This is a genomic window from Pseudomonas sp. NPDC086278, assembly GCF_050280905.1.
Taxonomy (GTDB): Bacteria; Pseudomonadota; Gammaproteobacteria; order Pseudomonadales; family Pseudomonadaceae; genus Aquipseudomonas.
This window is the reverse complement of sequence record NZ_JBNNWE010000044.1, coordinates 1-47,554: the sequence shown is the minus strand read 5'-3', so window position 1 is coordinate 47,554 and position 47,554 is coordinate 1. Positions and strand designations below refer to the sequence as shown.

Genomic DNA, 47,554 nt, shown 5'->3' with positions numbered 1-47,554 from the left:
ACTTCCAGGACTTTTCCGATGAAGTGATCAACTCGCCGGTGATGCGCAGCCTGATCGACACCGATTTCGAGGTGTACAAAAACGTGCTGCCGCCGGAGTTGCATGACGAAATCTGGCAATGCCAGATTCATCAGATCCGCATCGAAATCAAACCCGGCAAGCAACTGGAAATCACCCCTGAAGGGATTCACTGCGACGGCTATCCGTTCAGCGGCGTGCACTTCTGGGGCCGCAATAACGTGGAGGGCGCCGAGAGCCGTTTGTACTCCGCGCATGAGCAAGAACACCTGGCCTCGACGACGTATCAGGAAATCCTCGACACCACCTTCTTCCTCGATCGCGACATGCGTCACTACGTGACACCGGCACGCAATACCCATTCGCACGCGATGGCGTACCGGCAGATTCTGGCGATCTCTTTCTCGCGGCCCGGGACCGCTTTCGACATTGTTCGCTAATCAGCTCGACCCCATGATGAACATCGCCGAGTGCGTCGCTCCGGTGATGCTGCGGCGCACCACGGCCAAGGATGCACCACGCCTGGAGCGGTTCTTTCGGCAGTTTGAAGAGGTTTCGTTCTGCGAATGGCAGGACGCCAAATGCCTGCGCGGCGTGCTGGTGCAGAAGACCACCACCGCGTTCATCGCGCTGGATGTCAGTGGCGAAATCGTCGGCGCGGTGTTGGGCGGGATGCTTGGCAGTCGCGGCACGATCAACCACTTGGCCGTGAGCCCGTTGTATCGCAGCCAGGGCGTCGGTCAGCGTTTGGTCGAGGCGGCCTCGGCAGACATGAAACGCGTGGGCGTGCTGCGCATGTTCCTGTTTGTCGACGATGCCAACCTCGCCGGCCAACGCTTTTGGAGTGCCCAGGGTTTTTGCGAACCGCGCGGCGAAAGGACTTTTGAGAGGGATTTATGAATGAGACGTCCAGCCGCCAGCCGCTGATGGTCGAGCCGCTGCCTTCACGTACGTTCGCCGAAGCCAGTCCCGTGGTCGCGGGGTATTTCACGGTGTCGTTCGTGTTCGGATTGATGGCGGTGAATGCGGGTTTGCCGGTGTGGCTGCCGGTCGCCATGTGCCTGTTTGTGTACGCCGGCGCGTCGCAGTTCGCAGCGCTGGCGCTGATTTCCAGCGGCGCGTCGCTGACCACCATCATCCTCACTACGTTTCTGATCAACGCACGGCACATGCTGATGTCGGTTTACATGGCCAAGGCCTTGCAGACGATGGGCCTCAGTCGCCTGGAGCGCTGGTGTTACGCGGGCGGGCTGACCGATGAGTCGTTCGCTTTTCACAGCGTCAAACTGGGCAAAGGTGCGCCAGTCAACGTGCGTTACCTGATCGGCTTCAATCTGTATTGCCACACCTCGTGGGTGCTCGGCGGTTTGCTCGGGGCGATTTGCGCACAGTACGCGGCGCACTTGATCAAATATCAGCTCGACTACGCACTGACCGCGATGATGCTCTACGTGCTGGTTTCGTTGTGCAACACGCGTAACAAGCTTGTCGCCGCACTGGCCGCCATCGCCTGCATGGGGGCGCTGAGCCTGGCCGGCAGCTCGCCGTTCAACGTATTCATCGCCACATTCGTGGGTTGCGGGGTGGGTGTATGCCTGACCAAACGTTCCTGATTCTGGTCGTGGTGCTGATGATGGCCGTGACCTTCTTGCCGCGTGCGTTGCCGCTGCAAGTGAACACCGACCATTGGCCGCCCTTCGTCGCCCGCGCGCTGGAGTTTTTGCCGGTGGCGATCGTCGCTGCCATCAGCGTCACGCCGTTGTTGATCAAGGACCAACACGTGCAGCTCGATCGCCCGGAGTTTTACGCCGCGATTCCGACGCTGTTATGTGCGTACTTCAGCAAAAACCTCTTTCTCTCCGTTGCGGTGGGTACGGCTGCGTACATTGCGCTCGGCTCGTTCATGTAGCGGCAGGTCGACGACATCGTGCAGAGCCTGGCCCGACAACTCCGGATTATTGATCGCCAACCGCACTTCGAGGGCATCTTCGAAGCCGGGGAAAATCGTCAAACCGTTACGCTGGGCTGCATCGCGCGAGACCATGCCGAGGCCGTCCATCTGCGTGATCAACGACAGCGTCAGGGTTTCGCTACACGAATACACCATGCGTGTGCCCGACTCGTAATTGCCAAGGCCGGCGTCGAGAAAGCGCAAAAAGCTGTGGGAATACGGACAATCGTCTGCCGGACGCACCTGAAACTTGTTACCCAGCAACACCAACGGATCATGTTCCTGGCCGCAATGCGCACCGACCACCTGCACCTGGACCTCGGGCAGGATGATGCTCGGTAGGCCCGGCTGCTGCGGACCGATCAGCACGGCCAGGTCGAAGTCTTCGTTCTTGAGCTTGCTGAGATTTTCCATTGACTCGGCGTAGCTGAATTCCAGCTGGTAATCGGCAAACACCTCAATCAGGCGTCCGATCATTCGCCGGTTGAAGTCAGCCGAAAGCGTGGTGTTCAGCGCCACCTTGAGCGTGCGCTGCCCAGGCACCTTCAGCGCGGCAACTTTTTCTTCAAGCTGCCGCGTGGCGACCAATACCTTGTCCATGTAAGGCGTGAGTTCCGTGCCTTGCGTGGTCAGGGTCAACCCCTTGTTGGAGCGACGAAACAACCTGAAACCGAACTGTTCCTCGACCTTGTTCAACTGCGCAGCCAATGCCTGCACGGTCAAACACGAATGCTCTGCTGCCGCCGACAAAGAGCCGGTCTGCACAATGCGCATCAGGTTGCGTAGGGTTCTGCTATCCATTGGGTAATGCCCTCTAAAGTGGGCTGGCTATTGTTGAGTACCTGGCCGTCGGTTGGGCGATACGTGCTGGCTATAATCCTGCACATGAACACGCTTGTCCCGAGTTTAGTAGCGAAATGATGCTGCGTCCGATGGCTGGAGGCTTACATAGGGTCGGGGTTTTTGGGAAAGGGTGGGTGATCGGGGTTAAAAAAATGCTCAGGCCGGGAGGTTTGGGCATTTTTTTGGTTTTTTGTTTACATGGGATCGCGCCATTTCGTACGTCTTGAAGGCCGCTCTCTGCACAGCTGTCGGAAGTCTCCCAGTCAAAAAGAGGACTCGCCTGATTTTTTTCCATTGCTCAATTCGTTGGAATATCGACGTATCAATTCGAGGTTGTTCCTTCGGATTTGAGCCCATTGGATATCAAGGCATCTGCCCGCATCCACGACGCGAGCGAGTAGATGTCGATGGATGTACCCAGCATCAAGGAAGCTATCGGTCAGCAAACCTGGAAAGACATTGGGTTGCCAGATATCCGGGATATCCCGCTTTCGCTGCTGGCCTCGGATGCTCAGGAACAGCCAAGTGCGATTGATCTCGAGCACGCCTTGGAACAAGTTGCGCTGGGATTTGGACTGCAGGAGGGGGTTGAGGCTGTATTGCTTGAAACGCCATATGTATCTCTGTCCGTACGACGGCAGTACCTGTTGCACATCGTAGAGAAACGACCAAACGCCCGAGAGCGGTTTACAGAGTTCGCGTTGGATACGGTTCGAAACCCACTGGAGATTTGGCAGGTTTCATACAGCGACGGGTCCTGTCGCCTCGCGTTCATTGGCGCTTTCGACACAAAGTATCAAATGCTCGTAGTAGTCCATGTTGACCATGGAAACGTGCTTTGGAATTTTATGAACTGTGACAAGAAAGCGTTGAACAAGCATCGACATGGGCTTTTGGTTTATCAACGATACTTTTTCTCGAAACAAAAAAAGCAGCCTGATTAGGCTGCTTTTTTTGAAGAAGTCGCTTGATATTGTGCTCCCTCAAGCAGGGGAGAAGAGGTCTCACCCGAGCGCTGATTTCCAGGTTATCAACGGGGTTCCTAACGCCGACTATCGCCACCTGGGGCAGTCGGTTTCGCGCTCTTGGGCCGATTCTCTGCCAGTTACCGCAGGGGTGTCAACCTGACACTCCGCGCTCTTAAATTCAATTACGGAGTAAATTATATTTTTTGTTCGTATCTGTACTAGCATAAGAATCACGACACCAAGGAGGCCACCCCATGCCTGCCTCATCCACCGCCCTTAGCCCACAGCAACAACTCGACAACCCGGAAGCCGGCCGCGTTGCGCTCAAGTTCTTCTTCAACCTCATGGAGCGCTGGGGCTGTACCGCCGAGCAACAACGCACATTGCTGGGCAAAGTCGGCAATACCACCTTCTACAAATACAAACACCTGCCGCCCAATATCCGTCTGCCCCACGACACGCTGGAGCGCATTTCCTACCTGATGGGCATTCACAAAGCGCTGAGCATCATCTTCAGCAACAGCCGCGAACGGGCTTACACCTGGGTCAGCAGCCCCAACACCGCCGCGCCGTTCAACGGTCAGTCGGCGTTGTCCTACATGCTGGTCGGGCGAGTGGTCGACATCGCGGACGTGCGCCGTTACCTCGATGGTGTGCGCGGTTGATGGCGCCGCAACTGGCCGATCCACAGTGGCCAAAGGCCTATCGGATCGTTAACAGCTGCTTCCCGCCGATTTCGTTATTCGAGGACGTGCTCGACGCCGAAGACCTGACCACGGCCTATGCGCTGGAGGCGCTGACCAACGACCGGTTGATGGAAGAGGCTGGCGTGCTTTCTCGAGTGCGTCCCGAAGACCGCATCTGCGGCCCTGGCTCTACGCCAGTTATGGCGGCGTTCACGCATATCGGCAAGACCAGCCGCTTTACCGATGGCACCTTCGGCGTCTATTACGCCGCCAGCAGCCAGGCTGCCGCCATTGCCGAAACGCGTTATCACCAAGAGCGGTTCCTGGCGGCGACCAACGAGCCCGACCTTGAGCTGACCATGCGCACTTACGTCAACAAGGTCGTCAAACCGCTGCACGACATTCGGCAACATTACCCGCATCTGCATGACCCGAATCCGATGGCCTACGGACCGGCTCAAGTGTTCGCCCGCCAATTGCGGGACACACTGTCCTGGGGATTGCTCTACAACAGCGTTCGGTTGCCCGGGCATGAGTGTGTGGCGGCGTTTCGCCCACCGGCGGTGTCGATTCCGAAGCAGGGCAAGCACATTCGGTATGTGTGGAGTGCGAGCAGTCGGCAGATTTCGTTTGTGTTTGAGGTGAGCGAGGTGTGAGCCGCAAGGCCAAACTATGGCTGCGGCTTGAGAACGGTGTGGCCGATTTCTCAACGGATTTATGCCGGAAGGTACATTTCTACCTATCCATCAAGCCGAAAGCCTCGAACAATTCGAGGCTCTTCATTGGCGCTTTCCAGCGAGATACTCATTACACCACGTAACTAATGAAGTTCCCGCCCCCACCTTTATCCCCTCCAGCTAACTCCCTACATTGAACTCCAACGCCTACCCATTCATTCCGACGGGCAGGTCACTTGGAGATTCCTCATGCCTTTCGTAAGCGTACGCATCACCCGCGATGGCGTTACCCCGGAGCAAAAAGCTCAGGTGATCGCCGAAATCACTGAAACCCTGGCGCGCGTCCTCAACAAGGACCCGCACCTGACCCACATCGTGATCGAAGAAGTCGACACCGATAACTGGGGTTACGCCGGCCTCACCACCACCCAATACCGCAAGCAACTGGCCGAGGCCAAGGGCAAGTCGTGACCGCGTCCGTCGCCATGGATTTCATCTGCGGCGAGGTGTGACTGGGCGCGACGAGAACGTGGCCGGGGAAACCGATCAAGCCGCTTCAAATCATCATTTATCAGTGAGGTTCATCGTGAGCAGTTCGAAAAAAGTCATCGTTATCACCGGCGCCTCTCAAGGTCTGGGCGCAGGCATGGTCAAGGCGTTTCGTGATCTGGATTACAACGTGGTCGCCACTTCGCGTTCGATCAAACCGTCCACCGATCCGGACATCCTCACCGTGGCGGGCGACATCGGTAATCCGGAGGTCGCGCAGCACGTGATCCGTGAAACCATCGAACGGTTCGGCCGCGTCGACACGTTGGTCAACAACGCCGGCATCTTCATCGCCAAGCCGTTCACCGCGTACACCGCTGAAGACTACGCCAACGTACTGTCGGTCAACCTGAACGGCTTCTTCTACATCACTCAACTTGCGATCAACCAGATGGAAAAACAGGGCAGCGGCCACGTGGTCAACATCACCACCAGCCTGGTCGACCACGCAATCGACGGCGTGCCATCGGTACTGGCATCCCTGACCAAGGGTGGACTGAACGCGGCGACCAAATCCCTGGCCATTGAATACGCCAAGCGCGGCATTCGGGTAAATGCGGTGAGCCCCGGCATCATCAAGACGCCGATGCACGGTGAGGAGACTCATGCCGCGTTGGGCAATCTGCACCCGGTTGGGCGGATGGGGGAGATCAGCGATATCGCGCAGGCGGTTGTTTATCTCGATGGCGCGAACTTTGTCACTGGCGAGATTCTGCATGTGGACGGCGGGCAGAGCGCGGGGCATTGAGGGCTGGTTTTACCAACGACTGAAACACCAAAGCCTTCGTATTCTGCGAGGGCTTTTTTTTAACCGTCTAGCCGAATCTGTTGGCTCGCCTTAATCCCATTGCGACTAAGGCTTAGTGCTTATCGTGATTAGTCTCGGTGGAAAGTTTTGGGCCAGCGGCAATACTTCCATTTCGTATCGAAACTATTGATAAGGCGTGGAGCAATAAGGCATGAACTTGGCGGCCTCCGCAAAAAAACAATCTCGGTTTTCATTTATTAAACGCTGCCTGCGAGAACCGTTATTGCACTTTTTAGTGGCCGGATTTTTACTCTTTGCGCTTTACGGTGGTTTGCACAATTCAACCGTCAATCAGGCTCCTCAGCGAATCGAAATCACCCCTGAGGATATTCAGCGGATTGAAATCTCCTGGCTGGCGCGATGGCAACGCCCGCCTACCGAACAGCAACTTCAAGGCCTGCTCGATGATTACGTGAGAGAGGAAATTCTCTACCGCGAAGCATTGAAACTCGGCCTGGATAAAGACGACACCATTATTCGCCGCCGTCTGGCGCAGAAGATGGACTTTCTGGCAGAAGATGTCGCCTCCCTACGCGAGCCCTCCCTCGGTGTACTGGAGGCCTGGTACAAGCAGCATCAAGACCTCTACGCGCCACCGCCACTGGCGACCTTCCATCATCTGTTCTTCGCTTCGGACAAACGCGGTGCAGATGCGCAAGCGCAGGCTCAAGCAGCGCTGGCCACTCTGAAAGACAAGAACAGTGGCACAGGCGATGCGTACCTGTTTAAAGACACTTACGCCGAGCAATCTCAAGATCAGGTAGCGCGGGCCTTCGGTTCAAAATTCGCCATTGCCTTGTTCCAACAGACACCGGGACATTGGGTGGGGCCCATGGAGTCAGGTTTCGGCTGGCATCTGGTGTGGATTGAAGCACTGGCCAAACCTGCGGCTCCGCCGTTTGAGACAGTGGCCCAGCAGGTCAAGTCCGATTGGCTCTCCGAGCAACGTAGCGAGACGAAGCGCTCGAATTTCGAGGCGTTGAAAGCACGTTATGAAGTGGTGGTATTGATGCCGACGTCCGCCAGCGGGATCGCCACAGCCCAAACGGAGCAGCCGTAATGGGGCGTCCTGTCTGGCTCCTGTTGTTCTTTTTATTCATGGGGCAAGCGGCCCTGGCTCACGATGCCCGGCCCGCCTACATGGAAATCAACGAAACGGCCATCGGACGTTATGACGTTCTGTGGCGCACGCCAGTGCTCGCCGGGATGCGACTGCCTATCGCGCTGAGGTTCCCGAAAGACGTGCAAACCGTCGTTGAACCCGTGGAAAGCGAACTGAACGATTCACTGATCGAACGCCGGGTGATCGATGCCGGGCCTGCAGGACTGGTGGGAAAACGAATCGACTTTGTCGGCTTGCAAGCGAGCATCACCGACGTACTGGTGCGTGTCTCTCGTCTGGACGGAACGGTGTCGACCACGCTCGTCCAGCCAGCGCAGCCGTGGATAGAAATCGCCGCCACCCCGGGCGTATTTTCGGTGGCCCGTGCGTTTCTGGTCCATGGCATCGAACACATACTCGGTGGTTTCGATCACCTGATGTTCGTCTTCGGCTTACTGCTGCTGGTACGCAACGGCTGGATGTTGGTGAAGACCATCACCGCATTCACCCTCGCTCACTCCATCACCCTGGCACTCGCCGCACTGGGCGCCGTGCGGCTTCCCGGCCCTCCCGTCGAAGCTACGATCGCGCTGAGCATTCTGTTACTGGCGGTGGAAATCGCCCGCAAGAATCGTGGTGACCCCAGCTTCACTGCGCAGTGGCCATGGGTCGTGGCGTTCTGCTTTGGCCTGTTGCACGGCTTTGGTTTTGCCGGCGCACTGGCGGAAATTGGCCTGCCACAACGCGATCTGCCCTTGGCGCTGTTTACCTTCAATGTCGGTGTCGAGATCGGCCAGTTGATGTTCGTAGCCGTTGTACTGAGCCTTCGCGAGATGTTGCTGCGTTTAAGACTGCCAAAGCCTGCGTTGCTGTATGCCCAACCGATTGCTTCCTATGGGCTGGGAACGCTGGCCGCTTTCTGGTTTTTCGAACGGATTTCGACTTTTTGGTCCTGAGTGGTCCTGTCACTGCCGTATTCCGGAGACATGGAAAATGAAAACCAATCATCACTTCATCGCGCAATCGCTGTTTGGTTACGTCCTGCTCGGCCTCGCTGTCAGCACTCAGATCATGGCGGCCGGCAACCCGGATCGCGAGGTCTGGTTTGGCCAGACGCACTCGCACACGTCGTGGTCGATCGATGCCTACCTGATCGGCAACCACTTGGTCGGACCGGAAGAAGCCTACAAATATTCATTGGGCATGCCGGTCATGCACCCGATGGGGTTTGAAGTGCAATTGCGGGGTCGACCGCTGGACTTTCATGGGGTGACCGATCACTCGGAATATGTCGGCGTGATTGCCCTGGCCAACGATCCGAAATCTGACTTCAGCAAGCTGCCCATCGCCAAAAAACTGATCGCCAAAACCCCGGAGGATTTCAACCGGATCTTCAAATGGATTGCCGGCAGTATCAGCGGCAAACCGATTGAAGAGCTGATCGACCCCAAGGTGGCGGGCGGCATCTGGCAACAAACCATTGCCATCGCCGACAAATACTACAAGCCCGGCAAATTCACGACCTTCGTCGCCTATGAATGGACCTCGGCGCCGAACAACCAGAACATGCACCGCAACGTGTTCTTCCGCGATTCAAAAAAGGTGCCTGCTCTGCCCTTTACGGCACTCGACTCGAATAAACCGGAAGACCTGTGGGCCTGGATGGACGGTCAGCGCAAACAAGGCAATGAAGTGCTGGCGATCTCGCACAACGCCAACCTCAGCAACGGCATCATGTTCCCGGTCGATGTCGATGACCGGGGTCGCCCCATCGATGCCGCCTGGGCCGAAACGCGGATGCGCAACGAGTCGTTGACCGAAATACACCAGGTCAAGGGCACCTCGGAAACCCATCCTGAGCTGTCGCCCACGGATGAATTCGCTAACTACGAAATCATGAGTTTCCTGATTGGCGTAGACAACAGCACCTCCAAACTCAACGGCAGTTATGTGCGCCAGGCTTGGCAAAACGGGATGGCACTGCAAGAAGCCAAAGGCTTCAACCCTTACAAGATGGGCGTAGTCGCCGCCAGCGACTCCCACAACGGGGTGATTCCGTATGCTCAAAACAACAACTTCGGTTCCCATGGTTTTACCGACAGCACACCGGAGGCACGCCTTTCCGGCAAGGAGAACTCGGGCATGGAGGCACTGCAAACCAGCACATCCGGCCTGGCTGGCGTCTGGGCTGAAGAAAACACCCGTGAATCGATCTTCGATGCCATGAAACGCAAGGAAGTGTATGGCACCAGCGGTGTACGGATCCCGGTCCGTCTGTTTGGTGGCTGGGGCTTCGACAGCAGCCTGTGGAACGAAAAAGACTGGGTGCACGCCGCCTATGCCAAGGGTGTTCCGATGGGCGGCGACCTGCCGGAAAAAACCGGTAAAGAAGCGCCGTCATTCGTAGTGTGGGCAGTCAAGGATGCCGATGACGGTAACCTCGACCGCATTCAGATCATCAAGGGCTGGACCAAAGACGGCCAGACCTTCGAGAAAATCTACGATGTCGTCTGGTCCGGTGATCGAGTCCCGGATCCAGCCACCGGCAAGGTGCCGGCGGCGGGCTCCACGGTCGATATTTCCAAGGCCACTTACACCAACACCATCGGTGCCACCGAGCTGAAAAAAGTCTGGGTCGACCCGGACTTCGATCCCGCCCAGCACGCGTTCTACTACGCCCGCGTGTTGCAAATCCCGACACCACGCTGGAGCACCTACGACGCCGCCAAGCTGCAAGTAACACCACCGGCCGATGTCTCGGCTACGGTCCAGGAACGTGCATGGACGTCGCCTATCTGGTACTCGCCGAATGCGCAGGACAGCAAGTCGATGGCTCGCGGCAAAACCATTGATCAGCTGAAAACCGAAGGCGCCAAGGCACTCACCAACGATCAATTACAAGCCTACGTCGTGGGAAAAACGATCAAGGTGCGCAACACGGTCACCGGCCAGACCTTTGAAATTGCCTATGGCACCGATGGCCAGCGCTTGGTCACGAGTGTCGACGGTAAACCGGCTGAGGAAGGTGAATACCTGAACATGCTGCACGGCGGACAGTTCGGCGTACCCGCCAAGTACGAAATCAAGGATGGACACCTGATCACGACCCTCGGCGGTTCGCCCTTCGAGGCCACGGTGTTTGAACAAAACGGCAAGTACGTGGCCGCTCGCAGCAGCGAGTTCGGCTATGTGAACTATGAGGTCGAAGAGGTGAAGTAACGGGGGGGCATAGCCCGTGACGCAGCAGCCTCCGGTTGCGGCCGGCAGTTATGGCGACACGGGCGCGTCGAGCGGCTACGGTCGAGAGCGCCTGATCGGCGATATCGGGCATGAATCCCAGAAACAACAAAGCCCTCGTATTTCTACGAGGGCTTTGTTTTGTATGGTGCCGGCACCAGGAGTCGAACCCGGGACCTACTGATTACAAGTCAGTTGCTCTACCAACTGAGCTATACCGGCGTGTTAGGGCGACGATTATAGCGATTGGATTGGTTCTGTAAACCCCTGAATTCAGACTATTTTTACTTAGGCTTCCGGTCAGGCCCGGCGCAGGGTTTTCTTGAGTTTCTGGATGGCTTGCCAGGTGCGGCTATTTTGCATGGCGCGCAGCTGTGCTTCGGCCTGTTCGGCTCGACTTAGAGCGGCGGCGAGCTGTTGTTCGGCGTCGCCGAGCGGGTGGCTGAAGTTGTGGCCTTTGCAGAACTGGAACTCGTCGAGGTTGCACGGCGGGATGTCGAAGGCGGGTTTAAGGTTCAGGTGTTCTTCGGCGAGGTAATAGGTGTTGATGCCGTCGAACAGGATGGAGTGGTAGCCGGCGCCGGTGACGAGGGTTTCCCAGGCCTGGTCGCGGTCCCATGGGGTTTCGATGAGGATGACCCACGGCCGCCATTGGGTGAAGTCGATGCCGCGCAATACGGTTTCTTCGTGGCCTTCGACGTCGATTTTCAGAAAGTGAATCGGGCGACCCTGGGCGTGTTCTTCGCAGATCGAGTTCAGGCTGCGGGATTTGACGGTTTGGCTGCGCACGTCCATGCCGGCGTCTTTGTGCATTTGCGCCATGGCCGGGTCGAGCGTCGAGAGGCCGGTGCCGGCGATGCCATAGAACGTCAGGTCGTTGGCGGTTTCACCGGCCACGCATTGCAGGTTGGTGTCTTTGGGGCGCTGCTGGCACAGGGCTTCGTAATAGTTGGGCATCGGTTCGACGTTGATGCCTGTCCAGCCGTGATCGTAAAAGGCCTTGGTGACCGAATCATGGGTGGGGTCGTTGGCGCCAATGTCGATGTAGAAACCATTTTCGACGGTTTTCAGGGCGCGCCACAGGCGTATGTCTTCGAAATTCTGTGCGTAAGAAATGAACGTCACGGTCGCATCCTGTCGGTCGAATTTTCTTGTTCGTGGCCGCGCTGTTGGCGCGCTTGCGTGTTTGTATAACAAGAGTCGGGTAGCGGCGCAATTTTCCCCGCGTGGCGTCCCGGATTAGGCGCTTATGTCCTTTGCGTTGAACGCTTATGCACAACGGGCTTGATGGCTGGCTTCGTTATCAGTGTTTTTGTGGACCCGTTCTCATTTGCTCGCAAATACCTGTTTTTCGGGTTTTTTTAGCAGGTGTACGAAAAATGAACAGTGCCGTTTCACCCCTGAAACAGCGGCGTATATTGGATCCAGGATAATTCCATCAACAGAGTTATCCACAGGCTGTGGTTTTTTACGCGCGTTCTGCCACGAGCAGCAAATTACGCGGTGTGAGCGGGGTTTCGCAGAAGGTGCCGAGGCGAACCGTGTAACCCGCATCGGTCAGGAAAAGTGCCCGATCAAGGACCAGCCAAAGCTCCAGCGGGCGTCGGAAAAGTCCGCGCAGCAGCTCCAGGTTGCGGACTTGCGCCAGTCGTTGCCAACCGGCGGCTTCGAGTGTGGCCCAATCTTGCGCGCCGATTGTGGATAACTCTTTCAGACTGGCCAGGTGTTGGCAGTAATCGGCGAAGGATTTGTCCAGCCAGGCGCTGGGCAGGGACGGGGTGGGCAGGTATTCGTCGACGCCGCGCATTTGCCGTTGCAGCAGATCAAAGCCCAGGCGTCGCGCCATGGATGTGTCGCGCTGACGCCGCACGCGGGCGCCGGCGGTGACGGTTTCGCTCATCGGCAGCGCGAGATCATCGAGCGATAGCTGTAGGCGGGATCGCACACCGGCCAAGGACAGTGGCTGATACGTGGCAAGGCTGATCCGGTTGTAGCAGCAGGGCGCAATCGCCAGTTGTTTGCAGCCCGCCGCACTGGCGAGCTGCATCAGCCGAACGTGCAGGTCGCCGCAAGCATGCAATGCCACAGGCGTCTGGTCAGCGCTCATTAACGAGGCGACACCGGGTGCAAGCACATCCTGTTCGACATGCAGCGCATGCATTTGATGGCGTTGACTGAGCGTTTGTCCGCTGATGACCAGCGCCGGGTCATATTCCAGGCAGGTCAATTGTTGGCCGGTTTGCAGCAAACGCCGGCCCAGGTGGCCCTTGCCCGAGCACCAATCCAGCCAATGCGTCGGCGGCGCCGCAAACGACAAACGGCTGGCAAACGCCTCGATCTGCCGCCACTTGCGCCCCGGCACATCGACGTTCAGCCGATGCCCGGCCGCTTCAAGCCTATGGGCTGGCAACTCGCCGACCGAGCTCAGCTCAAGCGACAACGCCGCCAAGGTCGCGAACGGCTCCGGCGCATCCAGCGAGCAAGGTTGGTTGTGACTGTTTTCCGCCTCTTCCAGCGACCGACCGCGGAGCCATGAAGACAACGACGGGTAGGACACTTCCCAAGGAAGCTGCAGATGAGTGAACGGTCGTGGCTTCCACAGCGCTTGATGCTCAATCAGAAAAGCATCCAGCGCAGTGAAGCGGGCGAGCAGGTCCTCGCCCGTCAGCACGCGGGAGGAATCAACGCCCTTGGCAGGCATCGACGCGCAACCAGCGCTCCAGCAGCTTGAAGCCGCGAACCAGTACGTAAGCCATCAGCAGGTAGAACATGCCCGCTGCGAAGAAGATCTCCACCGGCAGGTAGGTGCGGGCAATGATGGTGCGGGCCATGCCGGTCAGTTCCAGCAGGGTCACGGTGCTGGCCAGGGCGCTGGCCTTGAGCATCAGGATCACTTCGTTGCTGTAGGCCGGCAGGCCGATGCGTGCCGCACGCGGCAGGATGATGTAGAACAGCGCTTTCGGGCGGGACATGCCCAGGGCGCGCGCCGCTTCAATCTCGCCCGGCGGAATGGCCTGGATCGCGCCGCGCAGGATCTCGGCGATGTAGGCCGCCGTGTGCAGGGTCATGGTGGCGGTGGCGCACCAGAACGGATCGCGCAGGTACGGCCACATCGAGCTGTTGCGCACCGCATCGAACTGCGCCAGGCCGTAATAGACGAGAAACAGCTGAACCAGCAACGGCGTGCCACGGAAAAAGAAGATGTAACCGTAGGGAAAGGCCCGCACCCACCAGAGGCGCGACGAGCGGGCGATGCCCAGTGGAATCGCCAGCAGCAACCCGGCAATCACGGCGATGGCCACCAGTTCCAGGGTCAGCGTTGCGCCCTGGGCCAGTTTCGGCAGCCATTTGATGATGACTTCCCAGTTCATTGAGTGCTCCTCGCAAAGCCGCGAGCGGCACGTTTTTCCATCAAATGCATGCCGCCCATGGCAAGCACCGTCAGGCCCAGGTACATGAACGCGGCCACCATATAAAAGGTGAACGGTTGCTTGGACACGGTCACGCCGATTTGCGCGTGGCGCATGATTTCTTCCAGACCGATCACCGACACCAGCGCGGTGTCTTTCATCAGGATCATGAACAGATTGCCCAAGCCCGGCAGGGCGATGCGCCACATCTGCGGCATGATCAGCCGGGTGAAAATACGAAACTTCGACAGGCCCAGCGCCACGCCGGCTTCTCGATGCCCTTTGGGGATTGCCAGAATCGCGCCGCGAAACACTTCCGTGGCGTAGGCGCCGAAGCACAGGCCGAGAGCGATCACGCCGGCGGCAAAGGCATTGAGTTCGAGGTCGGGATTGCCGAAAAACTCACCCAGGGCACGCATCAGGCTGACCGTGCCGAAGTAGATCAACAGTACCCAGAGCAGTTCCGGGATGCCGCGAACCAGTGTCGAATAAGTGCCGCCAAGCCATTGCAGCAGCTTGTACGGGGAGGTCTTGGCCAAGGCGCCGAGCAGACCGAGCACCAGCCCCAGGCACAGGGCCGAGAGTGCCAGTTTCACAGTCATCAGCGCGCCAGCGGCGAGCGCCGGGCCGAATCCGTAGAGATCGATAGTCATGGATTTCTTTTCAAATCGCGGCAGGCAATGCCGGGGACTGGCGCCGTCAGTGAGCGGCGCCGGTCCGGCAGGTCAGAATCAATAGATGCTGAACGGGAAGTACTTGTCGTTGATCTTTTTGTAGGTGCCGTCTTCGACGATTTCTTTCAGGGCCAGGTTCAGCCTTGCGCGGAGCGGGTCGCCTTGACGGACGGCGATACCGATCTTGTCGCTCTCTTCAACCGGGTCGCCCTTGAATTCGTACGACTTGCCGGCGTCGCTTTTCAGCCACTCGTAGTTGACGTATTTGTCGGCGAGGATGCCGTCCAGACGACCGGAAGTCAGGTCCAGATAAGCGTTTTCCTGGGTGTCATAAAGCTTCACTTCGACGTCCGGCATGTTGTCTTCCATCCAGGTGCCGGCGAGGGTCGCACGTTGTGCGCCGATCACTTTGCCTTGCAGGGAGGACTTGTCGGTTTTGAACTCTTTGTCTTTCGGTGCGATGAATTGCAGCTTGTTCGAGTAGTACGGGTCGGTGAAATCCACCGATTTCTTGCGCTCGTCGGTGATCGACATCGAGGAGATCAGGAAGTCGAACTTCTTGGCATTCAGGGCGGGGATGATGCCGTCCCAGTCAGAGGTGATCACGGTGCAATCGACTTTCATCTTGGCGCACAGGGCGTCGCCGATTTCTTTGTCGAAGCCAACGACATTGCCACTGGCATCTTTGTTGTTGAACGGCGGGTAGGCCGCTTCGATGCCCATCTTCAGGGTCTCGGCCATGGCACCGGCGCTGAACGCCAGGGTGACGGCGGCGGCCAGGAAGACCTTTTTGTAGTTCTGCATGCGGGTAGCTCCGTTAGCGGTTGCTGGACATGAATTGTTTGCAGCGCGCCGAAAGCGGGTTGTCGAACACCTGCTGTGGCGATCCTTGCTCTTCTACCAGGCCCTGGTGGAGGAACACCACCTCGCTGGACACCTGACGGGCAAAGCCCATTTCATGGGTGACGAGCAGCATGGTGCGGCCTTCTTCGGCCAGTGCGCGGATGACATTAAGTACTTCCTGGACCATTTCCGGGTCAAGGGCGGAGGTGGGCTCGTCGAACAGGATCACCTTGGGTTGCATCGCCAGCGTGCGGGCGATGGCCGCGCGTTGCTGTTGGCCGCCGGACAGCTGCGCCGGGTAGGCGTGGCGCTTGTCGGCGATACCGACCTTGGCCAGCAAGGCTTCGGCGACTTCAGTGGCCTCGGCTTTGCTCTGGCCGAGCACGCGGCGGGGCGCTTCGATGATGTTGTCGAGCACGCTCATGTGCGGCCACAGATTAAAGTTTTGAAACACAAAACCAATCTCGCTGCGCAGGCGATTGATCTGCTTGCCGTCGGCGGCAACCAGTTCGCCGTTCTTCGCGGCTTTGAGTTTGAGTTCTTCGCCGGCCACCAGAATCTGGCCCTGGTGCGGGTTTTCCAGCAGGTTGATGCAACGCAGGAACGTGGACTTGCCGGAACCGGAAGAACCCAGGATCGAGATCACGTCGCCGTCGCGGGCGGTCAGCGAGATGCCTTTGAGCACCTCAAGCTGTCCGTAGCGTTTGTGCAAGTTGCGGATTTCAAGCGCGGGCGTGGCCTCAGCCATGTGCGTTCCTCATAGTGTTTCGCTCCTGCTGTTGGTGGCCTTCCTGGCGAGGCGGCCAAGCTAGCATAGCGTCTGAATGGCAGCCAACAGCGCTTCGGGCGGTAAATGGGCGGCAGGTGTCTGGTTGTCGCATCGGTACAGCAGACTGTCGCGCTGCTATCAACCGAACAGCCGTTTGATCCAGAGGCTGCGCGGGTGTCGCGTAAAAAAGGGCGCGATGTTGCCAGCTTTGGCGGGGTGTTGGAAGCGTCAACCGGACAAACGTTCATCTCGCGCACTTTTATTGTGCGTCAGCATATTTTTTTGTGTGTTTCTGGTGCGCCGATTCGTCCGTAAAGTGAGTCGCTGGGTAACGCTCTGGCGAATTGCCATTAATCTCAATGACTTGCGATGACTGTCCGGTCAGCCTGAGAGCCGCGTGCTTGAAGAGTTTGTAACATTTTGGCGCAATTATTGCGTGCAGAATACGGAACGCCCCGTTGGATTCTTTTTACGAGAAGGAACACCCCACGCGGTAGATGTCGTCGCTTTTCCTTACAAAGGTAGTTTCAATGAGCAGTACCCAAAGCTCCAATGGCCTCGAACAGGGGCTCAAACCGCGTCATGTGACCATGTTGTCGATCGCCGGGGTTATCGGCGCCGGTCTGTTTGTAGGCTCCGGCCACGCCATCGCCGCCGCAGGTCCAGCGGTGCTCCTGGCTTACGCTGCCGCCGGCACGCTGGTGGTGTTGGTGATGCGCATGCTCGGCGAGATGGCCGTTGCTTCGCCTGATACCGGTTCCTTTTCGACCTACGCCGACCGTGCGATCGGGCACTGGGCCGGTTTCACTATCGGTTGGTTGTACTGGTGGTTCTGGGTGCTGGTGATTCCTCTGGAAGCCAACGCCGCCGCGACCATCCTGCACGCCTGGTTTCCGAATGTGGCGATCTGGGCGTTCACCCTGGTCATCACGTTGCTGCTGACAGTGACCAACCTGTTCAGCGTGAAGAACTACGGTGAATTCGAATTCTGGTTTGCCCTGGTCAAAGTCATCGCGATCATCGGGTTCATCGGCCTTGGCATTCTGGCGATTTTCGGCTTGCTGCCGACCAGCCAGGTCAGCGGTGTTTCGCACCTGTTCGACACCCAAGGCTTCCTGCCAAACGGCATGGGCGCGGTTCTGGGTGCGATCCTGACCACCATGTTTTCCTTCATGGGCACCGAGATCGTGACCATCGCGGCCGCCGAATCGAAGAACCCTGGCCAGCAAATCTCCAAGGCCACCAACTCGGTGATCTGGCGGATCGGCTTGTTCTACCTCGTGTCGATCTTCATCGTCGTGGCCCTGGTGCCATGGAATGACCCGGTACTGGCGGCGGTCGGCTCCTACCAGACCGTGCTTGAGCGCATGGGCATCCCGAACGCCAAGCTGATCGTCGACATCGTGGTGTTGGTTGCAGTAACCAGCTGCCTGAACTCGGCGCTGTACACCGCTTCGCGCATGATGTTCTCCCTGGGCAAGCGCGGCGATGCGCCGGCCGTTTCCCAGCGCACCAACAAAAGCGGCACGCCGTACTGGGCGGTCATCCTGTCCACCGCCGCTGCGTTCCTCGCGGTGTTCGCCAACTACGTGGCCCCGGCCGCCGTGTTCGACTTCCTGCTGGCCAGCTCCGGCGCCATCGCGCTGCTGGTGTACTTGGTGATCGCTTTCTCGCAACTGCGTATGCGCAAACAGCGTATGGCACGCGGTGAGAAAATCGCCTTCAGCATGTGGCTGTTCCCGGGCCTGACCTACGCGGTGATCGTATTCATCGTCGGCGCGCTGACCATCATGCTGTTCCAGGAAGCCCATCGCGTGGAAATTCTCGCGACCGGTTTGCTGAGCCTGTTGGTGGTGGGGGCCGGTTTGCTGGTCGCCCGTCGTCGCCGCAATGAGAAGTTGACCGCAGCCGTCGCGCACTGAGTGTCCTGACTCAAGCCAAAGGCTGTGAAACATGGAAACGACCGCCATCAGCACTGATCGCGGTCGTTTTTGTTTTTGTGCAGGCGTTTTATCGGTGGGCTATCGGATGGACAGGATGATGGCGAGATAGTAGCCTTTGCCGCGAATGTGTATCCCGCTGTTGCAGGATGCGAAGGAGTTTCAGGACACGGATTGTTCGACGCCCCCAGCCTTCCAGGCTAAAGCCCCCCGACCCTTTCTTGCCTGCTCCCTCATCTGACGCGAGTCACAGATGCATTTGCGTGTGCTTGCCGTTCAAGCGCTGCATGGAGCTAGCCCGGCCGTACAGCCAACCCATCGGGGCATCAAGGAGAGAGACATGGCGTTTACCTCGGTTGTGTTCAAAAACCCTCATACCGGAGCCATGAAGGAAGCGCCGATCGGCTTCTCGTGGACCGTGTTTTTCTTTGGCTTTTTCCCGGCCTTGTTCCGGGGCGATATCAAGTGGGCGGCGATCATGTTCATCGTGGCCTGCTTTACGTTCAGCCTGAGCAATCTGGTGTTCATGTTCATCTACAACAAGCTGTACGTGCAGGACCTGATCGCTGCCGGGTTCAAGGCGCAATCGATCGCCAAGGGCGAATTGGGTTACGCGAGCGCCAAGCTGGGCTTTGAAATCCCGCGTCTGGAAGGTGCTGCAGCCTGAGGTTGCACCTTCGGCGAGGCAAAAAAAAACGGGCGCAATCAGTGATGATTGCGCCCGTTTGTTTGTGCCGGTTTCAGATGTTCAGACGGACTCGTCCTTTGGCTCCTGGGCTTCCAGCTTCTTGCGATAACTGTCCAGCGCATCGCCGAAGTCGGTGATGAACTGCGGATCTGTCAGCCACGCTTGAGCCGTGTCACGGTCCATGCCGTCGGCCCACATGCGGTAGTCGATCAGCATGTCGGCAGCCAGATGGGTGGCGGCCATGGCTTCGTTGTCGGCGTTTTCCATGTCCAGCAATTCAGGATGGTCGCTGATGATTTCGGCCAGATCCGCCAGCAGGATCAGCAGCATGTCATTGCGGCTGATGGCCTCGGCGTCGTGCATTTTGCTGAACATCGCCAGCGTGTATTCCGGGATCGGCTCGCCGATGTCGTCCAGGTCGTTGTCCAGCGCGGCGGGTTTGCGGCCGTGGATATTGATCTGTTTGGCTTTGATCTTCGCGCGCTTGGCGCGTTTCTGCTGCTTGTTCGGGGAGGCCATGGGAACTCAGTCCGGTTTCTGTTGGTTGTGGGCGGCGATGGTTTTGGAGGCTGCCACGTAGTCAGCCTGGAAGGCCGGCGATTCGATCCACGCCAAAGCGCTGGCTTCGTCGGCTTCTGCGGACCATTGGCGGTACTCGATCAACGCGCTAATGATGAAGTCAGTTGCTGTTTCTTCGCCTTCCTGCTCCAGCACCAGCGCGAGCAGCGGATGTTCAAGGAACGCGGTGCACATCGCCTGTTGGCTGATTTTTGCCGCGTCGATCATCTCTTTGAACAGTTCGGTCAGGTCCACCGATTCAAAGTCGATGCGATCGTCGTTCGGGTCCAGTTCCACCGGCGCGGCAACGCGTTGGGTGCGGTTCTGCTTGGCCTTGGTTTTGGCGCGGGCGGCACGTTTTTGCTGTTTGTCGGCGGAGGCCATGGGCGTCGTTCCGTAATTCGTTGAGGGTCAGCTGCGCGGGACTTGCCGCCCGGGTGTGTCGGGGGCCAGTTCGCCGGTTTGCAGCCAGGACAATGCAATGGGCCATAGTGTGGCTTGGTATGCGCTACGAAAAAAGGCGAAATGTCCGACTTCTGCTTCGCCGATGTCTTGGGGCGCGATGCGCAAGTGCGTGTTTGAACTGTTGGTGAAGTAATCGAGTAGCCGTTCTATGGCTGAAATGGTGCCGTAGGGGTCGTCGCTGATGCTGATGGCCAAGGTTCTCGCCGAGACGCTGGCGAAGGGCAGGCCACCGGTTTTTGCCTGCAGGGCGCGGCCGCTCGGGCGCTCTTCGAAACGGGCGGTGGGCGTGCTCCAGTCGCGAACCACGCCCGCCGGCGTGTCTTCCAGCCAGCCAAGGCGTTTGCCGGGGAAGTAGCCGTAAAGCATCGTCATCAACGGCATCACCACGTGCCACTTGCCGAACATGCGCCAGCGATGGGCCGGCACATAGTCGCGCCAGTAGGCGAATTGCGCACCGACCGTCACCAGGCGGCGGATGCTCTGCCCGGAAGCGCCCAGGCCCGCTGCACAGCCGCCAAAGCTGTGGCCGACCACGTCGATGGGTTGGCCGGGGAATTCACGCTGCGCGCGCTTGAGCATCGCCTCGAAATCCAGCGCGCCCCAATCGGTCCATGACGCGTTGAAGTTTTTGAGTGAGGCGGGGCGCGATTCGCCAATGCCACGGTAGTCGTAAGTGATCACCTCGAAATCGTTGGCAAACAGGTAATCGGCAAAACGCGAGTAATGGCGACAGCGCACAGAGGTGGCGGCGTTGATGATCACAACCGGGCGCATTGAGTGGGGCAGGGCGTGGCGCCAGGTGAAGCCGCCAAGAACGAAGCCATCGGCGGCGCGCTCCTTGAAGGGGGCTCCGGGCGGCGTAACAGGCAATGGCCGCTCGATTTGCGTGGAGGCCAGTGCGGGCTTGTCCTTGAGGTTCATCGGTTTCGGACCTTTTTGCGTAGCTGCCAACGATAGTCTTCACGGGGGGCAGGAACAACCGGGCGTAGTCCGTTTCGCAGCGTGGCCAAGATCGAATCAATCTAAAACCTGACCGGCACCCGTGGCATCAAAAGTCAGTTACCAAAAGGGTTCTGTGAAGCCCGGGAGTTTCTTCATGAAATACATCCATGCGTTCATCTTGTCCGCCGCTGTGGTCGGAGTGCTGACAACAACGGCGATGGCGAACGCCGCCAGTCTAGAGCCCGTCGACAGTTCGGGCGTGCAGATTCAACGGCAGCAGCAAAACGGCATTAGTTACTTGTCCGGCGGTGTTGGCGAGGATGAGGCGAAGGCCATTCAGCAGGCGACGGGTTACAACTTGCACATGACCTTTTCCATCGGACCTGAGGGCAAATACGTTCCGGATGTGGACGTGACTGTCCAAGGCGCCCAAGGCCAATCGGTGCTGGCGCTGACTCAGGCCGGCCCTCTGGTTTATGTCCAGTTGCCCGCCGGCAAGTACACCGTGGTCGCCACGCGAAATGGCGAGGCGAAGCGTGACACGACCGATGTCGGTAGCGATAACGCGCGCAATCTGGTGTTCAACTGGAAAGGTGATGAGTAGTGGCGGGAGTTCAAATCCAAGGCATAAAAAAACCCTGAATCTTGCGATTCAGGGTTTTCGGTATTTGGTGCCCAGAGACGGAATCGAACCGCCGACACGGGGATTTTCAATCCCCTGCTCTACCGACTGAGCTATCTGGGCAACGGGGCGCATTAAACTGGTTTTTCAGGGGGTCGTCAAGAAAGTTTTCAAAAAAATTTTAATTATTACCGTCGCTTACGTTCCGACCCCCGAAAAATCGGGATTATTCCGCTGGCGGAACGTAGCCGTCAGCCTTGGCGTATTCCTCGCCGGAAAAGAACTTGTCCATCTCGCCCTGAAGATATTTGCGGTCTTCGGCGTTCATCATGTTCAGGCGCTTTTCGTTGATCAGCAGGGTCTGGTGCTTTTGCCAGTCGGCCCAGGCCTTGGCCGAGACGTGGTCAAAAATGTCCTGGCCTTTTGCGCCGGGGAACGGGGCGCGTTCCAGGGCGGGCAGTTCTTCTTTGTACTTGCGGCACATGATGGTGCGGGTCATGACGACTCTCCTGCGTTCAATACGGCGGCCGCGCGTTCGAGCAAGGTTTTGACCGGGGCGGCAAGGCCCAGGCGCGGCGGGGTGGCGAGGTTATACCAGAGCCAGTCGGCCTCGGCCACGTGATGGCCGGCCTCCTGGACCTGAACCAGCCAGGGTTCGATGGATAACTGGAAATGGCTGAAGGTGTGAACCAGGCTTGGCAGCGCCTGTTGGCTGCCCAGTTCCAGCGAGTGTTGCGCAGCCAGGTGTTGCAGATCATCCAGATCTTCCAGCTCCGGCAAACTCCACAGACCGCCCCACAAACCCGTGGAAGGGCGACGGTAAAGCAGAATCGCGCCGTCACCGTTGGCCAGCATCGGCATCAGCGTGCGCTTCTGTGGCACGGTTTTGCGCGGTTTGGGGATCGGGTAGCGAGTCTCCAGGCCGAGCATGTGTGCTTCGCAGCCCTTTTCCAGCGGGCATAACAGGCAGCTCGGTTTGCTGCGGGTACAGAGTGTGGCGCCCAGGTCCATCATCGCCTGGGTGTAGGCGTTGACCCGATCATGCGGCGTAAAGCGCTCAGCGTTCGCCCATAGCTGTTTGGCGACCTTCGGCTCGCCTGGATAACCCTCTTGCGCCGTGAAGCGCGCCAGCACGCGTTTGACGTTGCCGTCGAGGATCGGCGCTCGCAGGCCCATGCTCAGGCTGGCGATGGCGCCGGCCGTGGACAGGCCGATGCCCGGCAGGTCGACAAGCTTTTCGACATCCCGGGGAAACTCGCCGGCGTATTCGGCGACGACGATCTTCGCGGTCTTCTGCAAATTGCGCGCACGGGTGTAATAACCCAGCCCGGTCCACAGATGCAGCACTTCGTCTTCCGGCGCGGCAGCCAGGGCTTCGACCGTCGGCAGCGAGGCCATGAACCGGTCGAAGTAATTCAGCACGGTGCTGACCTGGGTTTGTTGCAGCATGATTTCCGAGACCCACACCCGATACGGCGTGATGCCCTGTTGCCAAGGCAAGTCGTGGCGGCCGTGGCGGTCGTACCAATCCAGCACCGCCGATGAAAACTGCTCGGCTCTCATCGCTTGAACAGCCCCTTCAATGCGTTTTTGATCTCAGGGCTGACTTTGTCGCCAAGCTTCTCGTCGATCTTTTCGCTGAGCTTGTCGCCGGCCAGTTTGGTGGCGACCTGGCCCATGCGTTCGTTGTCGAGACGGCAAGCCTTGGCGCCGAGTTCCAGCGGCCCGCGGCAGCGCAGCGGCCATTCGATGCCGACGAACTTGTCGCCGACCTGGCACGCCGGGTCCGGCATGGCGCTCGTGTCGCCTTCGACAACGATGCCCACGCGGTAATCCATGCCCAGCACCCGCAGGTCGACATCGCCATCACCGTTGACGGTCATGCCCGGGATGCGCACTTTCAAGTCCGGGTTGCTGGCCACGCCGTTGCGGAACGTCAGGTTGCCCTTGAGCTCCTGGAACGGGGTGTCCTTGCCACGCGGTTCACCGCTGAGGGATTTGCGATTCAGGGTGGCGATGCCTTTGCACAGTTGCTGTTCAAGGTTGGCGTTGAGCAACACGCCGTTGTTGATCACAAAACTGGCATTGCCGTTGAGGCTGTCGATCAAAGCGCTTTGGCTATTGCCGCTGCCGGTCAGGTTGCTGTTGAGCGTGATCAGGCCTTTGACCGGTGGATTTTTCCCCTGGCTTTCAAGGATTTTTTCCACCGGCACCCGGTTGATTTTTGTCTGCATATTCAGCGCGGGTGTTGGCTGACGCACGTCCAGCGTGCCTTTGGCTTCGAAGTTGCCGCCGTAGAGGTCGCCGCGCAGGTTTTCGAGGGTCAGCAAGCCGCCCTGGCCGGTGGCCTTGAGCACGGCGTTCTGGATCGGCAGCTTGTCGAGCGTCAGTTGGCCGAACGTCAGGTCGGCGTCGATGTCGAGTTTGGCCAGGCGTTCCACCGGCAGCAGGCGCTCAGTGCTCCACGGGCCTTTGGTCGGTTTTTCCGGCAGCGGTGTGCTGCCGGCGCCCGCCATCGCATCGGCTTCGGTGCTGGCGACTTCGGCCTGGCGCACTTGCGTCGCGCTGTTGGCTTCGGCCGATTTTGGCGGCAGGTAACGGTCGGCGTTGAAGGTGTCGGCCTTGAGGACCGCCCGCAGCGATTGCTTGGCAAAATCCTCGACGGCGATGCGGCCGCTGAAGCTACTGTCATCGACTTTCAGGTTGATGTTGTCGAAGGCCACGCTGGTCGGCGTCGCGGCTACGCGGCTGACCAGTTCGACTTTGCTCAGGCTGCCTTCGGCCATGGCCGGCAACGTCTGGCCGATGCTGTCGACGAATTTCGCCAGGTCGAACTGGGCGATGGAGATGCCGCCGCTGATCTGCGGGGTCTTGTCGAGGTCGTTGACCTTCAGTTCGCCCAGCGCGCGCAATTGGTTGGCGGAGATCTTGATGCCGGTCCATTCGGCGACGTTCGCCGCTTTATCCAGCAGCAATTGCCCTTGGGCGGCGAAGGTCATGGTCTTGCCTTGCAGCGGATCACCCGCCACTTCGCCGGAAAGCTTCAGGTCTTCGAATTTGTAACGTTGCAACGCGCGCTCGAAACGCAGCTCGCCGTTGAGCTCGGTGCGCACGCGCAGGACCGGCTGGTTGGTGCCGAGGAACGCGGTGAGTTTGACCGGGATGTTGGTCGAGTCGTGGACCGGCCCGGTGCTCAGCTGGATGCTTTCGGCGCTGAATTGCTTGCCGGTCTGCTCGTCGTTGTATTCAACGCGGGCGTTGTTGACGGTCAGGCTGTCGATGTCCAGGCGAATCGGCTGGGCCGGTTTCTCCGCTTGAGCGGTGGTTTCTGGCGCCGGGGCTGGTTCGCCCGGCGTGGCCGGGGCGGCAGGCGCCGGAACCTTGCCGATGTCTTGCCAATTGCCGTGGCCATCCTTGTCGCGGTTCAGGCGCAGGTTCAGGCCTTCGACACGCACGTCGCTCATCTGTACTTCACGGCGCAGCAGCGGCAGCACGCGAACCGAGAGGCCGAGCATCTGCAAGTCAGCGAACGGCTCGGTGGGCTTGGCCAGGGTCGCGACACTGGCTTCGTGCAGTTCCAGGCCCAGCCACGGGAACAGGCTCCAACCGATATCGCCATTGAGCGTCAGCTCGATGTGGGCCTTGTCGCGGGCAATCTGGCGAATCTCGTCTTTATAGTCGTTGGGATCGAAGAGGTGGGTCAGGGCAAAGCCCAGCGCCACAATGATCAGCAACAGCCCGAGAAGCACCAGACCCAGGATTTTGCCGAACGCTTTCATGGGCGAGTCCTTGTAGTTAGTCGAATTCGAAATTTAGCCGGGGAGTATAGCGCTCCAAAGCGGACGACCGGTCAGGCGATCACGCCGGCAACAGATCCAGCGGCAGTTTCAGCTTGGCCGCCAGCGCCTGAGCTTCGAGGTGCCCGGCGGGTGCCAGCAGACGCAAGGTCGCGCCCGATTCAGAGGCCATTTTCTGCGCTTCGTTCACCAGGCGCTCGGCAACGCCCCGGCGTCGGGTAATTTTTCTTACGCAAAGTTGGGATAAGTGCCAGACGTCTCGCTGACGCTGCAAACGGGCAGCGCCCAGCAGTCGATCATTGAAGCGCCCGGCGATCAGCGAGCCGTCGCGCAGGCACCCTTCGATCAGTTCGACATCCCCGGAAAACGGGGCGTACAGCCAGTCCGGCGCGTCGCGGTAGATCTTCTGCAGATCTTGCTGATCCTGATAAGTGGCTTCGTTCAGCGGCTCGACAATGATCGGCATGACGGTTCCTTCAGTGGTACGAGAGCAGATGACTTGCAAAAGGTGATATCAGTTTGGTTTTTCTGTCACGCGCAAATGGTAACCTCTGCCGGTTCGTCCGTCCTTCTGCGGCTTGTTGTCGCACCAGAATGAAGCTTCACCCCAAAAACAGTCGTGCCTGTGTGTGCAAATAAGGCTGCGGGTGAAGAGCGGCTGGCGAACCCTACTAATAATTGGGGGATACACAATGAGCACGAGCACCACGGCGGACGGCTTCAACGCCGGCCAGCCCGCGTTCCTGTCCAAGGAACGCATCATCGCCAAGCCCGGTTTCAACCGTTGGCTGGTACCACCGGCCGCGTTGGCCATCCACCTTTGCATCGGCATGGCTTATGGCTTCTCGGTGTTCTGGTTGCCGCTGTCCAAAGCCCTGGGCGTGACCGCGCCAGTGGCCTGCGCGCCGGACATGAGCTTCATCTCGCAAATCTTCTCGTCCCAATGCGACTGGCCGATCTCGATGCTCGGCTGGATCTACACCCTGTTCTTCATCTTCCTTGGCTGCTCGGCAGCGATCTGGGGCGGTTGGCTGGAACACGCCGGCCCGCGCAAGGCTGGTGTGGTCTCGGCACTGTGCTGGTGTGGCGGTCTGCTGATTTCAGCGTTGGGGATTTATACCCACCAGATCTGGCTGATGTGGGTCGGCTCCGGGGTCATTGGCGGCATTGGCCTGGGGCTGGGTTACATCTCGCCGGTATCGACGCTGATCAAGTGGTTCCCGGACAAGCGCGGCATGGCGACCGGCATGGCGATCATGGGGTTCGGCGGTGGCGCGATGGTTGGCGCTCCGCTGGCCGCAGCGCTGATGGGGCACTTTGCCTCGTCGACCGGTGTGGGCGTCTGGCAGGCATTTCTGGTGATGGCCGCGATCTACTTCGTGTTCATGATCGGCGGCGCCTTGTCCTACCGCGTTCCGCCAACCGGCTGGAAGCCTGAAGGCTGGACTGCACCGGCGAAAAAAACCGCGAACGCCATGATCACCAACCGTCACGTACACGTGAATGTGGCGTGGAAAACCCCGCAATTCCGTCTGGTGTGGCTGGTGCTGTGCCTGAACGTGTCGGCCGGTATCGGCATCCTCGGCATGGCGTCGCCACTGTTGCAGGAAGTGTTCGGCGGCAAATTGATCGGTGTTGACCTGCCATTTGGTCAACTGGACGCCGGGCAACTGGCTTCGATCGCGGCGATTGCTGCCGGTTTCACCGGTTTGCTGAGCCTGTTCAACATTGGTGGCCGCTTCTTCTGGGCTTCGTTCTCCGATTACCTGGGCCGTAAAAACACCTACTTCGTGTTCTTCGCCCTTGGTTTTGCGCTGTACGCGCTGATCCCGAACCTCGGCCACCTGGGCAACGTTGCGCTGTTCGTGGCGGCGTTCTGCATCATCCTGTCGATGTACGGCGGTGGTTTTGCGACGGTTCCGGCTTACCTGGCGGACTTGTTCGGTACGCAAATGGTCGGTGCGATCCACGGTCGTCTGCTGACGGCGTGGGCGGCGGCGGGCGTGTTGGGTCCGGTGTTGGTGAACTACCTGCGTGAGTATCAGTTGAGCATCGGCGTTGAACGTGCCGCGGCCTACGACATCACGCTGTACATCCTCGCGGGCCTGCTGGTGCTGGGTTTCCTGTGCAACCTGATGGTTCGCCCGGTGGCCGACAAGTACTTCATGACCGAGGCAGAACTGGCTGCCGAACAGGCGCTGGGCCACGACAAGGGTGCTGACAGCAGCACCGTGCTGGAGTGGAAAGCGGCGCCGGGCAGCAAGCCGTTGGCGATCGCCGCGTGGCTGGTAGTGGGGATTCCGTTGGCGTGGGGTGTGTGGGTGACCCTGCAGAAGACGGCGGTACTGTTCCACTAAGTAAACGGTAAACGCATCACTCCTTGTGGGAGCGGGTTTGCTCGCGAAGGCGGTGGGTCAGGCAGCATTTATGTTGACTGACACTCCCGCTTCGCGAGCAAGCCCGCTCCCACATTTGTTTTGGGTGGGTGCAAATGGCTTGTATGCACATGTCTACCCGCGACGGCCGGGGGTTCTATCCGTCAGCGATATCACCTCCCGTGTTTCTGTTTCCCGCCCGCGCCCCTATAATGGCTGCCTTTTTCGCCCAATGATTTTGCGGAGCTGGTGATGGCCGAACGTAAGGCGTCAGTCGAGCGCGACACTCTGGAAACCCAGATCAAAGCCTCGATCAACCTGGATGGCACCGGAAAGGCCCGATTTGATATCGGTGTTCCTTTTCTTGAGCACATGCTGGACCAGATCGCCCGTCACGGGCTGATCGACCTGGATATTGTCAGCAAGGGCGACCTGCATATCGACGACCACCACACCGTGGAAGACGTCGGTATCACGTTGGGTCAGGCATTCGCCAAAGCCATCGGCGACAAGAAAGGCATCCGCCGTTACGGTCACGCCTACGTGCCGCTCGATGAAGCGCTGTCGCGCGTAGTGATCGACTTCTCCGGCCGTCCTGGCCTGCAGATGCACGTTCCCTATACCCGCGCCACCGTTGGCGGTTTCGACGTTGACCTGTTCCAGGAATTCTTCCAGGGCTTCGTCAATCACGCCCTGGTCAGCCTGCACATCGACAACCTGCGCGGCACCAACACCCACCACCAGATCGAAACCGTGTTCAAGGCTTTCGGCCGCGCGCTGCGCATGGCTGTTGAGCTCGATGACCGCATGGCCGGTCAGATGCCATCGACCAAGGGCGTCCTGTAATGCAGACGGTCGCGGTTATCGATTACGGCATGGGCAACCTGCACTCGGTGGCCAAGGCCCTCGAGCACGTCGGTGCCGGCAAGGTCTTGATCACCAGCGATGCCGACGTGATTCGCGAAGCCGACCGGGTGGTTTTCCCCGGTGTCGGCGCGATTCGCGACTGCATGGCGGAAATCCGTCGCCTGGGCTTCGACTCGCTGGTGCGTGAAGTCAGCCAGGACCGTCCGTTTCTCGGTATCTGCGTCGGCATGCAAGCCTTGCTCGACAGCAGTGAAGAGAACGACGGCGTCGACTGCATTGGTCTGTTTCCGGGCGCGGTGAAGTTCTTCGGCAAAGACCTGCATGAAGACGGCGAACACCTGAAAGTCCCGCACATGGGCTGGAACGAAGTGAAGCAGACGGTGAGTCATCCGCTGTGGCACAACATTCCGGACCTGGCGCGTTTCTACTTCGTGCACAGCTACTACATCGCTGCCGGCAATGCGCGGCAAGTGGTGGGTGGCGGTCACTACGGTGTCGATTTTGCCGCCGCGCTGGCCGATGGCTCGCGTTTCGCAGTGCAGTTCCACCCGGAGAAGAGCCATACCCATGGCCTGCAATTGCTGCAGAACTTCGCGGCGTGGGACGGTCGCTGGTAAATGGCCGCGAAGAAAAAGCCGCCGATCCTGACCCTCACTCCCGAACAGGAGAACGAGGCGAATCACAAGATCAAGCGGTTCATGGAGGATCGCTTCGAACTGGACCTGGGTTCGTTCGAAGCGGCCGAAATCCTTGAGCTGTTTACCCGTGAAATTGCTCCGCACTATTACAACAGGGCGATTTTCGATGTGCAGACGCACCTTAAAGAAAGGTTCGAAAGCATCGAAAGCGACTTGTGGGCGCTCGAGAAAAACTGATTTCCGAGCGAAGCTGAATACTCGAATTTGAAGGTTTGCCAGATGCTGATTATTCCCGCTATCGATCTCAAAGACGGTGCCTGTGTTCGTCTGCGCCAGGGCCGCATGGAAGATTCCACGGTGTTCTCCGATGACCCGGTGAGCATGGCTGCCAAGTGGGTGGAGGGCGGTTGCCGCCGTCTGCATCTGGTCGATCTGAACGGCGCCTTCGAAGGCCAGCCGGTCAACGGCGAAGTGGTCACCGCCATCGCCAAGCGCTACCCGAACCTGCCGATCCAGATCGGCGGCGGTATCCGTTCCCTGGAAACCATCGAGCACTATGTGAAGGCGGGCGTGAGCTACGTGATCATCGGCACCAAGGCTGTGAAAGATCCGGCGTTCGTCGCTGAAGCCTGCCGCGCGTTTCCGGGCAAGGTGATCGTCGGTCTCGACGCTAAAGACGGTTTTGTCGCCACCGACGGCTGGGCTGAAATCAGCACCGTTCAGGTGATCGACCTGGCCAAGCAATTCGAAGCTGATGGCGTGTCCGCGATCGTTTATACCGACATCGCCAAAGACGGCATGATGCAGGGCTGCAACGTGCCGTTCACCGCCGCGCTGGCCGCTGCCACGCGCATTCCGGTGATCGCGTCCGGCGGTATTCACAACCTCGGTGACATCAAGTCGCTGCTCGACGCCAAGGCGCCGGGAATCATCGGCGCGATCACTGGCCGGGCGATCTACGAAGGCACCCTCGACGTCGCCGAAGCGCAAGCTTTCTGCGATTCGTATAAAGGCTGAGGACTGACCATGGCGCTGGCCAAACGCATCATCCCTTGCCTGGACGTGGACAACGGCCGGGTCGTCAAAGGTGTGAAGTTCGAGAACATCCGCGACGCCGGCGACCCGGTGGAAATCGCCCGTCGTTATGACGAGCAAGGTGCCGACGAGATTACCTTCCTCGACATCACCGCCAGCGTCGATGGCCGCGACACCACGCTGCATACCGTCGAGCGCATGGCCAGCCAGGTGTTCATCCCGCTGACCGTCGGTGGTGGCGTGCGCACCGTGCAGGATATTCGCAACCTGCTCAATGCCGGCGCGGACAAGGTATCGATCAACACCGCTGCGGTGTTCAATCCGGAGTTTGTCGGCGAAGCAGCGCAGCACTTTGGATCGCAGTGCATCGTCGTCGCCATCGACGCGAAGAAGGTCTCGCTGCCGGGTGAAACCCCGCGCTGGGAAATCTTCACCCACGGTGGTCGCAAACCCACCGGGCTCGACGCCGTTGAATGGGCGAAGAAGATGGAAGGCCTGGGTGCCGGTGAAATTCTCCTGACCAGCATGGACCAGGACGGCATGAAAAACGGCTTCGACCTGGGTGTGACGCGGGCGATCAGCGATGCGCTGGGCATCCCGGTGATTGCCTCGGGCGGCGTCGGTAACCTGCAGCATTTGGCCGACGGCATTCTTGAAGGCCACGCCAGCGCGGTGCTGGCGGCGAGTATTTTCCACTTCGGCGAATACACCGTGCAGGAAGCCAAGGCCTACATGGCCCATCGCGGGATCGTGATGCGTTAAACAAATAGATGCAGGCCAGTGGACATCATGACGGGCTCAAGGCACTCTTGGGCACGCCATGGATTTCGGTAGCCCGACATGATCAAACGCCTTCTTCTTGTCCTCGCCAGCGCTTCTCTGTTGCTCATCAACGCAGGGCACGCTGAAGAAAGCCCCGACACCGACCTGGTGTTGCTGACGGAAAACTTCCCGCCCTACAACATGGCGAAGAACGGCAAGAACTTCGCTCAGGACGAGAACATCAACGGCATTGCCGTGGACATCGTCCGTGAGATGTTCAAACGTGCCGAAATCACCTACAGCCTGACGCTGCGCTTCCCTTGGGAGCGAATCTACAAACTCGCGCTCGAGAAACCCGGTTACGGCGTGTTTGTGATGGCGCGGTTGCCGGACCGCGAAAAACTCTTCAAGTGGGTCGGCCCGATTGGCCCGGATGACTGGATCATGCTGGCCAAGGCTGACAGCAAGATCAGCATCGAAACCCTGGATGAGGCGCGCAAATACAAGATTGGTGCGTACAAGGGCGACGCCATTGCCGAGACCCTCGCCAAGCAGGGCCTCAAGCCAATCGTGGTGCTGCGCGACCAGGATAATGCGAAGAAACTGATCAACGGCCAGATTGACCTGTGGGCCACCGGAGACCCGGCCGGGCGCTACCTGGCGCGCCAGGAAGGGGTGAACGGGCTCAAGACCGTCTTGCGTTTCAACAGTGCCGAACTGTACCTGGCGCTGAACAAGGATGTGCCGGAGGCAGTCGTCGTCAAGTTACAGGCTGCACTGGATCAGATGCGCAAGGACGGTGTGGTCGACGAGATCATGGGTCGGTATTTGTAACTGCCGGCGAGTTATCCACCGGCAGCTCCGTTGCTGGCGAATGTTCGGCAATGTACAGGCTGTTGCCATCCACGTAACTGACTTCGGCTGGCACTTGGGTGTTGTCCGTGCGCAGCAGCCTGTAGGTGCTCTGCAACTCATACGCGGCAACGGTTTTGTTTTTTTCCACGACGGTAACGATCTCCACTGCTGCCGGCCCGTTCCATCCTGCGGCGGCTTCGCTGTGAGCAAAAGCCTTGCTCAGTCTTGACGAGAACAGTGCGGGTTTTCGCGCAGGCCACTCGCCGTCGATCACGATCGAGGTGACACGGGAGAACTCCGCCAGACTCCCGATGCTCTGTGGCCGGTTTGCTGTCCACTTGAAGGTCTGGCTTGCGGCGGTATTGTTGTGGGCGTGGCCGACAAGTACATATTGGTCAGTCCTTTCCAGGCGGTAGAAAGGTGATGTGTGTAATTGCTCAAAGGGCCTGAGGTGTGGATCGGTCACGGTAAACCAGGGCAGCCTGGCAATCTGGGTGATCCTGGCCGGTTCGCAAGGTAAGGGTTGTCCGCTCCCGGAGAGTACCGGGGCCGGCGGCGGGGCACTGATTTGCAGCGGGATGTGCGTTCGCAGCGAATAGGCGGTGACGTGTGTAGCTGGTTTGTTATAGGTGCCGGCGCCGACAAACGTGCCTGGTGCGAAGTGGATTTCTCCTGCCGCTGCGTCCGGGGGACAGACACCCCAGGCACTGAAGCTCTGTTCGGCACCACTGCCCTTGTCGTTCCAGATCAGGTCGCTGATGGATGAAGCGACAACCAGGTCTGCCCGCACACATCGAATCGCGTTAAGCGAGGGTTTGTCCCGGCCATTGCTGCACACCTGCCCCAATGCCACGTAGCCCTCGGGAGGAATCGCAAGCCATATCGAGCAGTCTGCCCTGGCGCCTGAACCGGTATCTTTCCAGATGTGTTTAAAGTCGATGGGTCGCCTGAGCGCCGGGCCCTTGCTGTCTGTGGTGCTCGGCAGTTCGCCCTCGCAGACGACCATGACCATTCTTTTTTCGTTGATGTCGTCGTGTCCGGCAGCCACGACGTCGCCCAGTGGGAAAAAGCCCGGCAGCAAATCAGGCGCGGGGGTTGGGCGCCAAAAGGCTGCGGGTTTCGATTTTGAGCCGCTGCTGTCCCAGATACGGCGAAACTCCGTCGTAAAGTTGATCAGCAGGTTATCGAGTTTTATCGATTCCTTTGGCCTTGGGACCGATGTCGCGTGGTCGTTAGTGTTCATAGTTCATCCTGATAGTTGAAAGGCAGCTCGACGAACTGCGACCTTTTTCAGGCCCTACTATCGGGAATGGGGCGAAGCCGATGGCGGTAATTATTTATCGGTCGTGAGGGTTACTGACGGTAAATGCCATCTTTGCCATGGGCAGCGGTGGCGCGATTGCTGCGCACGCTGATCATTTGTTTGATGTTGATCCACTCGATACCTTGCGCCTTCAGCTTGGGCAATTCGCGCTCCAGCACCGCCAGCGTCTGCGGGTACGGGTGCCCGATCATCACGGCGGAACCCTGTTTGCGGGCCAGCTCGATAGCGGTCTGGAGCTGCCTGAAAATAGCCGCTTCGGTACGCTCGTCATCCAGAAAAACATCCCGCGAAACGCTCGCCAACCCGATCTTCTGCGCCTCCGCCGCCGCTATCGTTTGCGCGCTGGTGCGGCTGTCGACAAAGAACTTGTGCCGGCGCTGCAAGTCCGCCATCAGCCAGGCCATGGCGGCTGGCTGCGCGGTCATGCGGCTGCCCATGTGGTTGTTGATTCCCGCCGTGTACGGCACGACCTTGAACGCCGCGATCAGGCGTTTTTCCAGTTCGTCGATGGGCAAATCGGGATGCCAGGCAAACGGGCCGGTGGCCGGGTCCATGGGCATGTGCAGGATGACGATCTTGCCGGCGCGATGGGCTTCGCGGGCAAATTCGGTGGCGTGGGGCGTGTCGGGCATGATCGCCGTGGTCACCGGGCCGGGCAGGGCAAGCACGCGACGATCCCGGGGCAGGTTCTGCCCCAGGTCATCGATGATCAGGCTCAGGTAGGCCTTTTGAGGTTTCGTCTGGACGGGTTCTGCGTGAGCAACACCCGCCAGACAGCACAGCAGACCGAGGACTGACCGCAGGCGCATCTCAGCGGCCGGAGGTGATGCTCAACCCTTTGAGCAGGCTCAGGGCCTGGGCCAATTGGTAATCATCGTCCTGCGGCATGGCTTTGGCTTTGCTGCCGGAACCGGTCGGTTTGTCGGCGCCGCCGTTGCCATTGCCCAAGTGACCTTGCAGGTCGGCTTCCTTGAAGTACTCGCCGTCCTGCTCGCTGGTGATCTTGGCCTTGCGCACTTCGATGTCCGGGACGATGCCCTGAGCCTGGATCGAGCGACCGTTCGGCGTGTAGTACAACGCCGTGGTGATCTTCAGCGCACGGTCGTTGTTCAGCGGCAGCACGGTTTGTACCGAGCCCTTGCCGAAACTGGTGGTGCCCATGATCACGGCGCGTTTCTGATCCTGCAGGGCGCCGGCGACAATTTCCGAGGCCGAGGCACTGCCACCGTTGATCAGCACGACCATCGGCACGGCTTCGCTTTCGTCTTTGCCCGTGGCCGAGAAGCGCAGTTCGGAGTTGGCGATGCGGCCCTTGGTGTAGACGATCAGGCCTTTGGTGATGAAGTGGTCGACCACTTCCACCGCCGCTTGCAGCACGCCGCCCGGGTTGTTACGCAGGTCGAGGATGATGCCGTTGAGCTTCTTGCCGTTTTCCTTGCGCAGTTTCGCGAGGGCCTTGGACACTTCTTCGCCGGTCTTGACCTGGAACTGCGTGATGCGGATGTAGGCGTAGCCCGATTCCAGCAATTGCGCCTTGACGCTCTTCACCTGGATAACGGCGCGCGCCAGGGTCACGTCGAACGGCGTACCGCCGTCGCGGACCAGGGTCAGGGTGATTTTCTGGCCGATCTTGCCGCGCATCTTGTCGACGGCTTCGGTCATGGTCTGGCCGCGAGTCGGCGCCCCGTTGATCTTGACGATAAAGTCGCCGGCCTGAATGCCAGCCTTGGAGGCCGGGGTGTCATCGATGGGCGAAACCACTTTGATGAAACCGTCTTCGGCGCCGACTTCGATGCCCAGGCCGCCGAATTCGCCGCTGGTGCTTTCCTGCAATTCAGCGAAATCTTCCGGGCCCAGATAGGCCGAGTGCGGGTCGAGGTTGCTGAGCATGCCTTTGATGGCATTTTCCAGCAGGGTCTTGTCGTCCACCGGTTCGACATAGGCGGCCTTGATCCGGTCCATGACCTCGGCAAAAGTGCGCAACTCTTCCAGCGGCAGCGGCGCCTTGGTGGTCGCAGCCGTGCCCGCAGGCGCGACGGCCGGGGCCGGTTGAGCGGCAAACGCCAGAGGCGCGCCGATCACCAGGGCGATCGTCAGGGCCAGCGAGGTAAGACGGGACAAATGCAGCATGTCGAACGAACTCCTAATGTAGGTGACTCAACGCCTATCCTTGCGCGTGGCACCATTGCGCCGGATCACTCGGGTGACCCTGCTGACGAATTGCGAAATAGAGTGCCGGTGTGTCCTGCCCGCCGCTGTTACCGACAGTGGAGATGGACTCTCCGGCTTTTACCACATCACCCGCAGACTTGAGCAGCGTCTGGTTGTGACCGTAGAGACTCAAAAAACCATTGCCGTGATCGAGGATCACCAGCAGCCCGGCGCCGCGCAGCCAATCTGCGAACACCACGCGACCGCCATGCACGGCATGCACCTGGCTGCCCGCCGTGGCGCTGATCATCACGCCGTCCCACTTGGTACGGGCGTCGTCGCCACGGGTTTCACCAAAGCGTGCCAGCAGTCGACCATCAACAGGCCAGGGAAGTTTTCCCCGGGTCGCAGCAAACGGGCCGCCAAAGGTTTCGCCTGAACTTGAAACCAGTGCGCCAGGGGGCGATTTGACGGGTTTGCGTGGGGCGTCGGTGGTGTCTGCTTCCGCCTGGGCCTCACGTAAACGCTTTTTTTCGGCTTCCTGCTGGGCGATCAGCGCTTTTTGACGCGCTTCTTCTGCCTCTCGGGCCTGGCGGGCCAAGGTTTCTTCAATGGTTTTAAGGACTTTAGACAGGTCTGCCTGATCCTGCTCGCGGGAGGCCAGTTTCTGGTCGCGTGCCTTTACGTCGTCGTTGAGCCTGGCCAGGACTTGCTGGCGCTCCTTGCGGACTTTATCGAGTTCGTCGCGCTGGCTGTCGAGGCTGCTCTTCTGCACCAGCAATTGCGCTTGTTGCAGGGAGATGTCTTTTTCGACATTGGCCAATTGGCGCAGGGTTTCGTTGAAACTCTTCAACTGCTCCAGGCGGGCCTGGCTCAGGTAGTCGTAATAAGTGAGGGTGCGGGCGAATTTTTCCGGGTTTTGCTGGTTGAGCAGCAGCTTCAGGTATTCCTGGCGGCCGTTCTGATAGGCCGCGCGGGCCTGAATGGCGATCAGTCGTTGCTGTTCAATGCGCGCGCTCTGGAGTTTTTTTTTCTCTCCATCGAGTCGCTGCAGCTCGGATTCGCTTTTCTTCAGCTCTTTTTGCAGGGCATCGACTTGCTTCTCGAGCTTGCCCATCTCGGTCTCGGTGCCTTTGAGGTCCTTTTGCACACCGGACTTTTCTTCTTGCAGCTTGCCCAGCAGTTTCTTCAGCTCGGCAATGTCCTGACGCGTGGCGTCCAACTGTTGTTGGGTTTGCGCGCGCTCGTCAGCGAAGGCCGGTTGGAGCAGGCAAGTCAGAGCAAGGGCAATCAGGACGCGAAGCATAGAGGCGGGCGACACCAGGGAAAGGGACGGCCTAGTATGCCCGCCAAGCGCGGCAAAAAAAATGCCCATTTCGGGCTGTGTGATAACTGGACCAAAAAACACCCACAAACCAATGTGGGAGCGGGCTTGCTCGCGAAAGCGGTCTGTCGTTCAACATTGATGTCGACTGACAGACCGCTTTCGTGAGCAAGCCCGCTCCCACAGGGTATTTCGCTGTTTGGAAGGCCGATTACACCAGGATCGAAGTGCCGGTCATTTCGGCCGGCTTCTCAAGCCCCATCAACATCAGCATGGTCGGCGCCACGTCCGCCAGCACGCCGCCGTGGCGAACCTTGAAATCACGCTTGCCGACATAAATGAACGGCACCGGCTCGGTGGTGTGGGCGGTGTGGGCCTGGTGGGTTTCTTCGTCGGACATCTTCTCGCAGTTGCCGTGGTCGGCGGTGATCAGCGCTTCGCCGCCGACTTTATCCAGGGCATCGACGATGCGGCCGACGCACAGGTCCAGGCATTCCACGGCTTTGATCGCCGCTTCAAGGTTGCCGCTGTGGCCGACCATGTCGCCGTTGGCGTAATTGACCACAATCACGTCGTAACGCTGATTGTCGATGGCGTCGACGATACGGTCGGTGACTTCCGGCGCGCTCATCTCAGGCTGCAAGTCGTAGGTGGCGACTTTTGGCGACGGGATCAGGATGCGCTCCTCGCCGGGGAACGGTTCCTCGCGGCCGCCGGAGAAGAAGAAGGTCACGTGCGCATATTTCTCGGTTTCGGCGATACGCAACTGGGTCTTGCCGTTTTTCGCCAGGTAGTCGCCCAGCACGTTTTCCAGGCTGCCGGCGGCGAAGGCCGAGGGCGCAGGAATGCTGGCGGCGTATTGGGTCAACATGACGAAGCCGGCCAGTTTTGGCTGGCGTGCACGCGCGAATTCCTTGAAACCGTCTTCGACGAACACACGGGTCAGTTCACGGGCGCGGTCGGCGCGGAAGTTCATGAACACCACGGCGTCGCCGTCTTCGACCTTCACCGGCTCGCCGATGGAGGTGGCTTTGACGAATTCATCGCTTTCGCCACGGGCGTAGGCCGCTTCCAGGCCTTCTTGCGCGGTGGCGGCGTTGAATTCGCCGTTGCCGTCGACAATCAGGTTGTAGGCCTGGGCCACGCGGTCCCAACGGTTGTCGCGGTCCATGGCGAAGTAACGGCCGACGATGCTGGCGATCCGGCCTTTGCCGAGCGCCTGGAAAGTCGCGTCGAGCAGTTCGATTGACGACTGCGCGCTTTTCGGCGGCGTGTCGCGGCCATCGAGGAACGCGTGCAAGTAGATTTTCTCGGCACCGCGCTTGAACGCCAGTTCGGCCATGGCGACCAGGTGATCCTGGTGGCTGTGCACGCCGCCCTCGGACAACAGGCCCATGAAGTGCACCGCTTTGCCGGCAGTAACGGCTTTATCGACGGCGGCGCAGATGGTCGGGTTCTCGAAGAACTCGCCGTCGCGGATCGATTTGGTCACGCGGGTGAAGTCCTGGTACACCACGCGACCGGCGCCGAGGTTCATGTGGCCGACTTCGGAGTTGCCCATCTGGCCGTCCGGCAGGCCGACGTCCATGCCGCTGCCCGAGATCAAACCGTTCGGCACGGTGGCGGTCAGGCGGTCCAGTACGGGCTTCTTGGCGGAGTACACAGCGTTGGCGTCGTGGCTCTCACTGTGACCGAAGCCGTCGAGAATAATCAGGACCAAAGGTTTAGGCGTGGTAGTCATGGATTCCACTCGTGGCTGAGTTAAAAGAGGGCGATGGAAAAGGGAGTGGCAGTTTAAAGGCAAGTTCATTCCACGTCACCGCCGGACGGGGTTTGGCGCACCTTGGGGGCTGTGTATACTGGCCCACTTTTAACGCCCTGGAACCACCTTAAATGCTTGATCACCTGATTGCATTTGCCACCACCCACTATCTGCTGGCCGGTATTTTCGTCGTTCTGCTGGCGCTGCTGATCGCCCATGAGATGAAAGGCGGCGGCCGCAGCCTGAGCACCGGCGAGCTGACCGGGCTGGTCAACAAGGACGCAGGCGTGGTGATCGACATTCGTCCGACCAAGGATTTCGCCGCTGGCCACATCGTTGGCGCGCTGAACATTCCTCACGACAAACTCACCGCTCGCATCGGCGAACTGGAAAAACACAAGGCCAAGACCATCATTCTGGTCGACGCCGTGGGCCAGACCGCTGGTACGCATGCCCGTGAGCTGATGAAATCCGGCTTCACCGCCGCCAAGCTGTCCGGCGGTATCTCCAGCTGGAAGGGCGATAACCTGCCGCTGGTGAAGTGATATGAGCAACGTCGTCGTCTATTCCAGCGATTACTGCCCTTACTGCTCGCGAGCCAAGTACCTGCTCGAGAACAAAGGCGTGGCCTTCGAAGAGATCAAGGTCGATGGCAAGCCGCAGGTGCGCGCCGCCATGGCTCAGAAAGCGGGACGCACGTCCGTGCCGCAGATCTGGATCGGCGAGCGCCACATTGGCGGTTGTGATGATTTGTTTGCCCTTGAGCGCGCCGGCAAGCTCGACGCGATGCTCAAGGCCTGAATACCTTCCCTATAAGAACCCGAGATCAGAAAGGATCTGAGATGACTGACCAACAGAACACTGCAGCTAGCGAAGAAGAAACCGCACCGCAATTCTCCTTGCAGCGCATCTACGTACGTGACTTGTCGTTCGAAGCCCCGAAAAGCCCGGCGATTTTCCGCCAGCAGTGGGAACCGAGTGTCGGTCTGGATCTGAACACCCGCCAGAAGGCCCTGGAAGGCGACTTCCATGAAGTCGTGCTGACCTTGTCGGTGACCGTGAAGAACGGTGAAAACGGCGAAGTGGCGTTCATCGCCGAAGTGCAACAGGCCGGGATCTTCCTGATCAAGAACCTGGACGACGCGTCGATGAGCCACACCCTCGGCGCGTTCTGCCCGAACATCCTGTTCCCGTACGCTCGCGAAACCCTGGACAGCCTGGTCACCCGTGGTTCGTTCCCGGCGCTGATGCTGGCGCCAGTGAACTTCGACGCGCTGTACGCACAAGAACTGCAACGCATGCAGGCTTCGGGCGAGACTCCGACCGTTCAGTAACGTCGAAGCAGGTCCCAATGTGGGAGCGGGCTTGCTCGCGAAGGCGTCGTGTCAGTCAACATCAATGTTGAATGAACAAGCGCTTTCGCGAGCAAGCCCGCTCCCACATTTGTTTGGGGTTACTTGAAACCGAGCTGGCGCCAGCCTTCATACACGGCGACGGCCACGGTGTTGGACAGGTTCAGGCTGCGGCAGCCTTCACGCATCGGCAAGCGCAGGCGTTGTTCGCCGGGCAGGGCGTCGAGCACCTCGGCCGGCAAGCCACGGCTTTCCGGGCCGAACAGAAAGGCATCGCCCTCGGCAAAACTGGCATCGTGGAACGGGCGCGAACCCTTGGTGGTAAACGCGAACAACCTTGGATGGCCAAGGCTTTCCAGGCAACTGGCGAGGTCGGCGTGGCGTTGCAGGGTGGCGTACTCGTGGTAATCGAGGCCGGCCCGGCGCAAGCGCTTGTCGTCCATCTCGAACCCCAGCGGTTCGATCAAATGCAGGTGGCAGCCACTGTTGGCGCACAGCCTGATAACGTTGCCGGTATTCGGCGGAATTTCTGGTTGAAAAAGGATGACGTGAAACATGCACGGCTCCGAAGGTAAAGATGACGGGCATTCTACGCCGCCAAAGGATCCCCGTTCGAAACTATTCCCGCGAGTGATCGGTTCGCTGGCGATTTTCGGGGTGATGGTGGGGCTGATGATCGGTCGCCTGACCGCGCCCGACCCGACGGTTTTGCAGCAGGTCGAGGTCACGAACGACGGCTTGGTGGTGTGGTTCAACAACGAACCCAAGACCCACGGCGAGTTCGTGGACGGCAGCCTGGCGTTGCTGTTCGAATCGGAAGGCACCACGCAGAAAGGTCAGCTCAGGCTCAACGACAAAAACGTGAACTGGCGGGTGCGTTTGAGTGATGGGGGGTTGTTGCTGTCGGTGGTGGCGGCCCGGCCACTGCAAGGCGAGTGGGCCGGTAGCGAGGTCAATGACCGCTGGCGGCTGGAGATCCATCTCCGGGAGGAATAAAAGAGGGAATCCCCGGCCTGCCTGTACCAAGGCTCCCAAAACGGCAGGGCTTGCGCATTGCGTCGCAAGCCCGGTGTAAAGAAGGAACCCCTGACCTGCCTGTATCAAGGGCCCCAAAACTGGGTGGGCTCGTCGCGGGTGCGGTGTGAGCCCGATGTAAAGAGGGGAATCCCCGGCCTGCCTGTACCAAGGTCCCCGAAACCGGGTAGTGAACTGAATCACTGAAAGGACTATTGCAGGGGGCGTGCCAGTTTTTAACAACTCGCAATATAAAGCCGGATAGAAACCTCGAAAGCCCCGTAATCCGGGGCTTTCGTGTTTTTTGGCTCAGGGTTCGGTTGCGAAAAAGGGCGGGGTGCTGAATCAGTGTTTGTGCGCGATTGCGGTTCATCGTGCATTGCTGCGGTGCACAGAGCGCCAAGTGCGGGAGCGAGCCTCCGGGCGGCGCTTCGATCAACATCCACGTCGAATGAAATGGCCCCTTCGCGAGCAAGCCCGCTCCCACAGTGGGTTCAGGTGTGTTCACTCAATAATGAACACTCCAAAAATCCACTGTGGGAGCGGGCTTGCCCGCGAAGGCGGTGTAACTGCCAGCGAGGTACTAAAGGCTGCTTAACCCTCATCCCCCTCATCATCATCCCCGCCATCTACCTTCATCCCCAATTCCTTGATCTTGCGCGTCAGGGTGTTACGACCCCAGCCCAGCAGGACGGCGGCATCGCGGCGGCGGCCGGCGGTGTGTTTGAGGGCGGTCTCGATCATGATGCGTTCGAACGCCGGCACTGCGCTGTCCAGCAGGCTCGACTGACCGCGCGCCAACGCCTGATCCGCCCACTGGCGCAGCGCTTGCTCCCAGTTGGTCACCGGCGCCGAATCCTGCGGCAGGCTCAGCAGCTCCGGTGGCAGGTCGCTGATGTGCACTTCGCGACCCGAAGCCATCACCGTGATCCAGCGGCAGGTGTTTTCCAGCTGACGGACGTTGCCGCCCCACGGCAGGTTCTTCAGGTATTCCTCGGTTTCGCTTTTCAGCAACTTCGGCTCGACCGCCAGTTCTTGCGCGGCGCGGGCGAGGAAGTGTTTGGCGAGAGTCGGGATGTCTTCGCGACGGTCCGACAACCGTGGAATATGAATGCGGATCACGTTGAGGCGGTGGAACAAGTCTTCGCGGAATTTCCCGGCGTGCACCAGGGTTTCCAGGTTCTGGTGCGTGGCGGCAATGATGCGCACATCGACCTTCACCGGCGTATGCCCGCCGACGCGGTAAAACTCGCCGTCGGCCAATACGCGCAGCAGACGGGTTTGCGTGTCCGCCGGCATGTCGCCGATTTCATCGAGGAACAGCGTGCCGCCATCGGCCTGTTCAAAGCGACCGCGCCGCAAGTTGGCCGCGCCGGTGAACGCGCCTTTCTCGTGGCCGAACAGCTCGGATTCCATCAGGTCTTTGGGGATCGCCGCCATGTTCAGCGCAATAAATGGCGACGCCGCCCGTGGGCTGTGGCGATGCAGGGCGTGGGCGACCAGCTCTTTACCGGTCCCGGATTCGCCGTTGATCAGCACGGTAATGTTGGAGTGGCTCAAGCGCCCGATGGCGCGAAACACTTCCTGCATCGCCGGCGCTTCGCCGATGATTTCTGGCGTGCGGGTCAAAGCGACCGGCACTTCCAGGCCTTGTTGTTCTTGCGCGTGCTGGTTCGCACGCTTGACCAGCGACACCGCTTCGTCGACGTCGAACGGTTTCGGCAAGTATTCAAACGCACCGCCCTGGTACGACGCGACGGCGCTGTCCAGGTCAGAGTGAGCGGTCATGATGATGACCGGCAGCCGTGGGTGTTGTTCGCGAATCCGCGCCAGAAGGTCCAGGCCGCTGGCGCCGGGCATGCGGATGTCGGAGATGATCACGTCCGGCTGCTGGCGCGCCAGGCGGCTCATCACGCCATCGGCGCTGTCGAAGCTTTGCGTGGTCATGCCTTCTTGCTGCAAGGCTTTTTCCAGGACCCAACGGATAGAACGGTCGTCATCGACGATCCACACGGTTTCACTACGGCTCATGTCGATGTGGCTCCTTGTTCCAGTGGCAGAAAGATCGAGCCAGCTCAAGACAACGCTGGCAAACCATTTTGACTTCGGTGTCGATAAAGCTGTGAATTACCACAGATTTACGTTCATCTCGTTCAAAAACGAATTTAGCCTGCACCGTACCGACAGTGTCGGAAAGCGGGTCGCAGAGTCTCTCCAAATCGGCCAGCAGCAGTTCACCTTGAAGGGTGGTGCCACGGTCAGCCAATTTGCGCGGGTCAACGTGAGGTGGAATCGGGTCATTCAACATAGGCGCAGCATTATAGGGATGCACCCGGCCATGTCAAAGGAAATTCAGCCCTGTCCGTCACCTGGAAGCCTCGCTAGAATTCGGCCCTGCCTTTTGGAGATGCGCATGCTGCCTTTATTACTCGCTTCAAGCTCGGTTTATCGCCGGGAATTACTGGCCCGTTTGCAGCTGCCATTCATCTGCAGCTCGCCGGACATCGACGAAAGTCATCGTCCGAACGAGCCTGCCCTCGAACTGGTAAAACGCCTCGCCCAGGAAAAAGCCCAGGCACTCGCCGGCACCCACCCCGCTCACCTGATCATCGGCTCGGATCAGGTCGCCGTGCTCGGCGAACGGATTATCGGCAAACCGCACACCTTCGAAAAGGCCCGCGAACAACTTTTGGCGTCGAGTGGCGCCAGTGTGACCTTCCTCACCGGCCTGGCCGTGCTCAACAGCCAGACCGGCGAGTGCCAGGTCGATTGCGTGCCCTTCACCGTACACATGCGCACGCTCGATCAGGCGCACATCGAACGCTACCTGCACGCCGAGCAGCCCTACGATTGCGCTGGCAGCTTCAAGACCGAAGGTTTGGGGGTGAGCCTGTTCCGGCGTACCGAAGGCCCTGACGCCACCAGCCTGATCGGCCTGCCGCTGATCCGCCTGATCGACATGCTGCTCAAAGAAGGCGTGCAAATACCCTGACCACAAAAAACCGGCCACTGGGGCCGGTTTTGTATGCAACAGCAGCAGGATCAGCGCAACGACGGACCGTGAAAGCCCATCCACATCGCCAACTGCTCAGCGACACTGGCGCCGAGCTTTTTCGAGAAACGATCGAACGGCGATTCCTGAACGGTGAAGTCCACCAGCTCTTTCTCGCCAATCACGTCGCGCGCCACCGAACTGGCATTACCCAGGCCATCGATCAGACCGAGCGGCAGCGCCTGCTCACCGCTCCAGACCAGCCCGGAGAACAGCTCCGGATGCTCTTTATCCTTGAGACGGTCGCCACGCCCTTTCTTCACGCTGTTGATGAATTGCTGGTGCGTGGTGTCCAGCACGCCTTGCCAGAATTGAGTCTCTTCGGGCTTCTGCGGCTGGAACGGATCAAGGAACGACTTGTGCTCACCCGACGTGTACGTGCGACGCTCAACGCCCAGCTTCTCCATGGTGCCAACAAAGCCGTAACCGGCCGCCGTCACACCAATGGAACCCACCAGGCTCGCCTTGTCGGCGTAGATCTGATCGGCCGCGCTGGCAATGTAGTAGGCGCCGGAAGCCCCCAGATCGGAGATCACCGCATACACCTTGGTGTCCGGGTGCAGACCGCGCAGACGCACGATTTCGTCGTACACGTAACCCGACTGCACCGGACTGCCGCCAGGGCTGTTGATGCGCAGGATGACGCCTTTGACTTTGTCGTCCTCGAAGGCCGCACGCAGGCTGCCGACGATGTTGTCAGCACTGGCCGCTTCCTTGTCGGCAATCATGCCGGTGACATCGATCAACGCCGTGTAGTGCGAACCACGGGTCGCGCTTTTTTCCATGTCCATCAGTGGCGTGAACAACAGCAGCGCGCCAAACAGATACACAAAGGTCAGCAACTTGAAGAAAATCCCCCAGCGCCGGGACCGGCGCTGTTCCTGCACACTGGCCAGCAGGGTCGTTTCCAACAGCTTCCAGCTCTTCTCGTCACCGCTCTCCGCGCTCGCCTTGGCGGGCGCTTTCCATTCGTCGGTCATACCATCTACCCCAGCAAAAAACCTGTTAAGCCGGCTGATTCAGCCAGGCATGCAATTCTGAAAAATGATCGATGGACAGCCGCGGCTCGAAAACCTTCAGCGTGTCGATGGATTGAGCGCCATAACTCACTGCAACCGAATCCATGCCGGCGTTGCGGGCCATTTTCAGGTCAAAGGAAGAATCCCCGACCATCAGCGCCTGCTGCGCAGAAACACCGCAATGGGCAAGAATCTCTTCCAGCATCAGAGGGTGAGGCTTGCTGGCAGTTTCATCCGCCGCACGGGTGATATCGAAATAGTTTTCCCAGCCGTGCGCCCCAAGGACGCGATTCAGCCCGCGACGCGCCTTGCCGGTGGCCACCGCCAATTGATATCCCTCGGCACGAAAGGCTGCCATTGATTCGGCAACACCTTCGAACAACGGTGAAGGCACCGCCTCGGCAGCGATGTAGTGATCGGCATAGTGCTGGCGGAAGGCAATCAGTTCGTCATCGCCGATCTGTGGATACAACGTGCGAATCGCCTCTGGCAGGCCGAGACCGATAATGCCCTTGACCGCAAAATCATCACGCAACTGAAACCCGGAACGCTCGGAGGCGACATGCATCGCCTCGACTATCCGACCAATGGAGTCAGCCAGGGTGCCGTCCCAATCGAAAATCAGCAGCTTGTAATCAGACGGGTGCACTCAAGCGCTCCACGGTCTTGGCCCACATTTCATCCACGGGCGCCTGCAACTTGAGCTCGCTGCCATCGGGCAACGGCACGGTCAGCATGTAGGCGTGGAGGAACAGGCGTTTGCCGCCCAGATCACGAATTTCCTTGCTGAAATCGTCATCGCCGTACTTGGTGTCACCCGCGATGCAATGCCCGGCGTGCAGCGTGTGTACGCGAATCTGGTGAGTCCGGCCGGTGATCGGTTTGGCTTCGATCAGGGTGGCAAAGTCGCCGAAACGACGCAGGACCTTGAACACCGTTACAGACTCCTTGCCCTCCTCCTCGTCGACCTCGACCATGCGCTCGCCGGAGCGCAGATTGCTCTTGCCCAGCGACGCCCGGACTTGCTTGATCGAGGCCGCCCAGTTACCGCGGACCAGCGCCATGTAGCGCTTGTCCACGCCATCGCCACGCAATGCCGTGTGCAAGTGACGCAACATGCTGCGTTTCTTGGCGATCATCAGCAGGCCGGAAGTGTCACGGTCGAGACGGTGAACCAGCTCAAGCTCCTTGCAATCGGGACGCAACTGACGAAAGGCTTCGATCACGCCGTAGGTCAAGCCACTACCGCCGTGAACCGCGATACCGCAAGGCTTGTTGATCACGATCAGCGCCTTGTCTTCGAAGACAATCGAGGCTTCGAGGCGTTGCAGCAGGCCCTGGGCCAGCGGCACGGGCTCATCGCGCTCGGGCACGCGAACCGGCGGCACGCGCACGATATCGCCGGCCTGCAGCTTGTATTCGGGCTTGATCCGGCCTTTGTTCACTCGCACTTCGCCTTTGCGCAAAATGCGGTAAATCAAGGTCTTGGGCACGCCTTTGAGCCGAGCGAGAAGGAAGTTATCAATACGTTGGCCGGCATATTCCGGCGAGACCTCCAGCAGTTGTACGGCTGGGGTCGAAGGGGCAGTAGTCGTCATGGCGCGGATGATAACAATTTTTTATGGAATTGAAGCACTTAATCATTGCTGCTATAGTCGCGAACGCCGCCAAAAGCGGCCTGGACAGCGGACTAACGGTCAAAAACCGTCCCTGACCAACGCAATTCACCAGGACGCGAGGCCGTCCTACGGGGCTTTCGCTACGTAACGGTGGAGTTTGCAGGTGTAACGAGCGCAGGTGACATGAGGCCTGAATCAAGCGGCAAAGCAGAGTTTCAACTCGCCTTGCCAGCCAATATTCATGGCCAGTTCACAAAGTGCAGTCAGCTGCGAATGACCCCGAGTGAACGCTTCGGAAACAACGCCTAAATTAGCCATGATGCGTGACCTCCCCTTTCGGAGCTCACGGTAAATGCCAACCCGCTGCGGATTCTGCGCGCGGCAGCACCCGAATTATCAGGGATACGTGTAGGGTGGAGATGCACAACCGCTGGACTGTGTAGCAATAGGCTTTATCAAGACGCTTCATCTCGTCCACAGCCGCTGGTTGATTCCTCCTCCTGACTGAGTGCTTAAGTAGCCACAGCAAGCAGGACGCGTACGTCGCGACACCGGCCCAATTGGTCGGGGTTCGCTAGACACTGGAGTGGCCAACCACTCCTGACGCACCTGACACCGACCTAGAGAAGTCGTGTGTGCCGAACGCCGTTTCCGGCAGCCCGGAAACCGACGGTACTACATGAAAAGAATGCTGATTAACGCAACTCAACCCGAAGAGTTGCGTGTTGCACTGGTAGATGGCCAACGCCTATACGACCTGGACATCGAATCCGGTGCACGCGAGCAGAAGAAGGCACGGCCGTTGACCTTTTACCTGGGCCTCAAAGGCAAGGCGATGCGTGCCCGGGTGGCTGAACT

Annotated in this window: 51 protein-coding genes, 2 tRNA genes and 2 pseudogenes; 28 read left to right on the top strand and 27 right to left on the bottom strand. The window is 59.3% G+C overall.

The window, feature by feature from the left end; translation table 11 throughout:
* The 4 genes from ACQKP4_RS15615 to ACQKP4_RS15600 all read left to right on the top strand — a co-directional run.
* A partial coding sequence (locus ACQKP4_RS15615; RefSeq protein ID WP_427634495.1) for a 2OG-Fe dioxygenase family protein occupies positions 1–458 on the top strand: 458 nt, incomplete at its 5' end.
* A gap of 46 nt (positions 459–504) precedes the next feature.
* Positions 505–918, top strand: a complete 414-nt coding sequence (locus tag ACQKP4_RS15610) for a GNAT family N-acetyltransferase (RefSeq protein WP_427634497.1) — start codon at positions 505–507, stop codon at positions 916–918.
* The gene (locus tag ACQKP4_RS15605; RefSeq protein WP_427634493.1) at positions 915–1,631 is read left to right on the top strand and encodes an AzlC family ABC transporter permease; all 717 of its coding nucleotides are present in this window, start codon (positions 915–917) and stop codon (positions 1,629–1,631) included. Before ACQKP4_RS15610 ends, ACQKP4_RS15605 begins: the two co-directional genes overlap by 4 nt.
* Positions 1,610–1,927, top strand: coding sequence for an AzlD domain-containing protein (locus tag ACQKP4_RS15600; RefSeq protein WP_077432265.1), 318 nt, complete (start codon positions 1,610–1,612; stop codon positions 1,925–1,927). The genes ACQKP4_RS15605 and ACQKP4_RS15600 overlap by 22 nt, the downstream gene beginning before the upstream one ends.
* Here the strand turns inward: ACQKP4_RS15600 and ACQKP4_RS15595 are convergent.
* A complete protein-coding gene (locus ACQKP4_RS15595; protein ID WP_427634491.1) occupies positions 1,844–2,770 on the bottom strand; it encodes a LysR family transcriptional regulator in 927 nt (308 codons plus the stop codon). The two genes, ACQKP4_RS15600 and ACQKP4_RS15595, sit on opposite strands and share 84 nt — an antisense overlap.
* 443 nt (positions 2,771–3,213) lie before the next feature.
* On the opposite strand from ACQKP4_RS15595, the gene ACQKP4_RS15590 reads away from it, so the two are divergent.
* From ACQKP4_RS15590 to ACQKP4_RS15555, 8 genes are all read left to right on the top strand, one after another.
* On the top strand, positions 3,214–3,756 hold the full coding sequence (locus ACQKP4_RS15590; protein WP_427634489.1) for a PBECR2 nuclease fold domain-containing protein: 543 nt from the start codon (positions 3,214–3,216) through the stop codon (positions 3,754–3,756).
* A gap of 278 nt (positions 3,757–4,034) precedes the next feature.
* Positions 4,035–4,445 (top strand): MbcA/ParS/Xre antitoxin family protein, encoded by a 411-nt coding sequence (locus tag ACQKP4_RS15585; protein WP_427634487.1) that lies wholly within the window; start codon positions 4,035–4,037, stop codon positions 4,443–4,445.
* Entirely contained in the window at positions 4,445–5,122 is a 678-nt protein-coding gene (locus ACQKP4_RS15580; RefSeq protein ID WP_427634486.1) for an RES family NAD+ phosphorylase, read from the top strand. Before ACQKP4_RS15585 ends, ACQKP4_RS15580 begins: the two co-directional genes overlap by 1 nt.
* Positions 5,123–5,392: 270 nt before the next feature.
* Positions 5,393–5,614, top strand: a complete 222-nt coding sequence (locus tag ACQKP4_RS15575; protein ID WP_427634484.1) for a tautomerase family protein — start codon at positions 5,393–5,395, stop codon at positions 5,612–5,614.
* Between the two features lie 115 nt (positions 5,615–5,729).
* Entirely contained in the window at positions 5,730–6,440 is a 711-nt protein-coding gene (locus ACQKP4_RS15570) for an SDR family NAD(P)-dependent oxidoreductase (RefSeq protein WP_427634482.1), read from the top strand.
* Between the two features lie 211 nt (positions 6,441–6,651).
* The gene (locus ACQKP4_RS15565; protein ID WP_427634480.1) at positions 6,652–7,560 is read left to right on the top strand and encodes a peptidyl-prolyl cis-trans isomerase; all 909 of its coding nucleotides are present in this window, start codon (positions 6,652–6,654) and stop codon (positions 7,558–7,560) included.
* Positions 7,560–8,558: a HupE/UreJ family protein gene (locus ACQKP4_RS15560; protein ID WP_427634479.1), complete on the top strand. Its 999-nt coding sequence runs from the start codon at positions 7,560–7,562 to the stop codon at positions 8,556–8,558. Before ACQKP4_RS15565 ends, ACQKP4_RS15560 begins: the two co-directional genes overlap by 1 nt.
* A 37-nt stretch (positions 8,559–8,595) precedes the next feature.
* Entirely contained in the window at positions 8,596–10,821 is a 2,226-nt protein-coding gene (locus ACQKP4_RS15555) for a DUF3604 domain-containing protein (protein ID WP_427634477.1), read from the top strand.
* A gap of 164 nt (positions 10,822–10,985) precedes the next feature.
* Here ACQKP4_RS15555 and ACQKP4_RS15550 read toward each other — a convergent pair.
* From ACQKP4_RS15550 to ACQKP4_RS15520, 7 genes are all read right to left on the bottom strand, one after another.
* Positions 10,986–11,061: transfer RNA gene (locus ACQKP4_RS15550), tRNA-Thr, on the bottom strand.
* A 78-nt stretch (positions 11,062–11,139) separates the two neighbouring features.
* A complete protein-coding gene (locus ACQKP4_RS15545) occupies positions 11,140–11,964 on the bottom strand; it encodes an FkbM family methyltransferase (RefSeq protein WP_427634475.1) in 825 nt (274 codons plus the stop codon).
* Positions 11,965–12,307: 343 nt separating this feature from the next.
* Positions 12,308–13,540, bottom strand: a complete 1,233-nt coding sequence (locus tag ACQKP4_RS15540; RefSeq protein WP_427634473.1) for a methyltransferase — start codon at positions 13,538–13,540, stop codon at positions 12,308–12,310.
* Entirely contained in the window at positions 13,521–14,210 is a 690-nt protein-coding gene (locus ACQKP4_RS15535; RefSeq protein WP_427634471.1) for an ABC transporter permease, read from the bottom strand. The genes ACQKP4_RS15540 and ACQKP4_RS15535 overlap by 20 nt, the downstream gene beginning before the upstream one ends.
* A complete protein-coding gene (locus ACQKP4_RS15530) occupies positions 14,207–14,902 on the bottom strand; it encodes an ABC transporter permease (RefSeq protein ID WP_427634469.1) in 696 nt (231 codons plus the stop codon). The genes ACQKP4_RS15535 and ACQKP4_RS15530 overlap by 4 nt, the downstream gene beginning before the upstream one ends.
* 78 nt (positions 14,903–14,980) lie before the next feature.
* On the bottom strand, positions 14,981–15,727 hold the full coding sequence (locus ACQKP4_RS15525; protein ID WP_427634467.1) for an ABC transporter substrate-binding protein: 747 nt from the start codon (positions 15,725–15,727) through the stop codon (positions 14,981–14,983).
* A 13-nt stretch (positions 15,728–15,740) separates the two neighbouring features.
* Positions 15,741–16,514: an ABC transporter ATP-binding protein gene (locus ACQKP4_RS15520; protein ID WP_427634466.1), complete on the bottom strand. Its 774-nt coding sequence runs from the start codon at positions 16,512–16,514 to the stop codon at positions 15,741–15,743.
* 551 nt (positions 16,515–17,065) lie between these two features.
* Here ACQKP4_RS15520 and gabP point away from each other — a divergent pair.
* Together gabP and ACQKP4_RS15510 are read left to right on the top strand one after the other, a co-directional pair.
* Positions 17,066–18,457 carry a GABA permease gene (gene gabP, locus ACQKP4_RS15515; RefSeq protein ID WP_427634465.1) on the top strand — a complete coding sequence of 464 codons (1,392 nt, stop codon included), beginning with the start codon at positions 17,066–17,068 and terminating at the stop codon, positions 18,455–18,457.
* A 358-nt stretch (positions 18,458–18,815) separates the two neighbouring features.
* Positions 18,816–19,142: a hypothetical protein gene (locus ACQKP4_RS15510; RefSeq protein ID WP_427634463.1), complete on the top strand. Its 327-nt coding sequence runs from the start codon at positions 18,816–18,818 to the stop codon at positions 19,140–19,142.
* Between the two features lie 81 nt (positions 19,143–19,223).
* Here ACQKP4_RS15510 and ACQKP4_RS15505 read toward each other — a convergent pair whose 3' ends face one another.
* Genes ACQKP4_RS15505 through ACQKP4_RS15495 form a run of 3 tightly spaced genes read right to left on the bottom strand, consistent with a single transcriptional unit; the run spans position 19,224 to position 21,107 of the window.
* Positions 19,224–19,682: a hypothetical protein gene (locus ACQKP4_RS15505; RefSeq protein ID WP_427634461.1), complete on the bottom strand. Its 459-nt coding sequence runs from the start codon at positions 19,680–19,682 to the stop codon at positions 19,224–19,226.
* Between the two features lie 6 nt (positions 19,683–19,688).
* Positions 19,689–20,105, bottom strand: coding sequence for a hypothetical protein (locus tag ACQKP4_RS15500; protein ID WP_427634459.1), 417 nt, complete (start codon positions 20,103–20,105; stop codon positions 19,689–19,691).
* A 27-nt stretch (positions 20,106–20,132) separates the two neighbouring features.
* Positions 20,133–21,107 carry an alpha/beta hydrolase family protein gene (locus ACQKP4_RS15495; RefSeq protein WP_427634457.1) on the bottom strand — a complete coding sequence of 325 codons (975 nt, stop codon included), beginning with the start codon at positions 21,105–21,107 and terminating at the stop codon, positions 20,133–20,135.
* A 175-nt stretch (positions 21,108–21,282) separates the two neighbouring features.
* Between ACQKP4_RS15495 and ACQKP4_RS15490 the strand changes: the two genes are divergently transcribed.
* Positions 21,283–21,732: a carboxypeptidase regulatory-like domain-containing protein gene (locus ACQKP4_RS15490; RefSeq protein WP_427634455.1), complete on the top strand. Its 450-nt coding sequence runs from the start codon at positions 21,283–21,285 to the stop codon at positions 21,730–21,732.
* Positions 21,733–21,797: 65 nt separating this feature from the next.
* Here the strand turns inward: ACQKP4_RS15490 and ACQKP4_RS15485 are convergent.
* The 5 genes from ACQKP4_RS15485 to ACQKP4_RS15465 all read right to left on the bottom strand — a co-directional run bounded on the left by ACQKP4_RS15485 (position 21,798) and on the right by ACQKP4_RS15465 (position 26,013).
* Positions 21,798–21,873: transfer RNA gene (locus tag ACQKP4_RS15485), tRNA-Phe, on the bottom strand.
* Between the two features lie 103 nt (positions 21,874–21,976).
* The gene (locus ACQKP4_RS15480) at positions 21,977–22,249 is read right to left on the bottom strand and encodes an oxidative damage protection protein (RefSeq protein WP_008149405.1); all 273 of its coding nucleotides are present in this window, start codon (positions 22,247–22,249) and stop codon (positions 21,977–21,979) included.
* Positions 22,246–23,313 carry an A/G-specific adenine glycosylase gene (gene mutY, locus ACQKP4_RS15475; protein ID WP_427634453.1) on the bottom strand — a complete coding sequence of 356 codons (1,068 nt, stop codon included), beginning with the start codon at positions 23,311–23,313 and terminating at the stop codon, positions 22,246–22,248. Before mutY ends, ACQKP4_RS15480 begins: the two co-directional genes overlap by 4 nt.
* Positions 23,310–25,529 (bottom strand): AsmA family protein, encoded by a 2,220-nt coding sequence (locus tag ACQKP4_RS15470; RefSeq protein ID WP_427634451.1) that lies wholly within the window; start codon positions 25,527–25,529, stop codon positions 23,310–23,312. Before ACQKP4_RS15470 ends, mutY begins: the two co-directional genes overlap by 4 nt.
* A gap of 79 nt (positions 25,530–25,608) precedes the next feature.
* Positions 25,609–26,013, bottom strand: coding sequence for an acetyl-CoA sensor PanZ family protein (locus ACQKP4_RS15465; protein ID WP_427634450.1), 405 nt, complete (start codon positions 26,011–26,013; stop codon positions 25,609–25,611).
* Between the two features lie 226 nt (positions 26,014–26,239).
* Between ACQKP4_RS15465 and ACQKP4_RS15460 the strand changes: the two genes are divergently transcribed.
* The 7 genes from ACQKP4_RS15460 to ACQKP4_RS15430 all read left to right on the top strand — a co-directional run bounded on the left by ACQKP4_RS15460 (position 26,240) and on the right by ACQKP4_RS15430 (position 32,058).
* Complete coding sequence (locus ACQKP4_RS15460) at positions 26,240–27,904, top strand: OFA family MFS transporter (RefSeq protein WP_427634448.1); 1,665 nt, start codon at positions 26,240–26,242, stop codon at positions 27,902–27,904.
* Between the two features lie 270 nt (positions 27,905–28,174).
* The gene (gene hisB / locus ACQKP4_RS15455; RefSeq protein ID WP_003218037.1) at positions 28,175–28,768 is read left to right on the top strand and encodes an imidazoleglycerol-phosphate dehydratase HisB; all 594 of its coding nucleotides are present in this window, start codon (positions 28,175–28,177) and stop codon (positions 28,766–28,768) included.
* On the top strand, positions 28,768–29,406 hold the full coding sequence (gene hisH / locus ACQKP4_RS15450; protein ID WP_090176778.1) for an imidazole glycerol phosphate synthase subunit HisH: 639 nt from the start codon (positions 28,768–28,770) through the stop codon (positions 29,404–29,406). Before hisB ends, hisH begins: the two co-directional genes overlap by 1 nt.
* The gene (locus ACQKP4_RS15445) at positions 29,407–29,664 is read left to right on the top strand and encodes a DUF2164 domain-containing protein (RefSeq protein ID WP_046045558.1); all 258 of its coding nucleotides are present in this window, start codon (positions 29,407–29,409) and stop codon (positions 29,662–29,664) included.
* A 42-nt stretch (positions 29,665–29,706) separates the two neighbouring features.
* Positions 29,707–30,444, top strand: coding sequence for a 1-(5-phosphoribosyl)-5-[(5-phosphoribosylamino)methylideneamino]imidazole-4-carboxamide isomerase (gene hisA / locus ACQKP4_RS15440; protein WP_017336056.1), 738 nt, complete (start codon positions 29,707–29,709; stop codon positions 30,442–30,444).
* Positions 30,445–30,453: 9 nt separating this feature from the next.
* Positions 30,454–31,224, top strand: a complete 771-nt coding sequence (gene hisF / locus ACQKP4_RS15435; protein ID WP_007949037.1) for an imidazole glycerol phosphate synthase subunit HisF — start codon at positions 30,454–30,456, stop codon at positions 31,222–31,224.
* Positions 31,225–31,302: 78 nt separating this feature from the next.
* Entirely contained in the window at positions 31,303–32,058 is a 756-nt protein-coding gene (locus ACQKP4_RS15430) for a substrate-binding periplasmic protein (RefSeq protein WP_427634444.1), read from the top strand.
* Here the strand turns inward: ACQKP4_RS15430 and ACQKP4_RS15425 are convergent.
* From ACQKP4_RS15425 to gpmI, 5 genes are all read right to left on the bottom strand, one after another.
* A complete protein-coding gene (locus tag ACQKP4_RS15425; RefSeq protein ID WP_427634442.1) occupies positions 32,039–33,322 on the bottom strand; it encodes a Vps62-related protein in 1,284 nt (427 codons plus the stop codon). The two genes, ACQKP4_RS15430 and ACQKP4_RS15425, sit on opposite strands and share 20 nt — an antisense overlap.
* Before the next feature lie 110 nt (positions 33,323–33,432).
* Positions 33,433–34,212, bottom strand: coding sequence for a divergent polysaccharide deacetylase family protein (locus ACQKP4_RS15420; RefSeq protein ID WP_427634440.1), 780 nt, complete (start codon positions 34,210–34,212; stop codon positions 33,433–33,435).
* 1 nt (position 34,213) lies between these two features.
* Positions 34,214–35,533 carry a S41 family peptidase gene (locus tag ACQKP4_RS15415; RefSeq protein WP_427634438.1) on the bottom strand — a complete coding sequence of 440 codons (1,320 nt, stop codon included), beginning with the start codon at positions 35,531–35,533 and terminating at the stop codon, positions 34,214–34,216.
* A gap of 34 nt (positions 35,534–35,567) precedes the next feature.
* Entirely contained in the window at positions 35,568–36,860 is a 1,293-nt protein-coding gene (locus ACQKP4_RS15410) for a murein hydrolase activator EnvC family protein (RefSeq protein WP_427634436.1), read from the bottom strand.
* A gap of 229 nt (positions 36,861–37,089) precedes the next feature.
* Positions 37,090–38,619: a 2,3-bisphosphoglycerate-independent phosphoglycerate mutase gene (gene gpmI / locus ACQKP4_RS15405; protein ID WP_427634434.1), complete on the bottom strand. Its 1,530-nt coding sequence runs from the start codon at positions 38,617–38,619 to the stop codon at positions 37,090–37,092.
* 152 nt (positions 38,620–38,771) lie between these two features.
* Between gpmI and ACQKP4_RS15400 the strand changes: the two genes are divergently transcribed.
* From ACQKP4_RS15400 to secB, 3 genes are read left to right on the top strand one after another with little or no spacing between them, the layout of a single operon-like run.
* Positions 38,772–39,185 (top strand): rhodanese-like domain-containing protein, encoded by a 414-nt coding sequence (locus ACQKP4_RS15400; RefSeq protein WP_427634433.1) that lies wholly within the window; start codon positions 38,772–38,774, stop codon positions 39,183–39,185.
* Between the two features lies 1 nt (position 39,186).
* Positions 39,187–39,441 (top strand): glutaredoxin 3, encoded by a 255-nt coding sequence (gene grxC / locus ACQKP4_RS15395; RefSeq protein ID WP_010464569.1) that lies wholly within the window; start codon positions 39,187–39,189, stop codon positions 39,439–39,441.
* Between the two features lie 41 nt (positions 39,442–39,482).
* Positions 39,483–39,974 carry a protein-export chaperone SecB gene (gene secB, locus ACQKP4_RS15390; RefSeq protein WP_133837826.1) on the top strand — a complete coding sequence of 164 codons (492 nt, stop codon included), beginning with the start codon at positions 39,483–39,485 and terminating at the stop codon, positions 39,972–39,974.
* Positions 39,975–40,093: 119 nt separating this feature from the next.
* Here secB and ACQKP4_RS15385 read toward each other — a convergent pair whose 3' ends face one another.
* Positions 40,094–40,549 (bottom strand): tRNA (cytidine(34)-2'-O)-methyltransferase, encoded by a 456-nt coding sequence (locus ACQKP4_RS15385; protein WP_007949025.1) that lies wholly within the window; start codon positions 40,547–40,549, stop codon positions 40,094–40,096.
* Between ACQKP4_RS15385 and ACQKP4_RS15380 the strand changes: the two genes are divergently transcribed.
* Positions 40,548–40,988 carry a hypothetical protein gene (locus ACQKP4_RS15380; protein WP_427634430.1) on the top strand — a complete coding sequence of 147 codons (441 nt, stop codon included), beginning with the start codon at positions 40,548–40,550 and terminating at the stop codon, positions 40,986–40,988. The genes ACQKP4_RS15385 and ACQKP4_RS15380 overlap by 2 nt on opposite strands.
* A 612-nt stretch (positions 40,989–41,600) precedes the next feature.
* Here the strand turns inward: ACQKP4_RS15380 and ntrC are convergent.
* Together ntrC and ACQKP4_RS15370 are read right to left on the bottom strand one after the other, a co-directional pair.
* Complete coding sequence (ntrC, locus tag ACQKP4_RS15375; RefSeq protein ID WP_427634428.1) at positions 41,601–43,037, bottom strand: nitrogen regulation protein NR(I); 1,437 nt, start codon at positions 43,035–43,037, stop codon at positions 41,601–41,603.
* A gap of 40 nt (positions 43,038–43,077) precedes the next feature.
* Positions 43,078–43,314 (bottom strand): annotated as a pseudogene (locus ACQKP4_RS15370) (YceD family protein); the annotation flags it as partial.
* Positions 43,315–43,419: 105 nt separating this feature from the next.
* Between ACQKP4_RS15370 and ACQKP4_RS15365 the strand changes: the two are divergent.
* The gene (locus ACQKP4_RS15365) at positions 43,420–43,998 is read left to right on the top strand and encodes a Maf family protein (RefSeq protein WP_427634426.1); all 579 of its coding nucleotides are present in this window, start codon (positions 43,420–43,422) and stop codon (positions 43,996–43,998) included.
* Between the two features lie 50 nt (positions 43,999–44,048).
* Here the strand turns inward: ACQKP4_RS15365 and sppA are convergent, their stop codons facing one another.
* From sppA to rluC, 3 genes are read right to left on the bottom strand one after another with little or no spacing between them, the layout of a single operon-like run.
* Positions 44,049–45,038 carry a signal peptide peptidase SppA gene (sppA, locus tag ACQKP4_RS15360; RefSeq protein ID WP_427634424.1) on the bottom strand — a complete coding sequence of 330 codons (990 nt, stop codon included), beginning with the start codon at positions 45,036–45,038 and terminating at the stop codon, positions 44,049–44,051.
* Positions 45,039–45,063: 25 nt separating this feature from the next.
* Positions 45,064–45,726 (bottom strand): HAD-IA family hydrolase, encoded by a 663-nt coding sequence (locus ACQKP4_RS15355; RefSeq protein ID WP_427634422.1) that lies wholly within the window; start codon positions 45,724–45,726, stop codon positions 45,064–45,066.
* Complete coding sequence (rluC, locus tag ACQKP4_RS15350) at positions 45,713–46,675, bottom strand: 23S rRNA pseudouridine(955/2504/2580) synthase RluC (protein WP_427634420.1); 963 nt, start codon at positions 46,673–46,675, stop codon at positions 45,713–45,715. Before rluC ends, ACQKP4_RS15355 begins: the two co-directional genes overlap by 14 nt.
* A 700-nt stretch (positions 46,676–47,375) precedes the next feature.
* Here rluC and ACQKP4_RS15345 point away from each other — a divergent pair.
* A pseudogene (locus ACQKP4_RS15345) lies at positions 47,376–47,492 on the top strand (hypothetical protein); the annotation flags it as partial.
* Positions 47,493–47,554 lie beyond the last annotated feature (62 nt).

Bases quoted from the DNA above. Each gene is read 5' to 3' on its own strand.
- ACQKP4_RS15605 (WP_427634493.1), top strand. From the start codon at position 915: ATGAATGAGACGTCCAGCCGCCAGCCGCTGATGGTCGAGCCGCTGCCT.
- ACQKP4_RS15560 (WP_427634479.1), top strand. From the start codon at position 7,560: ATGGGGCGTCCTGTCTGGCTCCTGTTGTTCTTTTTATTCATGGGGCAA.
- ACQKP4_RS15410 (WP_427634436.1), bottom strand. From the start codon at position 36,860: ATGCTTCGCGTCCTGATTGCCCTTGCTCTGACTTGCCTGCTCCAACCG.
- ACQKP4_RS15590 (WP_427634489.1), top strand. From the start codon at position 3,214: ATGTCGATGGATGTACCCAGCATCAAGGAAGCTATCGGTCAGCAAACC.
- ACQKP4_RS15415 (WP_427634438.1), bottom strand. From the start codon at position 35,533: ATGCTGCATTTGTCCCGTCTTACCTCGCTGGCCCTGACGATCGCCCTG.
- ACQKP4_RS15610 (WP_427634497.1), top strand. From the start codon at position 505: ATGCTGCGGCGCACCACGGCCAAGGATGCACCACGCCTGGAGCGGTTC.
- mutY (WP_427634453.1), bottom strand. From the start codon at position 23,313: ATGAGAGCCGAGCAGTTTTCATCGGCGGTGCTGGATTGGTACGACCGC.
- rluC (WP_427634420.1), bottom strand. From the start codon at position 46,675: ATGACGACTACTGCCCCTTCGACCCCAGCCGTACAACTGCTGGAGGTC.
- ACQKP4_RS15445 (WP_046045558.1), top strand. From the start codon at position 29,407: ATGGCCGCGAAGAAAAAGCCGCCGATCCTGACCCTCACTCCCGAACAG.
- ACQKP4_RS15420 (WP_427634440.1), bottom strand. From the start codon at position 34,212: ATGCGCCTGCGGTCAGTCCTCGGTCTGCTGTGCTGTCTGGCGGGTGTT.
- hisB (WP_003218037.1), top strand. From the start codon at position 28,175: ATGGCCGAACGTAAGGCGTCAGTCGAGCGCGACACTCTGGAAACCCAG.
- ACQKP4_RS15600 (WP_077432265.1), top strand. From the start codon at position 1,610: ATGCCTGACCAAACGTTCCTGATTCTGGTCGTGGTGCTGATGATGGCC.
- ACQKP4_RS15540 (WP_427634473.1), bottom strand. From the start codon at position 13,540: ATGCCTGCCAAGGGCGTTGATTCCTCCCGCGTGCTGACGGGCGAGGAC.
- ACQKP4_RS15585 (WP_427634487.1), top strand. From the start codon at position 4,035: ATGCCTGCCTCATCCACCGCCCTTAGCCCACAGCAACAACTCGACAAC.
- ACQKP4_RS15365 (WP_427634426.1), top strand. From the start codon at position 43,420: ATGCTGCCTTTATTACTCGCTTCAAGCTCGGTTTATCGCCGGGAATTA.
- ACQKP4_RS15525 (WP_427634467.1), bottom strand. From the start codon at position 15,727: ATGCAGAACTACAAAAAGGTCTTCCTGGCCGCCGCCGTCACCCTGGCG.
- ACQKP4_RS15460 (WP_427634448.1), top strand. From the start codon at position 26,240: ATGAGCACGAGCACCACGGCGGACGGCTTCAACGCCGGCCAGCCCGCG.
- hisF (WP_007949037.1), top strand. From the start codon at position 30,454: ATGGCGCTGGCCAAACGCATCATCCCTTGCCTGGACGTGGACAACGGC.
- ACQKP4_RS15535 (WP_427634471.1), bottom strand. From the start codon at position 14,210: ATGAACTGGGAAGTCATCATCAAATGGCTGCCGAAACTGGCCCAGGGC.
- grxC (WP_010464569.1), top strand. From the start codon at position 39,187: ATGAGCAACGTCGTCGTCTATTCCAGCGATTACTGCCCTTACTGCTCG.
- ACQKP4_RS15510 (WP_427634463.1), top strand. From the start codon at position 18,816: ATGGCGTTTACCTCGGTTGTGTTCAAAAACCCTCATACCGGAGCCATG.
- ACQKP4_RS15480 (WP_008149405.1), bottom strand. From the start codon at position 22,249: ATGACCCGCACCATCATGTGCCGCAAGTACAAAGAAGAACTGCCCGCC.
- ACQKP4_RS15495 (WP_427634457.1), bottom strand. From the start codon at position 21,107: ATGAACCTCAAGGACAAGCCCGCACTGGCCTCCACGCAAATCGAGCGG.
- ACQKP4_RS15565 (WP_427634480.1), top strand. From the start codon at position 6,652: ATGAACTTGGCGGCCTCCGCAAAAAAACAATCTCGGTTTTCATTTATT.
- secB (WP_133837826.1), top strand. From the start codon at position 39,483: ATGACTGACCAACAGAACACTGCAGCTAGCGAAGAAGAAACCGCACCG.
- ACQKP4_RS15505 (WP_427634461.1), bottom strand. From the start codon at position 19,682: ATGGCCTCCCCGAACAAGCAGCAGAAACGCGCCAAGCGCGCGAAGATC.
- hisA (WP_017336056.1), top strand. From the start codon at position 29,707: ATGCTGATTATTCCCGCTATCGATCTCAAAGACGGTGCCTGTGTTCGT.
- ACQKP4_RS15580 (WP_427634486.1), top strand. From the start codon at position 4,445: ATGGCGCCGCAACTGGCCGATCCACAGTGGCCAAAGGCCTATCGGATC.
- ACQKP4_RS15425 (WP_427634442.1), bottom strand. From the start codon at position 33,322: ATGAACACTAACGACCACGCGACATCGGTCCCAAGGCCAAAGGAATCG.
- ACQKP4_RS15380 (WP_427634430.1), top strand. From the start codon at position 40,548: ATGCACGGCTCCGAAGGTAAAGATGACGGGCATTCTACGCCGCCAAAG.
- ACQKP4_RS15400 (WP_427634433.1), top strand. From the start codon at position 38,772: ATGCTTGATCACCTGATTGCATTTGCCACCACCCACTATCTGCTGGCC.
- ACQKP4_RS15500 (WP_427634459.1), bottom strand. From the start codon at position 20,105: ATGGCCTCCGCCGACAAACAGCAAAAACGTGCCGCCCGCGCCAAAACC.
- ACQKP4_RS15575 (WP_427634484.1), top strand. From the start codon at position 5,393: ATGCCTTTCGTAAGCGTACGCATCACCCGCGATGGCGTTACCCCGGAG.
- ACQKP4_RS15385 (WP_007949025.1), bottom strand. From the start codon at position 40,549: ATGTTTCACGTCATCCTTTTTCAACCAGAAATTCCGCCGAATACCGGC.
- ACQKP4_RS15465 (WP_427634450.1), bottom strand. From the start codon at position 26,013: ATGCCGATCATTGTCGAGCCGCTGAACGAAGCCACTTATCAGGATCAG.
- ACQKP4_RS15520 (WP_427634466.1), bottom strand. From the start codon at position 16,514: ATGGCTGAGGCCACGCCCGCGCTTGAAATCCGCAACTTGCACAAACGC.
- ACQKP4_RS15470 (WP_427634451.1), bottom strand. From the start codon at position 25,529: ATGAAAGCGTTCGGCAAAATCCTGGGTCTGGTGCTTCTCGGGCTGTTG.
- hisH (WP_090176778.1), top strand. From the start codon at position 28,768: ATGCAGACGGTCGCGGTTATCGATTACGGCATGGGCAACCTGCACTCG.
- ACQKP4_RS15555 (WP_427634477.1), top strand. From the start codon at position 8,596: ATGAAAACCAATCATCACTTCATCGCGCAATCGCTGTTTGGTTACGTC.
- ACQKP4_RS15430 (WP_427634444.1), top strand. From the start codon at position 31,303: ATGATCAAACGCCTTCTTCTTGTCCTCGCCAGCGCTTCTCTGTTGCTC.
- ACQKP4_RS15490 (WP_427634455.1), top strand. From the start codon at position 21,283: ATGAAATACATCCATGCGTTCATCTTGTCCGCCGCTGTGGTCGGAGTG.
- ntrC (WP_427634428.1), bottom strand. From the start codon at position 43,037: ATGAGCCGTAGTGAAACCGTGTGGATCGTCGATGACGACCGTTCTATC.
- gabP (WP_427634465.1), top strand. From the start codon at position 17,066: ATGAGCAGTACCCAAAGCTCCAATGGCCTCGAACAGGGGCTCAAACCG.
- ACQKP4_RS15595 (WP_427634491.1), bottom strand. From the start codon at position 2,770: ATGGATAGCAGAACCCTACGCAACCTGATGCGCATTGTGCAGACCGGC.
- sppA (WP_427634424.1), bottom strand. From the start codon at position 45,038: ATGACCGACGAATGGAAAGCGCCCGCCAAGGCGAGCGCGGAGAGCGGT.
- ACQKP4_RS15530 (WP_427634469.1), bottom strand. From the start codon at position 14,902: ATGACTATCGATCTCTACGGATTCGGCCCGGCGCTCGCCGCTGGCGCG.
- gpmI (WP_427634434.1), bottom strand. From the start codon at position 38,619: ATGACTACCACGCCTAAACCTTTGGTCCTGATTATTCTCGACGGCTTC.